This is a genomic window from Vibrio sp. Vb1980, assembly GCF_033338615.1.
GTDB classification, from domain to species: domain Bacteria; phylum Pseudomonadota; class Gammaproteobacteria; order Enterobacterales; family Vibrionaceae; genus Vibrio; species Vibrio alginolyticus.
On record NZ_JAWOSZ010000007.1, the window covers coordinates 1 to 57,671 of the forward strand.

Sequence of the window (57,671 nt, forward strand, 5' to 3'; positions counted from 1 at the left end):
TTCTTTTAGTTGTTGATTTCATAACACTCTCCAATTTTGGGGGTGGAAAGTGTCAACCTTATTTAGGACGGCACAGAGCTAACAAAAAAAGCGAGTCCGTGGGTTTGCTTTTTTGATCTTAGGGTTTGATGCTTATGGGGTAGCTCTGATTCAGACTCAAAATCTGAACCACTACACTCGGTGTTTCTGGTTGCGTCTTTCCAGTATATGAACTCCTTAAGTGTGCTGCGGAGTTAGTGTGTAAACTGAACCAAAAAAGTGACAATGAGATAGTTTATTGTGAGCCTAAAGTGATGACGCTAACTTCTAGAGCATTTTTGCTCTATTACTATGTTCGGCAAAGGTTTGACATTCGTTAGTTTGTTGGATTTTCCCTAATAAAGTTCATGTGGCCAGTGTTGGACTTATGCGTCTAAAGGTAACTTCTATGCGGAAGAAATTTATTCGATTTGAGGGGTTATCCATGGAATTGCGATTCGAGCCCCATGGGAGGCGTTCGAAGTTTTAGGGAAAGTAGCCTATAAGAATGGAGTGTGCAGCGAGAATCGAACCTACATCATCATCAGCTTGGAAGGGGGCGCAGTTCGGGTTTTTTAAGAGCTATTTCCCATTAAATCTATTTAATGTCAATTTTTTAAGTTACTTTTCCAACAGAAATCCAAAAACAGTTGAAACTGTAAACCTACATTTTGGCTCCTAATCACGAATTTGAAAATAGTGAAAAATTCATTATTTTCAAATTCGTTTTGATAAATCGCGACCCGATTTGGTTAGAAAGTTTCATCTAAAAAGTGCTTAATAAGAATCCCATTTAGCGGCGTTATGTCAATGTCACCAGTTAACTTATGAGGTGATGAGTTCACCTCTAACTAAGCAATCACGTTACTATGCCATTGCAATGGTTAGGTTAACTTAGCAACGATATCGCTTGTTTAGATACTCTGACTAGTCGTCCAATGGTTCTTTCGAAAACCCATCTAATGAATCGGGCGGATAGATCCTCAATTATGGTCCCATAGTGACCGGCAAAAACAAGCATATGGCCTAATAAGCCTTTTAGTTGCTCTTCATTGCGCTTAGATGATTTAGCAACGGCTTCTAGCTTTCTTGAAAGCCAATCATAAAAGGTCAAGCCAGCAATCACGCCTGCTTGAATCGTTACCGTTGACAAAAGAGCCACATCTTTCAAATAGGTGATAAGTGCGCCCTGTATTCTATCGGCCCAATACTCCGAAAAAGAAGCTTGATTTCGTTGCTCATACTTTAGACGGATAGGGGTAAATAAGTGGTCATTCGATTTCCTCTTCAACGCTCCCCAAGAATCCGAGGAAGCAGTGTTTAAGTAACCCGGATTTTTGTTTCTTGCCATCAAATGGGCTGATATGCTTAACCCAGTGCCAGAGTCCAAGCGGTACTCGCCTGTTGAGATTGGAGCATGAATAAATGGCCAAAGCGGTATTTTTGGTACAGGATCAGCACCATGCGTACATCGATAAACACCATCGTTTAGCTTTTCCGATGAGCGTGCGTATGCTTCCAGACCAACTCTAGGAGCGCCAAAGGTGTATAAGGTGGTTCTGACCTTCATCTCATTACGCACCCAATCAGCGCAAAGTGATGCGAGTGCTCCACCTAAGCTGTGCCCAACGCAATGTATACGTTTTGGTTTAGGATTCATCTGCATAATATACTGCTTCAACTTGGGGCTAAGACTTTGAAAACAATTGTTGAAACCAGCATGAGCGGGCGAACCGTTTGGTGATCCTTTCACCCCTATATTCGCATTTGTGATCCAGTCATTAGCATTTTGTGTTCCTCGAATTGAAATGACAATTTCATTCTCAAATGTAGAACCTTTACCAGTGCCAACCACTGCAAACGCCTCTGAAGTTCTCATCAAGCCAGGGATAACTTTACGCAATACCGGTACATTGGATAAACCCGCTACACCGCCTGTAAAACCATCAAATACATCATCTTCAGAAAAAGAAAAGTGATTTGAAAAACTGTTTTTGCCCGGCATGATAAAACGGCCATTATTTTCATAAGCTTTGTAAGGAATATCCGCTATTTCTGAAGCCATTTTTGGTGTTAACTTTGCCATTACGTGTCCTTATTTAGTAATATTTTTTCAGAAAATCCTTTCAAATCACACCTACTAATAATTTCAAGATCGAGGCCATTCTCAACAAATTTATTTTTAAAAAAGTAACGATATTCGTCCGAATTAATCTCACAACTTAAATCAAGAAGATTATCTGAAATAAATTCATAGGGTTTCACGTCAGAAAAGCGAGTCTCTAGTAAGTAGTATTTTTTGCCATCTACAAAAATGTAAATACCAATGTAGCTAGAGGATTCATGAAGGGCAGGTTCTTTAAACGTCTGATAGTGGTATGTAGGTTCGAAATGAAAATAACCATTTTCTGACGTAATTGTCTCGGTGATATAACGGTTTTTAGAAAAAGCCGTGTGTAGATAAACTACCTCGCTAGTAAACGCTTTCCCGTCTAAGTATAAGCGACCAGTGATCTCTGAGCTAAGTATGTATTGAAACTTTTTTGATTTGAAGAAATTAAACATATCTGCGTTACAACCTGTTGAGAGCAATAATATTGTGGCACTCATAAGGGAAACCAGTATTTTAGTCATTTGTTTACCAATATTGTACATAGGTCAACCCATATCCACGCGTGAGACGATACTATGTCCTAATGCTCTCAAGTGCTAGCCTAGGACCGCCCCAATTCTCAAAAATAAGTCATGTCAAAGCTTATATCTAGGCATACTTTAAAAAATAATGTAAATGACATGTCTATTACTTTCATGGGTTAAACATAAGTAGACTCCCTCTGGCAAAAAATACCGAGCTATTCGTTAAAGTACTTATCCACGTCCATTTCGTAAGCTTGCATACTCGTTGTCTCATTCTGAATTCTTATCATGAAGATCAGTTAACAATAGCCACCGCGCAGATGGTTGTTTTTTTATAACCGATAAAACATGGCGCCATCTCAACTTTTTCAGCACCATTGCTATATCACAGCGAAAATACCTCGAGTTCACTATAAAGCTCATCGATGTGCCTGGGCAGGTTGGAGTGGTGTCAAAGATGAGCTTCCGCAAGCGAATGTTACTCTCGACTGGTTCCATGTAGTGCATTTATTTACACGAGCTGTTGATGACGCTCGAAAACAATGGCACGCAAAAAGCTCTTCGTTGGGCGGTGTTAAAGGATGTTGAGAGTCCGATGACAGATAAGCAAGCACAAGCTTTAGTTGACTAGAGCCAGTAAGAAAAGTCCTAACAACCTTAGAAAAGCACCCAGAGAGAATACTTCAACGTTGGAGCTCGACCTATGCTAATACTGAGAATTTTGACTGACCGAGGCACTGAATACTGTGGCCGTGTTGAACAGCATGATTACCAACTCTACCTAGCTATCAATGATATCGACCAACTCGAACAAACTGATTTGGGCTTTATCCTTCACCTTGGTAAACAACGCCAATACATCAGCAAATCTTGCTTAAACGAAGAAGTGATCGCGTTTATGGTAGAGCAGCACGCGGCATCAAAAGCGAGCTAACCAGCTCATATCAAGCTGGAATGAGCGATCGAAAAAGTAGGTGATATATGATCGAACATTGTAACAAGTATATGGTCGATTCTGAATCAATTGGGTTTGATGTAGAAAGCTAATAAGGCTTAGAGGTTTCTCTTTCGGACATACTGCTTCGGTGTCATGCGCGCAATCTGCTTACACTCTCTAGTCATGTGTGCTTGATCGGAAAAACCTTGCTCCAGCGCCAATTCCGATAAAGTAAGATCGGGTTGCGCTCGGAGTTGCTCTAAAGTGTGCTTCACTCGTTTAATGCGTTGGTAATGTTTAGGAGTAATCCCCAACCATTTCTGAAAATTGCGCTCTCTCTGGCGCTGACTGATCGTCCCTGTAGGTTGGTCAATAATGTGGCCGACGTACTGCGGTTCATATTCCTCAATCAGTGTTTGAACCCAGCGATATAACGCAGAAATCCTTGCATATGGCGAACGCGCTGTTTGCAGAGACTCAAATGTTGCTAGCGCAGAAGAAGCCAAAGGGTGGTCGTCTTGAATCCGCAATAGCTGTTCTAGACGTTTACCAAATAGTTGATAACTAACAGCAGGATGAAAGCGTACGCCAGTCATCACCGCGCCTGGCCGTAGGCAGACCTGATGTGCCAGAATGCTTATAGGCAGTAGGACAACCCCCGGCGTCTGCCACTCACCATCCATTTGTACTTCATTCTGTAAAATGAATACCACACCTGTACCAGCATCACTGAGTAATTGTTTACGTACGGTTTGCGTCGTATCAGGTTTGACGGATGCTGACCAAATGGCTTGAACATAGCCAGCTAAAGCCTTTTGAGGTTTTAAAATATCAAATTCTAAGTTCAAATGAATCATCCTATTTAACCTCAACTTAAATGAGAAAGTGATACACATGTACTTTTCATCATATAAAGTTGAGGCATAAGCAGTGGCTTACAAGTAAGAACCGTCAAATAGAATTATCGAGGTTTATAGACTCCAACCTTTGGCTTAAATGCCTTAACTATTCGGTTCCAACTATTGATCGCGTTGATCGCAATTGTTAGGTTGACCATAGCTTCTTCTCCAAAGGTATTCAAGGTCAGCTGATAGGTATCATCATCTACTGGTAGGCCAGCAGTTAGTAATTCAGCCCAGCCAAGCGCAACGTGTTCTGCATCGCTGTAGAATGGCATATCTTTCCATGCACTAAGCCCCCATATGCGTTCCGGCTTTTCACCTAACTTAAGCGCATCTTTACTATGCATGTCGATACAAAATGCACATTGATTGATTTGCGATATGCGTAACTTAACCAGTTCCCATATGATCATGTTCATGGTTTCTGATTGGCTAAATTGTTCATGGAAGTAAGCTTCCTGAGCGTATAGGATTTCTATTGCTTTTGGCGCTACTTCAATATAGTTGAGTCGTTTTTTCATGGTCATTCTCCTTTGTTTTTTACATAGTAAAAAACGCTCTTAGCAAAAGATTGAAGATTTTCGACATGTACTCAATAAAGTTAGATAAAAGAGTGAACGACTAAAGCGAAAAGTGTACCTATTGGAAACCAAGAAAACTTATGCCAATTAACAAAGTATTGCGCTAAATAATGGACTTAAGGTTGGCGTCTATTTTTACTCCACCACCTTCCGTAAACGAGCAAAAGGTGCTGAGTTACCGATATACACACCAGCCGCAACGATAAAGACGCCTAAAACATTTTCCCATTGAGCCTGCTCACCAGAAATGAACGAAATCAGTAGAGTGAATACTGGCATAATATTAAATAATGGAGACATCTTATCTGGACCAAGAACGATAGCGCCTTTCATCCAAAAGTAATAAGCAATCAAAGTTCCAAACAGGCTCATGTAAGCTATTAATGCTAGGTCTTTAAATGTTATGGCATTTACGCTACGGCTAAAGTCGCCGTGGTACATCGCTATAGCGACCATTTGAATAGCACCAATACTTAACACCCAACGTAACTGCTGAGTTACTGGGATATGAGATGTTAAACGCTTCGCTAGAATTGTGTATAAACACCCACTAATTAAAGCAAATAACATGTACAGATCACCAATATTACTATTGCTGCTAATAGAATGAATATTTCCCCCTGTAATGACGATTACCACTCCACAAAAACTGATTAGTGCACCTAAAATAGTTTTAACCGAAATGGAAGTCTTGAGAATAAAGCCCGACAACAAGATAGTGACAAGTGGTAGATTTGCCTGAACAACCGCTGCGTTCACTGGGGTAGTAAAGCTCATTGCAGAGAAAATAGAGAAGTTTTGGATAGTTACACCCACGGTTGCTATAACAAACAACGACAACATACTTTTTCGTGTGAGCTTGGCTCCATATGGAGAGCGTTTAGTACCTCTTATCAACAAGAGTATTAAAGCTGCAACGGAAAACCGTAACGTCGCTGAATCCAAAGGAGAGACATCGCTATTAATAGCCTTTATTACGTTAAAATTACTAGACCAAAAAAAGATAGCGACAACAACACCGCACCAAATTGATAAATGCTTAGACATAGATCTTCCTGATAAAAATTAACTTGACGCGATAATGCTATATATTTCATATTTGATTTTTAATAGCCAAATTTAAGAGGGTTAATCCCAAATATGGAACGTCACTCTTTGGATGACCTTTTGTTATTCGTTTCTGTTGCTCGCTATCAAAGCCTAACACAAGCATCTGAGCGTCTTAATGTCCCGTTAGCCACGCTAAGCCGGAAGTTAAAAAGGCTGGAAACAAACTTAAATTGCAGACTATTTAACCGCAGTGCACACCACTTTGCGTTAACAACTGATGGCGAAAAATATTATCAACTCTGTGAGCCGTTACTTCTTAGCTTAAATAATGTGACATCGAGAATTGCGACTGAGCGTCAGTCTTTAAGCGGAACGATAAAAATATCAGCGCCAATTAACATGACACAGATGTGGTTAAAGCGGTGCGTTTATGAATTTGCAGAGCAACATCCGAAGATATGTATCGATTTAGATGTACAGAATGAAAAAATCAATCTTGTATCTAACCGTGTCGATGTTAGTTTTCGTCTTGGTGATCTTATTGAACAAGACTGGATTGCTCAGAAATTATGGTCGATTCCATTTGCGCTTTGTGCATCACGAAGCTATTTAGAGCAACACCAACCGATTACCCATCCAGAACAACTTGTTCATCATCGCCTAATTACGGTAAACAACGACAGCCAATGGAAATTAGTTAATCAAATCACCAATGAAACATTTGATCATCCGCTAAAGTTTCAATTCACTTCAAATGATGTACTACTAGTTAGAGACGCCGTCATCCATGGTTTAGGAATTGCTTGGATTCCAACCTATTACTTTCATGAGCTAAATCATGATCAACATAACCTGCTGCCTTTGTTGCCAGAATGGCAATGCTCGGGTAAAGAAGTATTCATTATGTATCGAGACCGCGATAAAAGGCCTGCAAGAGTTGATGCATTTATTGAACATGTCTTAAATTGGAAAAATCGCATTCAAATGTTTGCTTGAAAGAGGTTTATCACATTGTGCTGTGCCGGTAACCTCAAGTGAAGCTTCATGACTCTGCTTCAATTGAGTTCATTTATTTAACCTCTAAAAGAATCATGAATACATAGGCAGTTAATAGGATTCGAGTTTACAAGTGATTCGGTCAGCTAAAACTCAAGCTAAGTAGAAAGTATTTGCAGTTGTATTTGCCTCTGAAAATCGTTTAGAGCTTTCTCATCCGCGAGGTTCTATAAGAAATTATTAAGGATATATTTGTGTGTGATTTCGTGAAAAAATTATTGTAGGTTTACTTTTCAGTGCTTCGTCTTTTGCTTCCTTAAGTCAATATGTTCCAGCAATGAATGATAAGAACGGTTATGTAGAACCATTTCAGATGTTTGATAATGTCTATTATGTAGGAGACAAGTGGGTCTCATCATATGCCATTGCTACAGAAGACGGACTTGTTATCATTGATACGCTTGACTTCCCTTACTCTGAGTGGATACCTATCAACCTAGAGAAGCTAGGGCTAAAAGATAAGCCAATAACGCACATATTGGTAACTCATGGGCATTCTGACCACGTTGGGGGCGCCCAGTTACTTCAAGAGAAGTATGGTTCCAAAGTCGTGATGACCAAAAGCGCTCATGAACTATCTATACAGCAATCAAACAAAAGCGAAGGTGAGAACAAGTTCCTTCCTCCAAATTTAGACATAGAGATAAAAAGCGATAGCTCTATGGTTATTGGTGGACATGAGTTTAAGTTCTATCTCACACCTGGCCACACGGAAGGTGATTATTCCTTAGACTTCGCTGTTGAAGATAATGGCGAACAATATCGTGCTTTTATCGTTGGTGGGCATAGCGTAAGTAGCAATGATCCAGAAGTTATTGGCCAGTTCCTGACTAGCATGGAGAAAATTAGAAAAATTTCACTACAGGCACCTATTGTGAACGTTAACCTTTCGAACCATCCACATAAAAATTTCCTTTTTGAAAATAGGAAGAAGCTCGGCACAAGCGGTAACCCGTTTATCAGTGAGGCAAACTTCTTCATGTTCCTTAAGCAACAAGAAGATTTAGCTAAGGGAACACTAGAAGAACTATAATACCATGGTATACGAGCAGCCTTCGTTATTAGGTTAGAGGTTTACTCTTGAGTTATAGCTAAGGCTTTAATAAGTTGCTCAATCAAGATTCGACACTGGTGGCAGCTATATTGTTTGTCGGTTCTAGTGACAAAGGCGCTGTGCGTAAACATTCGTATTGTGTGCCTTAAACCTTTGCAAGGCGTTACGTGCTTTCTGGAAAAGTCTCAAAATAGCGTACAATTAGCGTTTTGACACAGCGGAAATCATCATGGCCAAAACTGTTCAGCAGCAAATCGGAAACATTGCTCTAGTCGTTGAAAATTACGACGATGCTATCGAGTTCTATACTCAAAAACTTCAATTCACTCTGGTTGAAGATACCAACCTAGGTGGTGGTAAACGCTGGGTTCAAGTTTCTCCTCCAAACTCCAATGGTACAAACCTACTTTTAGCTCAAGCGAGTACACCGGAGCAAACGCATGCAGTAGGAAATCAAACAGGTGGTCGTGTTTTCCTGTTTCTGCAAACTAATGATTTTTGGCGTGACTACGAGTTGATGAAGAAAAATGGTGTTGTATTTAATGAAGAGCCTCGTGTGGAAGAATACGGGACAGTGGTGGTGTTCCAAGATCTCTATGGTAATAAATGGGACTTACTGCAACTGAACTAGAAACTATATAGCACCTGCATAGCATAGTGTTCATGAGGAGTTTCCAACAAGCCTTTAAGGCTCTGAGATATTAGTGCTAATTCAAAGGTTCTCAGAAGTTACTGTATTTCTAAATCACTTTTGTGCAAACAATAACTAGCCATCATTCCTTCTCGATGTATCAACAAGTGTTAGGGCGGCACACCAAAAACAAAAAGGCGAACCAAACGGTTCGCCTTTGTCGATTTAGAGACTACAAAAATTAATCTTCGTAGTTATCGATGCTTGGGCATGAACAGATTAGGTTACGGTCGCCGTATACGTTATCTACGCGGTTTACCGTTGGCCAGTACTTCCAAGATTTGGTCGCTTTAGACGGGAAGCAGCCAATCTCGCGAGAGTAAGGGCGGTCCCAATCTTCAGCTGAAAGATCAACTTGTGTGTGTGGCGCGTTAACAAGTGGGTTGTTATCCAGTGGCCATTCACCGTTTTTCACTTTCTCCATTTCTTCGCGGATAGCGATCATCGCATCACAGAAGCGGTCCAGCTCTTCTAGATCTTCCGATTCCGTTGGCTCAACCATTAGCGTGCCCGCTACAGGGAACGACATAGTTGGTGCGTGGAAACCGTAGTCCATTAGACGTTTTGCGATGTCTTCTTCGCTGATACCTGTTTCTTCTTTCAGCGGACGAATGTCGATAATACATTCGTGCGCTACGCGGCCATTTTTGCCACGGTAAAGAACAGGGTAGTGTTGGCGAAGTGTTTCCATCACGTAGTTTGCGTTCAGAATTGCTACTTTTGTTGCATCTGTTAGGCCAGCTTCGCCCATCATTGCGATGTAAGCCCAAGAGATAGGTAGGATAGAAGCGCTACCCATATCTGCTGCTGATACTGCGAAATCTGCGCCTTCTACACCGTCTTCAATATGCCCTGGTAGGAAAGGAGCTAGGTGAGATTTCACACCGATAGGACCCATACCCGGACCGCCACCACCGTGCGGGATGCAGAAGGTTTTGTGTAGGTTTAGGTGAGAAACGTCTGAGCCGATGAAGCCTGGTGATGTTAGACCAACCTGCGCGTTCATGTTAGCGCCGTCTAGGTAAACCTGACCACCAGCGGCATGAACCATTTCACACACTTCTTTCACTTTCTCTTCGTAAACGCCGTGCGTAGAAGGATAAGTGATCATAATGCTTGATAGGTTGTCTTTGTGTTTCTCGATTTTCGCTGCTAGGTCGTCGATGTCGATGTTGCCTTCTTCATCACACTTAACCACAACCACTTTCATTGACACCATAGATGCTGTCGCAGGGTTAGTACCGTGCGCAGAGCTTGGGATCAAACATACGTTGCGGTGACCTTCGCCACGGCTTTCGTGGTAGCGTTGAATCGCGATAAGGCCTGCGTACTCACCCGATGCACCAGAGTTTGGTTGTAGTGAGAATGCGTCATAGCCAGTGATTTCACATAGCTTTTCTTTAAGGTCTTTTGCGAGTGCTGCGTAACCAGCTGCTTGTTCTGCTGGTGCGAACGGGTGGATCGAACCAAACTCAGGCCAAGTAACTGGGATCATCTCTGCTGCTGCGTTCAGCTTCATCGTACAGCTGCCCAGTGGGATCATGCCGTGCGTGAGTGAGAAGTCTTTGTTCTCTAGCTGTTTTAGGTAACGCATCATCTGTGTTTCGCTGTGGTGCGTGTTAAACACAGGGTGTGTTAGATATTCTGTTGTGCGGCGCAATGCTTCTGGAATGGCTGCAAACTCGTTGCCTGCGATTTCAGTTGATAGTGCTGCGACTTCTTCTTTCACACCGAATACTGCGAATAGGGCTTCTACATCTGCCACGGTTGTGGTTTCGTCGAAGCTCACACCTAGCTGAGTACCCAACTTACGTAGGTTGATGTCTGCGGCTAGTGCTTTCGCGTATAGGTCTTCAGTTTGTGCACCTGTGTTGATAGTGATGGTGTCGAAGAAGCTGTTGTGAGCAAGCTCGAAGCCGCCTTTAGTTAGGCCAGCGGCTAGGATGGCTGTCATGTGGTGCGTACGACGAGCAATCGTGCGTAGACCTTCTGCGCCGTGGTAAACCGCGTAGAAAGACGCCATGTTCGCTAGCAGTGCTTGAGCAGTACAGATGTTTGATGTCGCTTTTTCACGACGGATGTGCTGTTCACGCGTTTGCATTGCCATGCGCAGTGCTTGGTTGCCGTTAGTATCGATAGAAACACCGATAACACGACCTGGCATAGTACGCTTGTGCTTGTCACGTGTTGCCATGAAGGCAGCGTGTGGACCGCCGTAACCCATCGGCACGCCAAAACGTTGTGCTGAACCGATTGCTACGTCTGCGCCCATTTCACCAGCAGGTTTAAGTAGGGTAGAAGCAAGAAGGTCCGTTGCTACAGTCACTAGTGTTTTGTTTGCTTGCGCTTTAGCGATGATGTCCGTTAGGTCACGAACTTCACCTGTTGTACTTGGGTATTGAACTAGTGCGCCGAACACGTCTTGCTCTGGTAGTAATTCTAAAGAACCAACCAAGACTTCAAAGCCGATGAATTTCGCACGAGTTTTTACCACTTCGATGGTTTGTGGGTGAACGTCGTCAGCAACGAAGAATACGTTGCTCTTGCTTTTACCCGCACGCTTACAAAGTGTCATCGCTTCTGCTGCTGCCGTTGCTTCATCGAGCAATGACGCGTTCGCGATTTCCATACCAGTAAGATCCATCACCATTTGTTGGTAGTTTAGAAGTGCTTCTAAACGACCTTGTGAGATTTCTGGTTGGTAAGGGGTGTAAGCAGTGTACCAGCCCGGGTTTTCCATCACGTTGCGTAGAATCACGTTCGGCGTGAAGGTGTTGTAGTAACCCTGACCAATGAATGTACGTTTAACTTGGTTCTGATCGGCGAACTTACGCATTGCTGCCAGCATGTCTGCTTCGCTTTTCGCTTCTGCCAAGCTCATTGGTTGCTCTAGGCGAATTTGTGCTGGTACGGTTTCGTCGATAAGCGAATCTAGGCTAACTGCGTTGATCGCTTCCAACATTTTCTGTTGGTCAGATTTGTTTGGTCCATTGTGGCGAGCAACGAACTCGTTTTGTGTGCTGAGGCTTTGAAGTAATTCAGTCATTGTCCTTTACCTACTCCTTGGTTCGGGTAACGGATTTGCGTTACTGATAAATTAAATTATACGTCCGAACCTAGAAAAAAAGCTGTTCTCTAAACAGGCTAGGGAACAGCTTTCGTCACATCCTAATTACTCTTCTTCGATAGAGTTTAGGTATTCGTCTGCGTCTTTCAGGTTATCTAGTTCAGATACATCAGACATCTTCACTTTTACGATCCAGCCACCTTCGTACGGCTCTTCGTTAATTAGCTCTGGGCTGTCTTCTAGTTCTTCATTGATTTCTACGATTTCACCAGTGATTGGTGCGTAGATGTCTGACGCTGCTTTTACAGATTCAACGAGAGAGAAGCTTTCACCTGCTTCAACTTCGTCTTCTACGTCTGGTAGGTCAACGAATACCACGTCACCTAGCATTTCTTGTGCATGCTCAGAAATACCAATTGTTACTGTGCCGTCACCGTTGTCACGTACCCACTCGTGGCTATCTGCAAACTTCAGTGTTTTGTCCATTGCTTAATCTCCGAATAACTTGTCAGGAATTATTATGATTTTAAAAAAATCGTTTACTGGTATAGAGGAAAGCGACTGCAAAGTTCTTTTACTTCTTTGCGAACGCGTTTTTCAACTTCTGCGTCACCTTCAGGGTTGTTCACTAAACCGTCCAGTACGTCACCAATCCAATTACCGATGAGTTTGAATTCTTCAGCGCCAAAGCCGCGGCTTGTACCCGCAGGCGTTCCTAAACGGATGCCCGATGTAATCATAGGCTTCTCTGTATCGAATGGGATGCCATTTTTGTTACATGTGATCCCAGCACGCTCTAGAGCTTCTTCTGCTTTATTGCCTTTCAACCCTTTCGGACGAAGGTCAACCAGCATTAGGTGCGTGTCTGTGCCACCAGTTACGATGTCGCAACCGCGAGTTTGCAATACTTCCGCTAGGACTTTTGCGTTATTGATCACCGAATCAATATAAGTTTTAAATTCAGGGCCAAGCGCTTCACCAAATGCGACCGCTTTGGCTGCGATAACGTGCATCAGTGGGCCACCTTGTAGGCCAGGGAATACGGCTGAGTTGATTTTCTTAATGATGTCTTCGTGGTTAGTAAGAATCATACCGCCGCGAGGGCCACGCAATGTTTTGTGTGTTGTAGTCGTAACAACGTGTGCGTGTGGCAGTGGGCTAGGGTGCGCGCCTGTTGCGATAAGACCGGCGATGTGTGCCATGTCGACCATAAGAATTGCATTTACTTCGTCTGCGATTTCACGGAATTTTGCAAAGTCGATAGTACGTGGAATAGCGCTACCACCTGCGATGATCATTTTAGGTTGGTGCTCAAGTGCTAGCTCACGAACATCTTCGTAGTTGATTTCCAGTGTTTCGCGATCAACACCGTATTGAACTGCATTAAACCATTTACCAGAAAGTGCAGGGCGTGCACCGTGCGTCAGGTGACCACCTGCGTCTAAAGACATACCAAGAATGGTGTCACCAGGTTGAAGCAGTGCTAGTTTTACTGCGCCGTTTGCTTGTGCGCCTGAGTGTGGTTGAACGTTTGCGTATTCACAATTGAAAAGTTTTTTTGCGCGTTCGATAGCAATGGCTTCCACTGTATCTACGTGCTCACAACCACCATAGTAACGACGACCTGGGTAGCCTTCAGCGTATTTGTTTGTTAGGCATGTGCCTTGAGCTTGCATTACCGCTTTAGAAACAATGTTCTCTGAAGCGATAAGTTCGATTTGTTCGTTTTGGCGAGCGGATTCCGCTTGAATTCCAGCAAAGACAGCATCATCTGTCGCAGAGAGGTTGGTAGAGAAAAAGTTTTCCAAGCTGTGGTTAGGGTAACTCTTATTCATGGTAGTTGACCTTCCAAATCTGAAAATGAACCCGCAATAGATGAGTTATGATTTGCGGTTGTGGTTCATTTGTCCTCAAAAACAGCTGAACTGCGTAGCAGAACAGAGTGAACATCCGGCCCTAAATTTGGGCAAAAACTCCGTTGGATTGCGTGTTTCCTTTACCAATCTCTTACGGAAATATGCATCTCTACATCTAACAAGTTGGTAACATAGCGCCTGTGACGGGAACAATCAACCAAAAATTTCCTATAGGAAACAAGATTTCAAAATTTGTTAACAAGAGCACGCTTTAATTCACTTGGTGGACTTCTATCCACTATGTGCTTCATGCACAATGCGAGTAAGACAAAAAATATGGATATCTATAGAGGGATTTATGGCAGAAAGTATTTACGATGAATACCCATCGATGACGTTGGCAAAAGAGCAACATGACCAAAATATCGAGCCGTTAAAACTGGGCCAGCGTATTAAGGATATCCGCTCGAAACTCGGTATCACATTAGAAGAAGCGAGTCAGCGAACCGGGCTTGCTCGATCTACACTGAGCAAAATAGAAAATGAGCAGATCTCCCCGACGTTTCAAGCGATGCAAAAATTGGCACTTGGCTTACAAATTGACATGCCACAACTCTTTGAGCCACCTAGAAAAAAGGTAGCGACAGGGCGCAGGGATGTTACCAAGAAGAATGAAGGTAAACCACACCCAACACAAACCTATGAACACGAACTGCTCGCGACACAACTTTCCAACAAGAAAATGATGCCGTTTAAGAGCCAAATTCGAGCTCGTAGTTTTGATGAATATAAAGACTGGGTTCGTCATGATGGCGAAGAATTTCTGCTTATCTTATCTGGTGAGGTCATGTTCTATTCTGAGTTTTACGAACCTGTTGTTTTAAGCGAGGGAGACAGCGTTTATTACGATGCAAATATGGGACATATGTTGACCAGTGTTAGCGAAGAAGATGCGCTCATTTTGTGGGTGACAGCCAAATAGTGATAAATACTTGTAAATTTCCTATAGTGAAAGCAAACGATTGCTGTTGGTGGTCGTTATGATGAAAAAGCGCTTTTTTGATGAGAACTTGCTCATTAAAGCGCTTTTTTGTACGATTTGTTGTGATTAAAATGTTAAGAGTCACACTTTTGCAAGTCGATCTACGTCTTGTTCGTGCAAAATAGAATGAGCCATGTTTATTATTGGAAACACATCGAATGCCGATAGCATTCTCGGGTCTATCTAAATGGAGACGAAAATGACTCAAGAACTACTGAAAACACCACTACACGCACTTCACGTTGAAGTTGGTGCCAAAATGGTCCCGTTCGCGGGTTACGATATGCCTGTTCAGTATCCTCTAGGCGTAAAGAAGGAACACTTACATACTCGTGATGCGGCAGGTCTGTTTGATGTTTCTCACATGGGACAGCTTCGCCTAATTGGTGACGGTGCAGCTGCGTTCCTAGAAACATTAGTCCCAGTGGATATTGTGGATCTTGAGTCTGGTAAACAGCGTTACGCTTTTTTCACTAATGAAGAGGGCGGCATCATGGACGACTTGATGGTGGCTAACCTAGGCGATCATCTGTTTGTGGTTGTGAACGCAGCATGTAAAGCGCAAGATATCGCACACCTACAAGCGCATTTACCATCTGGTGTTGAGCTAGAAACTATCGAAGACCGAGCTCTACTTGCAATCCAAGGCCCTAAAGCGGCGGCTGTATTGGCGCGTTTTGCACCAGAAGTTTCTGAAATGCTGTTCATGGATATTTGTAAAGTCGATGTTTTAGGCGCCGAGTGCATTGTTTCTCGTAGTGGTTATACAGGCGAAGACGGTTACGAAATCTCGGTTCCTGCTGACAAAGCGGAAGAGCTAGCACGTAAACTGACTGCGGAAGATGAAGTTGAATGGATTGGCCTTGGTGCTCGTGATTCACTTCGTCTTGAGTGTGGCCTTTGTCTATACGGTCATGACCTAGACACAACAACAACACCTGTTGAAGCGAGCTTGCTATGGGGTATCCAAAAAGCTCGTCGTATTGGTGGTGAACGTGAAGGTGGTTTCCCTGGCGCAGACATTATTCTTAAACAGATTGAGACTAAAGATGTGGCGCGTAAGCGTGTGGGTCTAGTAGGTCAAACCAAAGCGCCAGTGCGTGAAGGTGTTGAACTGTTTGATGCTGACGGCGTTAAAATTGGCGTTGTAACCAGCGGCACGGCGGGCCCGAATGCATGTAAGCCAGTCTCAATGGGGTATGTTCGTGCGGATTTGGCGGCGATTGGTACTGAAGTGTTCGCTGAAGTGCGTGGCAAAATGCTACCAATGACAGTTGAAAAAATGCCGTTCGTACCACAACGCTACTACCGTGGTTAAAACGAATTGAAACAAAAATGCCGAGCTTTGTAGCTCGGCATTTTTATGTCTTCTTTTCGCTTGTTTGCTTTTAGTTTACTGCTTCATCAATAGTACAGCACATATCAATAACGATATCTTCAAGCTTTTCCGGATGAATCATCTCTTCTTTTGGGATCCCAAATTGAGAGGCCATAATGGTATTAAACAATTCCCAATGCTTGATCAGCAGTTTTTCGCGATTATCTGCAATATCCGGCCATGTTTCTTGCATCATTGGTGCGAGACTGACAGCACCATGTGCGAAGATCAACATTTGCCACTTTGATTCCCACTGATCAAATTGTGCATTAGGGTTTTCGCTGTTGTACTGCTCGAAAATTCCGGTAAATATTGCAGCGAACTCATCTTTTGACTTTAAGAAATACTGCAGTAGAGCACCGTCATCGCCTTGTCGAATGGCATCGGCGATCATCTGTACTGGGTGAGGATTGACGAGAGCAAATGCTAGCATGCGAACCATAAACAGATAAATTTTTCTATTCGAAGGTGTGTTCTCCGGCATTTCATTGATGAGTTCAGCCATATAGCACTGCATGAACTCGTCCATTGCATCGCTAACCGCTTGCCAGATTTTCTCTTTGCTGCCGAAGTGGTGACGGATCAAACTATGTGAAACACCAGCCTTTTCACTGATATTGCGCAGCGAGACACGCTCGTAACCAAGTTCACAAAACATATCTGCTGCCACTTTAAGGATCAGACACTTAGTTTGTTCTGCTGCTTCAGCACTTCTACGCCCCTGCTTTCTTTCATTCATAGTTCGAATTTTCCCGAATATTAATCACGCGCTTACTTTTACCAGAAACCGAACGCTTTGACTAATTAATTTGCTATCCACCTGGAAAATATGTTGATCAATTTCAAATTCTGCTTATACTGCACGGCTGTGTAATATATAAAACCTACGGAGAAAGCGGGTGCGAAAACAATATTTAAAGCGCACTTTAGTTGGCGCAGTGGTGACATTAAGTCTTTCTGGGATGCTAACTGGGTGTAATAAAGCCATTTCTGAGCCGTCTGAACCTTTAATCAAACCTGTAAAATTACTGGCGGTGAAAGACCTAGAACTTGAAGACTCGCACGCCTTTTTAGCGCGTATTGATGCAACACATCGCGCGCAGCTTTCTTTTCAGGTTGGTGGAGAGGTTGATGAATTACGTGTACGCATGGGTCAAAAAGTCCAAAAAGGTGAAGTGCTCGCAACGTTAGACCCTAGAGATCTTCAGCTTGCGTTAGATGCCGCTCAAGCGCAGTACGCGTTAGCGAAAACACAATGGGACCGCGCGAAAAACCTTTACGGAAAAAAACTCATTAGTACTGATGAGTACGATCAGAAAGAAACTCAATATAAAGCGGCATTGGCGAACTACGAACAAGCTAAAACCGATTTGAGCTATACCAAAATTCACGCGCCGTTTGATGGCATTGTGTCATATACCTATGTCAACCCGTTTCAAGTAGTCGCAGAGAAGCAGGAGATCTTGAATCTCATTGATAACACGACGTTGGATGTATCTTTCACCTTGCCAGTAAGTTATGCGGAATCTGTATCACTTGAGTCACTGCAAAACTCCGATATGTGGGTGATGATGGATAGCGAGCCAGGAAAACGTATTCCTGGGCAATTTAAAGAAATTTCGACGCAGCCAAACATCGATACCAATAGCTATGAGGCGATCGTGACCATCACTCGGCCAGAAGATCGCAATTTGCTGACAGGTATGACAGGGCAGGTACACATTGCTAAACAACATGTATCGGACGCGATGACGTTACCTCAGTCTGCTTGGGTCAACAAAAATGGGACGCAAGGTGAAGTTTGGGTAATGGACAGAAACACGCAGCAGGTCAATAAAGTCACTGTCTCACTTGACGCAGCAGGTGGTGTGAAAGCCGGGCTTGATAACAATGATTACGTTGTTATTGCTGGTGTTGAGAGACTGGTTGAAGGACAAGTGGTGAAAGCTTGGGTTCGTGAGGGAGGCATTTAATGAAACGTTCTCTACTTACGATCTCTGCGATTGCACTTGCAGTTTTAACAGGGTGCAAAAATGAAAACCAAGCTATCGTCGAGCAGCCACTTTTTGTGTCGACTATCTCGGTGGATGCACCAGTACAAAGTCAACATCGCGCGTTCAAAGGCATAGTAGTGCCTGCAGAGCAAACGCCAATGGCATTTCGCCGCGCTGGGGAAGTTCAGCACGTATTGGTTAAAGCGGGTGACGTTGTGAAGCAGGGGCAAATGATCGCAAAGCTAGATGATAGTAAAGAGAAGCAAGCCGTGAATGACGCAGAAGCACAATACACACTTGCAATTCGTCAGCTTAAACGCGGTGAAGACTTGTATGCACGTCAAATGATTTCAAAAGCGGAACTTGATGAGCTAACCGCCAATAAAGAGCTAGCTGAGGCTACTTTCTATAACGCGACCAATCAATTGAATTACACCCGTTTATTCGCCCCGTTCGCCGGTAAAGTATCTGATGTTTTCAAAGAACGTTTTGAGCGTGTGGCAATTGGTGAACCCGTGTTAAACCTATACCAAAACGATTTGGTTTACGTGCGTATTGAGCTTTCCGACAATGTTTTAGCGATGGTAGACCCAAACTCAGACAGCATGAGCTACAAGCCTAAAGCAACCTTCTCCGGCATCGATGGCAGATTTGCTTTGGACTATTTAGAGCACACAAGTGAACCCAACGCTGAAACTCAAACCTACGAAATGTACTTGACGATGCCACAGCCAAAAACAGAGATATTGCCGGGAACCAGCGTAAGCGTTTTGGTCGATATGGTGAAGGCGGGCATTACCTCTATTGATGGTTACAGTGTTCCTGTCACGGCGCTTCAAGCAGGCAGTGAAGGGAATGAGTTCTTTGTGTGGAAAAAAGAAGGTGACATTGTCACACGAGTGCCTGTCATGATTTCTCAAGTGAATGGCAATGGAGCCATTGTGTCGTCAGGTGTTAGCCAGGGCGATATTCTGATTAATTCAAATCTGCGTAAATTACGCGAAGGTAAACATGTGGATGTTGTGGAGAATAACCAATAATGAACATTGCTGAGTATTCAATAAAAAACAAAGTCATCAGCTGGTTGTTCATTATTATCCTTGCTGTTGGTGGTTTAACGTCATTTTTGGAGCTTGGACGATTAGAAGACCCGGCATTTACGATCAAAGATGCCATGATCATCTCAACATACCCTGGCGCGACGTCAAAAGAAGTTGAAGAAGAGCTGACGTATCCTCTAGAAAAAGAGATTCGAAAACTCCCTTATATCGACAAAATTACCTCTACGTCTTCTAATGGTATGTCTCAAATAACGGTGAGCATGGAAATGGACTATGGTCCTGATGAACTGCCGCAAATTTGGGATGAAATGCGCCGTAAAATTAATGATTTACGACCATCATTGCCTCAAGGTGTTCAGTCTTTACAGATCATTGATGATTTCGGTGACGTTTATGGCGTGATGTTAATGCTCACTGGTGACGATTACGACTATGTAGAGCTGAAACGTTATGCGGATTACCTGACCCGTGAAATCGAGCTTGTTGATGGTGTTGGTAAGGTAGACATCACGGGCGATCAGCAAGAAATGCTATTCGTTGAGATCTCACTTGATCGCCTTGCTGCACTGAACTTAGACATGAATGTGGTTTCGAGCTTGTTGAACCAGCAAAACAATGTGGTTTCAGCAGGGGAAGTGATGGTCAATGGCGAAAGCCTTGTTATTCGCCCAAGCGGCACCTTAAACACTGTAGAAGCACTAGAAAATCTGATCATTCATGGCCGTGACACAGGAAATCTAATTCGTCTAAAAGACGTAGCAACGATTTCTCGCGGTATTCAAGAGAAGCCAGGCAACGTCGTACTCTTTAACGGTCAAAAAGCGATTAATATCGGTATCTCGTTTGCATCGGGTGTGAACGTGGTTGAGGTTGGTGAACGTTTGGATGCGGAGCTCGCGAGCCTTGAGTCTATCAAGCCTGCTGGCATCGATATGAACTACTTTTACAACCAAGCCAATGAGGTGGATGAATCTGTTAAAGCGTTTGTAATTAGTCTAGCGGAGGCAGTGGCGATCGTAATCATTGTGTTGCTGTTTACTATGGGTTTACGCAGTGGTGTCATCATTGGAGTTGTGTTGTTATTGACGGTATTTGGTACCTTCATTTTGATGAATTACAACAACATCGAACTGCATCGTATTTCTCTTGGCGCGTTAATTATTGCCTTAGGTATGCTGGTTGATAACGCGATTGTTGTCGTGGAAGGCATATTGGTTGGCCTAAAGAAAGGGCGTACCAAAGTTCAAGCGGCTGTCGATATTGTAAAGCAAACACAATGGCCTTTGCTGGGCGCGACTGTTATTGCAATTACGGCTTTTGCACCTATCGGCTTGTCGCAAGATGCGACAGGTGAGTTCATGGGCTCTCTATTCTGGGTGCTGTGTTTCTCACTATTTTTAAGCTGGATTACCGCTATTACACTGACGCCTTTCCTTGCCGATCTTTTGTTGAAAGAGGAAAACAAAGAGCAAGGTACTAGCGAAGATGATCCTTATAAAGGCTGGTTGTTTGTCGTATTTGGGGCATCGCTGAAATTTGCATTGCGATTCCGCTGGCTTACCGTTGCTGGCATGGTGGCGCTATTAGTGGGTGCTGTCGTGGCATTTGGTAATGTAAAACAGCAGTTCTTCCCACCATCGAATACGCCGATGTTCTACGTGGATATGTGGATGCCAGAGGGTACTGACATCCGTGAAACGATCAAAAAAGCTGAAGAGGTCGAAAGCTACATTCGTCAGCAAGATGATATTGACTTTGTTTCTGCTTCGATTGGGCAGGGCCTACAGCGTTTTGCTTTAACCTATCAACCAGAAAAAAGTTACGAAGCGTACGCTCAGTTCCAAGTTCGCGCGACTGATCGTGAGAAAATGTTTGGTTTACTGCATAAGTTAGATGAGAATCTGGCGAAAACATTTGATGCGCCTACGTTCCAGTTTAAATTGATGGAATTTGGTCCATCACCAGCGTCTAAGATCGAAGCGCGTATTACTGGCCCTGATCCACAAGTTTTACGTGACTTGGCGGTGCAAGTTGAAGACATCCTTCATACCGATCCTGGTGCCCGAAACATTCGTCACGATTGGCGAGAGCGCACCAAGGAACTTGTACCCGTTTTCAATGAGTCTAAAGCTCGTCGCTTAGGTATTTCGAAAGAAGATCTTTCAAGCACACTGCAAATGGCGTTTGGTGGTAGCACCTTAGGTTACTTGCGTGATGGTACACATACGTTGCCAATTATGACACGCCTTCCTGAAGAAGAACGCGTAGATTTTGAATCACTACAAAACGTGACCATTTGGAGTCCTTCGTTGCAAACGTATATTCCGGTTGATCAAGTGATTGATGGCGTTCAACTGGATTGGAGTGAGCCGCTAATTCAGCGTCGTGACCGTAAGCGTACGTTAACCGTTCTCGCGGACCATGATGTGTTGAGTGACGACACGGCAGCAAGCTTATTTGCTCGTGTACAGCCTAAAGTGATGGCATTGCATGTTCCAGAAGGGTACGAAATCACATGGGGTGGTGAGTACGAATCATCCAAAGATGCACAAGAAGGCCTATTCGGTTCATTGCCGATGGGTTACTTGTTGATGTTCATCATTACTATTTTACTGTTTAACTCAATCAAAAAGCCGTTGGTCATTTGGTTCACCGTTCCGTTAGCGATCATTGGCGTTGCTTTTGGTTTGCTTACCACGAACATGCCGTTCAGTTTTACAGCATTCCTTGGTTTGTTAAGCCTAAGTGGCATGATTTTGAAAAACGGTATTGTGTTGCTTGACCAAATTAACCTTGAGTTGGAGTCAGGTAAAGATCCTTACCTCGCGATTGTCGATAGTGCGATAAGCCGCGTTCGTCCGGTAAGTATGGCTGCGCTAACGACTATCTTGGGGATGATTCCACTGGTCTTCGATGCCTTCTTTGGCTCGATGGCAATAACGATTATGGCAGGTCTTGGTTTTGCTACTGTACTGACACTGATAGTGGTGCCAGTGATGTTTGCAATTCTGTTTAGGGTAAAACCGACCACTGCATAGGGACTCCTGGCTATTTGCCAGCTTCCTGCCTAGCCCTGAAGGTTTTCTTCGGGGCTTTTTTGATCTTACTAATATATACCAAACCATTCATTTGCTTGATTTTAATGATTTTCTTACGATTACAATGCAAATCATGCGTATACTGATGTAACGACACATCAAAGATTGAGATTACATGAATAAGCGCATATTAAACGGACTCTTCTTCGTTGGTTCTTTCACCTTGGTTGGCTGCACCGCGACGGATAGCATGCCGACAGAAACCAAACAACCTGCCCCTAAAGTCAACAGTGTTAGTGCTGAAGTCATTTCCAGTTGGATTGATAGTAAGGTTTTAGCCCCTGAAGGGCTGTCGCTCGAGCAAGACAATCTACGTTATCTATCGGGTAGCGCCGACCTAAACAGCGACGGCAAGGCAGAACACATAGTGTTGCTTCAAGATCGCTATTTCTGTGGTAGTGGTGGCTGCTCTGCATATATGTTTGATAATGAGGGAAACGTTATTAATCGAATGTCGGTAACTCGCACGCCTATTGTACTAGCCGACAGTTACAGTAATGGTTGGCAGGACTTTATCGTTTGGAGTAATGGCTCATATCGACTCATGAGTTACAACGGTGAGTCTTATCCAAGTAACCCGTCACTAGAGCCAAAGGTGGATCGAGACGCTAACCAGCAGGCGGCAATCGCAAATGTAATGGCGACAGAGCTTTATCAGCAAGACGGCTATGACATTCTGCCCGCAGAGTCAAAAACCTTGTGGACGCCAGCTAACGTTTACCACTTTACCTTCAAGCACTACGGTGATCCGCATAGCGCTTATCAAGCAACGGTGGATATGAGCAGTGGGGAAGTAGACATTGTAGCCGTTCCGGCTGCGGAATAAAAAACACCTCCCTTAACCGGAATTAAAGGGAGGTGCTAAATGCCAAATTCGAGGGTGGCATTGTTAACCGGAGTCGCTCTAATTAAGCTGCGACTTCTTGCTTCGCTTCTGCTTTGCTTTTTAAGAATGCGTAAGTAAAGCCAGTTACCGCTGTACCCGCTGCAATAGCCACTAAATACATTAATACTGGTGAAATTGCGTTAGGAATTAGCAGCACGAATAGACCGCCGTGTGGTGCCATTAATTTCGCACCGAATAGCATCGATAGGGCACCAGTAAGCGCGCCACCTGCCATACAAGATGGAATCACGCGCATTGGATCTTTCGCAGCAAATGGAATTGCGCCTTCAGAGATGAAACACAGGCCCAAGACAAATGATGCTTTACCAGCCTCACGTTCATTTTGTTCAAATTTGTTCTTCGCAATGAAGGTCGCTAAACCCATACCTAGCGCAGGAACCATACCTGCGGCCATGATTGCCGCCATTGGTGCGTAAGTTTGTGAAGCCAGAAGGCCAACACCAAATGCGTAAGCGGCTTTGTTTACCGGGCCTCCTAGGTCGAAGCACATCATTGCGCCAAGGATAATACCCAGTAGTACTGCACTGTCAGAACCCATGTTGTTTAGGAAGTCAGTCAGGCCGTTCATGATGCCTGAAACTGGGCCGCCTACGATGTAGATCATGACAAGGCCAGTGAACAATGTTGCTACAAATGGAATGATCAGAATTGGTTTAAGCGCTTCCATCGATTGTGGGAGTTTTACTTTGTCCGCAAGGAGCTTCGCTGCATAACCGGCAATGAAGCCAGCTGCGATACCACCTAGGAAACCAGCACCCGTTGAACTTGCTAGCATACCGCCAACAAGACCAGGAGCCAGACCCGGACGGTCAGCAATTGAGAACGCGATGTAACCAGCAAGTACAGGAATCATCAATGCGAATGCAGAGCCACCACCAATGTTCATCAAGGCTGCTGCTAGTGTGCCTTCTTCTTTAAATGCTTCAATACCGAACACGAAAGATAGAGCGATGATCAAACCACCTGCAACGACGACAGGAAGCATGTGCGAAACACCCGTCATTAGGTGTTTGTAAGCGCCTTTTTTCTCTTCGGTGGAAGATGAAGAGTTAGCTGAACCAGAATGTTGATACACCGTGGCTTGCTCGAATGCTTTGTCCATCTCTTCGGCTGTTTTCTTCAGAGCTGGACCTGTTTTCGTGCGGTACATCTTTTTGCCGTTAAAGCGATCAAGTGGCACTTCAATATCTGCAGCAATGATCACCAGATCGGCGTCTGCAATTTCTTGCTCAGTCAGTTGGTTTTTAGCGCCAACTGAACCACGAGTTTCCACCTTGATTTGATGGCCACGACGCTTGCCTTCTTCTTCTAAAGCTTCTGCCGCCATAAAGGTATGCGCAACGCCAGTAGGGCATGCCGTGATTGCAACAATCTTCTTTGATGCTGATGTTGTATCTGTAGTGATAGGGGCTGCAAGTGTGGTTGCTTTTTCAAGTAAAGTGGCGTTTTCAACCGCTTGCTGGAGAAACGCAGTTGCGTCTTTTGCTACTTCGCTAATTTCCGCTTGGTAAACCTTTTTTCCTACAAAACGAGAAGTGTCGACGCTAGTATTTGCCGCAATGACAATGACTTCTGCTTGTTCAACGTCAGCTTCCGTCAATAGTGTTGGTTCAACCACACTTGATTGACATTCTATTTTGGCATTCCAGTTTAATTTTGCGGCGGCTTGTTCTAGTAATCCTGCCGCAAGGATGCTATTTGCTACACCGCTCGGACAGGCAGTAATAATGGCAATATTCATACGATAACCTTCTGTTCCTTAGTTTTGTTCTAAGTTTGTAATAGGGTAAAGCGCGCTAACTTCAGTTTGTCGCTTGATATTTTCCAGTTCTTCCTGACTGGTTAGCCCTACGCCAACTTGACTAACTGCCAAAGCAGAAAGTGCCGTAGCGAAGCGCAATAAATCGTTTTTAGGCATCAGTTGCATGTGGCCCCAACACAAGCCAGCGACCAGCGTATCGCCTGCGCCAACGGTGCTCACTACATTCATTCGAGGTGGTTTTGCACTAAGCCATTCGCCTTGGTTGAGCCACATAACACCGTCAGGTCCCATAGAAACCACGATGTTTTCTATGCCTTTGTCGCTCAGTGTTTGCGCAGCAGCTTGGCATTGTTCTGGCGTTGAAAGGTGCTCGCCGACAAAGTCACTTAGCTCTTCGTCGTTTGGTTTGATCAACCAAGGATGAGCGTCGATGCCTGCGCGTAGTGCTGCTTTGCTGCTATCGAACAACACTTTCTTGCCTTGCTGATGCAGCTTCTCAATCCATGCTGCGCATTGCTCTGCAGTAACACCGACCGGTAGGCTGCCTGCCAATACAAAGTAATCATGCGTCTCCGCTAGACGAAATAGTGTCTCCTCAAAGCGAGTAATTTCGTCGGCCGCTACTTGAACGCCAGGGAAGTTGATATCACTGACGTTGCCATTGGCCTCAACCAGCTTAACGTTGATACGAGTGGCACCCTCTACTTCCACAAATTCATTCTTAACGTTGATGTCATTGAAAAGCTGATGAAATAGCTCTGGGTTATCTTTACCGAGAAAGCCGGTAACCGTGACGTCTGCGCCTAAATCGCTCAATACTTTTGCTACGTTGACACCTTTACCTGCAGCGTGGAGATTGCTTTGCTGTACTAAGCTCACGGAACCAACGTTTAGTTCATTTACTGAACCTGTTAAATCCAATGCCGGGTTGAGCGTAATAGTGACAACCTTATTTGTTTTGTTTGTCATATCGGATCCTTAACCTTCACCAAGGCCAGAAGCGATTGCATTTCCGATAGACTCCAAGGCTTGCGGCGCATCAGGGCCTTCTGCTGTAAATTGAAGTTGGTGACCGTGCTTAACGCCCAGTGCGATGACTTTCATTAGGCTCTTCGCGTTTACTGCTTTTCCATCTCCGTCTAGGTTGGTAACACGTATAGTGGATTCAAACTTTTTCGCTTCTGCGACTAACATTGCCCCCGGACGAGCATGTAGGCCGTGAGAGTTTTTGATTTTAAATACAGCGGTATTGCCTTCTTCTGAAGATGCGGCTGTGACTTCTTCACCCTTGAACAAAGCAAGAATCTGTTCTACTGATGCATCTAAAAGCTTGCCGTGTTCATTGTTAAACACAATATTAGAAAGGGTTTTTAGGATAGGTTGGTGAGCATTGTTACATGCTGCGAACGCGAAAAGTGCACGCACTTTTTGACCTTCATATTCGCAGTCGTTTGCCGTCGAGACAAATGACACACCTGTGCGAGTGACATGTTTGTCACTGCCAATTAACCACAGGCCATTACCTAAGTGAGTTGGTTGTTTGGTAACGAGATCGGCAACGAATTCGTTATCAGCACATCCCGTATTTTTCAACAGACCACCTGCAACAGCACTCATCTGTAGCATGTCGCTCGCAGGGAACATCAGTTGAATTAAAGAAGCGTCAAAGTCTGCTTCAAGCTGAACATCACCGTGCAGTAGGGCGATGATTTCGTCTTCATTTTTTGCATTACGCAGACGCTCTTCTACGCCATCTGCGCCTAGCACTTTGGTGAGCTGTTTAAGAATGCCAAGGTGTTCATCAGATTTAGCTGCGATACCGATAGCGACGAACACAGTATTGCCATCACCCCAGTCGACACCTTGTGGGAAGTGATGCACAGCAACACCCGTTGTTTTCACCATTGCACGAGTGTCGGTTGTACCGTGCGGGATGGCGATACCGTTCCCCAAAAACGTAGAGTTTTGGTTTTCACGGTTTAGCATGCCTTCAACGTAACCGCGTTCAACTAGGCCTTTATCAGTAAGGCTATGAGCAATACTCTTTATTGCTTCAAACTTATCTGTCGCTGATTGCGAGAGGGTAATGTCGTTCTTATTTAGCTTAAGCATGGTGCTTCTCCAGCCTTAAGGTATCAATTTAAAAATGTATTCTGTGTGAGAAGTTGAACGCCGCTGCTTCTGAGCGCTTATCACTCCTCAAACCTTTTATCTTTCAAGCTAAATCGATTCAGCTTGTTGGTAAATTTTTTAAAAGACTCAGAAAAACTGTTTTAAAAACTGACGTTAACAAACGAGCCTTTGCCGCTGTCCTATAGCCTAGCTCACAAATTGGTTTGTTGCGTGTTCGGGTGATTTACGTCAATTTTTAAGTTTTGCTGAATCCTTTCAGCTTTTATACTGAATCGGTTCAGCTTATAATTCAACTTATCGAAAGATCGTTGATGTATTAATATGATCGCGCGCACAGAATAAGGTTTAGAATATGACACTGGATGAAATAGCCAAATTAGCGGGTGTTTCTAAGACAACTGCAAGCTATGTGATTAACGGAAAAGCGCAGAAATACCGCATCAGCGAGAAGACTCAGAAAAAGGTGATGGCCGTTGTAGATGAGTACAATTATAAGCCAGATCATGCGGCGTCTTCCTTGCGGGCAGGTAATTCACGCTCATTTGGGCTTATCATCCCAGACTTAGAGAACACCAGTTATGCGCGTCTTGCAAAGCTGATAGAGCAGAACTCTCGGAAAGCGGGGTACCAAATTTTGATTGGCTGCTCTGATGATGATCCTGATACAGAGCAAAAGGTGGCGGAAGCATTAGTCAGTCGTCGCATTGATGCGTTGTTTGTGGCAAGTGGTATGCCCACTGCAAACGAGTATTACCTTAAGTTGCAAAATTCTGGTACGCCAGTTATCGCGCTAGACCGTCCAATGGATGATGAGCACTTTTGTTGTGTCATCAGCGAAGATTTTGATGCCGCACTTGAACTCACTCAGTCAGTACTGTCAGAGGATATTAAGTCCATTGGCTTAATCGGTGCATTGCAAGATCTTCAAGTCTCAAAAGAGCGTGAGCTCGGTTTTCTATCTGCTTCTCAACAAGGTGGCAAAACGGCAACAGTGGGTTATGGACAACACTTCTCCCGGGAAGAAGGCAAGAAAGTCTTAGAGAGATGGTTAATAGAGAACGCATTGCCAGATGCCATTGTTACAACGTCATACACACTGTTAGAAGGTGTGTTGGATGTAATGCTAGAAAAACCAGAACTGATGGGAAAGGTGCGTTTAGCGACATTTGGTGATAATCGACTGCTGGACTTCTTGCCTGTGAAAATCAACTCTTTGCCTCAACAGTTTGAGTTGATCGCGGACAGCGCAATGGAGTTAGCACTCAACGCTTCCGCCAAGCGTTACAAGCCTGGCGTAGAACTTATCCCGCGTAAAATTGTGAAACGTCACTAAGTAACTAAATAGGTTGCTCAAAGCTTTACTTCAGCCGTCAGCGCCACAAATGCGTGGTCGCTGGCGTTTTTATCTCTGTCATAAATCGGGTTGATCAGATGTTGGTTAGACACCTGATAGTCAACAACCTCGGCAACCGATATATCTGATAAGGTATCAAACTCTTGTGAGAGCAAGATATAGTCGAGTACATTCCCAGTGGAAAAATGATAGTGCGTGGCTGGGCGTTCATCCTTCAGGGGGGCACTTTGCAATAACCAACCATCTTTGAGTTGTAATTCAGTGACGCTGTCACCAGTATTGGATACCAATGCGCTGTTAACGCTGATAGGAGTGATAGGTTGATTCATATCGCCCATTAACACTGTCGGCATTGGTTCTTTTCGATACCTCTTTTGCATCGCGTCTCTTAACATCGCTGCTTCCCAGCCTCTTTGCTGGGTGGATAACCAGCGCCCAATAATCGTGCTAGACGTTTCTGGTTGTTCTGAGTCGGCCGGGCGTTGAGATTTCAGGTGCGTTACGTAAACGGCGATATGACCAAGTACAGGATGTATTACTTGGGCATAGATAGGTTTGCGACTGAACTCTGGAGCAACACTTACTCCAAAAGGCTCAAGCGTTGCTAAGTCAAACTCTACCGCTTGTACTTTTTCTATTGGAAACCGAGAGGCGATTGCCACAACAGGGCTTGAGTAAATGTACTCATCCTCAACATGTGGGGTGTCAACGGTCGCAAAGTAGGGGTAGCCGATGGTTGAAAAGAATGCCTGGGTCTTCTCGATACTGAACACTTCTTGTAAGCCAATCACGTCGCCTTCCAGTTTTTCAACTTGACGTTGCGTCCACGAAAGTTTGTCTCGCCATTGCTCTAACGAGTATATGTTCTCGAAATCATAGTAGGCGTTAGGCGGTGCGACAAAATTAAACAAGTTCGCAGTGACAAAGGTAATTCTACTTGGTTGAGACAAAGTATTCACTCTTTTCAACAATAACTTAGAGAGTATATACCTTCAGGTTGCGTAATTGCAGCTTCGTTTGAGCTACGCATCGGTATACAAGCTAACGAGCGACAAGTTAAATGGGTTAAGAGGTGCTCAAATGCCAAGGCGAATCGGTGATTGAACATCGGCAGAGGTTTCTATTTTTAAGCATTGCGTTTAAACTTCAGGGCATCAAATAGTAAGAGTAAGTAACATGACCCAAGATTACGACCACGAAGAGTATTTAGAAGGCGAAGAGATTGAGATCGAAGCGATTGGCATCGATGTTGATGCGCATCCAATCGAACTATACAAGCTTTTTAAAATCGCAAACTTGGTCAGCGGTGGCGGCGAAGCAAAACATATCATCGAGGAAGGCTATGTCGCGGTGAATGGTGAACTAGAAACACGTAAGCGCCGCAAGATGTATGATGGTGACTTTTTTGAGTTTAACCAGGAATATTATGTTGTGGTTTGCGATGCGCCAGTAACCGAACCTGAAACGGCAGAGCAAAAAGCAGAAAAGAAAGCGAAAAAAGAAGCACAGTCTTCTCGTAAAGATAAGTCTCGTCAAAGTAAGTCACCCAAAGCCTCTGGGCCTAAATCAACAGGCCGTAAAGCGGCACATAAAGAGCGTAAAGCGCAGAAAGAAGCGTTGTCTCAGTCTGCTAAGAAAGGCAAAAAAGAAGACAAACCGCAAGCCACTCGTGATCCGAAGAGCGGACGTAATTCTATCGACTTCTTCTAAGCTATAGAATCTTATAAGTGATTGAATCTTAGTGTTCAAACCCAAACATACCAAAAGCGCCGACATGTGTTCGGCGCTTTTTTGTTGGGATAGTTTGTGTGGCTTATGCGGCATGACGAGATAAGCTTAATGCACCGTGCATTGGCAGGTTGCGTATTCTGTCCAGTGATGAATTGCACTCGGTTTACCGAGATAAAACCCTTGATAATAATCGAGTTCCAGTTGACGCATGGCCTGCAGCTGGTTGTTCTCTTCAACCCCTTCGATAATCACTTTGGCCCCCATGGTTGCTGCTAGATCTACTGCACTTCGAATGGAAAAGGTATCACCAGCGCAATAATCGAGTAGATAAGAGCGATCAATTTTAATTATGTCAGGACAAAGCTGCTGAACTCGGGCAATGTCGGAATGTTGCGCGCCAAAATCATCGATGGCAAAGATAAAGCCATTCGCTCTCATTAACTGTACGGCTTTAATCAGTAAATCAGTATCACCGCAGGATTCTTCTACAACCTCAAACACCACATCAGACGGGGTCATACCCAAATCGGCAAGACGTTTGTAAAGCAAGCCGTTGTCTTTAAAGCCCATGTCTTTGGTGAGCGTGAGTAGAGTTTGAGGCATAACATTGAGAAAGAGCTTAATCGGCGTTCCGGCAAAGTGACGAGCGAAGTTTCTGATGTGCATGGCTCGGGATAAAAATTCAACACATAAGCGAAAGTAAGGGTCAATACTTGCGTTGGAGAGAAAAATGTCTGGGCGAATTTGAACGCCGTCTGCGCCATGAATACGAAGGAGGGCTTCCATTCCAATAACGCGTTGGTGCTTATCAAAAATTGGCTGATAAACACTGTGAAAAGTGAATTGATTGAGAACTACGTAATATTCACCAAGATTATCTTGTTTTATGTATCGCTCGTAGTCGGATTGATTCTTTAACTCCATGAAAAACGCCGAAAATTTAGCATCTTTCCAATGTAACAGGGTGCAATTCTGATTTGAAGAATCAAATGTGCCTAATTACATATGCGGTTGAGTTAATTTGAAATGGCTTCCGATTTTGCTTCAATATGGCGGAAAATAAGTGACAGACCAAAACAGATTAAGAGGTAAGCGAGGCCGACAATCAACCAAATTTCAAATATATACCCTGATGAATTTGCCATCTCTGTCCCAACAAACGTCATTTCTTGTATCGAAATCAGTGAAACAATAGAGGTGTCTTTCACCAAAGAGATGGTTTGACCGGCAAGTGCAGGTGTTATTGATTTAAGCACCTGTGGCGCGATAACAAATCGGTATTTCACCCATCGAGACAAGCCCAATGAGTCAGCCGCTTCCCACTGACCTTGGTCGATACTTTGTAAACCACCGCGCACAACTTCTGCAATGTAGGCAGAAGAGAGTAAGCCGACGCATAACACGCCAGAGGCAAGGTTTTCCCAAAGGTTTGAAGGCCCAAACAGAAAGCGCTGTAGCGCATTTGGTTCGCCGTTGTAGTTTCGTAGAAGATCTTCCAAACCGAGTAACGGGATCAATTGGTTAGAAATGAAAAAGTAGAAAATAAAAACAAACACCAACGGAGGGATGTTTCTCACTAACTGGATAAACGCATTGGCAGGTGTGCGCAACCAAACGGAACGAGAGAAGCGTGCTAAGCCTAACAAAGTGCCAAACACTAATGCGAAGCTGATGCCCCAAATACTGAGCCTTAACGTCGAAATCAAACCTTGGAAGAAGTAGGGCAAACCACCATCTGCTCTAGGCGTGAAAAGTAATTCAAGCGCCTCTTTCCACTGCCACAAATAATGCACACCAACAGCGGACCGATGGTACAGCCAAACACCACCGATACCGCACATAACAAGTAGTACCCAGTCTAGTGTGTTTAATTGCGGTAAAAGGTAGCCTGTGCTGGATTTCGCGGGTGCTGTGCGAGTGGTAGTGTGTTCGCCCAAAAATTTGACTCCGATAAGTTATGGAAAAGTAAAATGGATGATTGGAGAGTATAGGCTCGCGGCGTCCACGAGCCATTTAGATTACTGGCCTTGCGCGACTTGATCTTGCCAATCTAATGTCGAGAACCAGTATTCATAACGTTGTTTTAACCATCCATCTTGGGTTCTTGCTTCAATCCATTTATTGAAAAAGGCCTTTTTATCTTCTTCCCCCAAGCGAACTGCAAAGGCTTCGTTACCTTGTGATAGTCGCTCAGAGAATGGAAGGAATAGTTTGTCGCTGTGTTTCACTGTCTCATGTTCTGGTTTTGGGCTAGAAGCAATGACCGCGTGGGCGTTACCATTCAGCACCTCTTGGAACGCTTGCGCGTCGTCATCAAATTGAAGGATCTTCGCTTTCGGGAAGGTTTCTCTGGCTACTTGAACGGTGAATGCGCCGCGACGAGCCGCAATTTTTACGCGTCGTGAGTCAAAATCCGAAAATTCGCTAAAACCAGAGGCGAGTTCTTTGTTTGCTGCTACTTGAACGCCTGAGTGCGAGTAGGCCTCAGTAAACAAGACGCTTTTGGAACGCTCAGGCGTAACCGACATGCCACCGATGATCACGTCGAACTTTTTCGCCAGTAGTGCGGGAATAATGCCATCCCACGCAGTCGGTACGAATTCCACTTTCAAACCTGAATCTTGTGCTAAGCGTTTGGCCACATCGATTTCAAAACCGATTAACTCACCTTGCTTGTTGCGCATTGCCCAAGGTACAAATGTTGACATACCAACGCGCAAAGTGCCTCGTTCTTTGATTTTATCTACATTGGGTGTGGCGACATCTTCTTTCGCGATTGTAGGCATAGCGATGGCTAGCCCTAATAATGCAGTAATGGTCGCTTTGAATAACTTCATGTTATCTCCTTATAATTTGCGCCAACTGGCTCCGAGTTTGTGTTCTAGCCATGCAGACAAGCCAGAAAGTGACAGAGTGAGAGCAAGATAAATTGCTGCCACGGTAAACCAAATTTCGAACGGCATCGCCGTCTCTGAGACGATGTTGCGTGCCTGTGTTGTTAGATCAAAAATCGCCATCACGCTTACAATGGAAGAGTTTTTGATCAAAGAAACCACTTCATTGGTTAATGGCGGTAATGTGCGCTGTAAAACCTGAGGCAAAATTACGTCTTTGTAGGTGTAAAACGGTGATAGCCCGAGAGTTTGTGCTGCTTCGAATTGCCCTTTAGGAATACTGTTTAAACCTGCACGGAATATTTCCGCGGTGTAGGCACCTTGGAAAAGGGATAATGCCAAAACGGCGGTGCTGAATCGGTCCAAACCAATCACGGGGCCAAACACGAAGTAGAGTAAATAGATTTGCACCAACAACGGCGTGTTACGTATTACTTCGACATAAGTGGTACCAATAACATTGCCGACTTTCGAATCGCTAAGCCTTAGTAACGCGGTAACCAACCCTAATACTAAGGTAAAAAATAGACTAATAGCCGAGATGTTAAGCGTGACCAATAGCCCATCAATAAGTTCTGCCGGCCACCATTCTCCATCTTCATAAAAAGCGATGTAATCAGGTACGCGCTCCCATTGCCATTGATAGCCCATAGCGTCGGCACCAGAGTCCAACACCCACACAATCGCGATGAAGAGGAGCGTCATTTGCAGTATAGCTTGAAGGACAGGTTTGATTACGCGAACTATCATCAGTAACTTAAAATTTGGTTCAAAAATGCTTGGGTTCGTGGATGCTGTGGTGTCTCAAATAAGGCGACTGGAGAGTTCATTTCCACGATTTGGCCTTCATCCATAAATACCACGCGGTTCGCTACTTTTTTGGCAAATCCCATTTCATGCGTGACGCAAATCATCGTCATTCCGCTTTGAGCCAGCTCAACCATGACATCCAACACTTCGTTGATCATTTCCGGATCAAGCGCTGAAGTTGGCTCGTCAAACAGGAGTAAATCCGGTTCCATACACAAGGAGCGGGCAATCGCGACGCGTTGCTGCTGACCGCCAGAAAGCTGGATAGGATACTTACTCGCTTGCTCTTCAATATTGACTCGCTTTAGGTAATGTTTTGCGCGTTTTTCAGCTTCTTGTTTTGATAATTTGAGTGTGCGAATCGGCGCTAAGGTGAGGTTTTCCAGTACAGTCAAGTGAGGAAAAAGGTGAAAGTGTTGGAACACCATGCCGATTTTACCGGGCTTGAGAGATTTTGCGTGAGAAGGCTGGTCGAACACATGAAGCTGGCCTTCTTGAATCGATTCAAGATGGTTGATGCAACGAATGAGCGTTGATTTTCCGGAACCTGAAGGGCCACACACCACGACGATCTCGCCAGAATGCACGGAGAAGTTGATGTCTTTTAGAGCGTGGTAATCGCCATACCACTTATTTACGTCGCTAAACTCAACGACGGGAGTATTCTCTTTCAAAGGGGCACGCTATAACGGAAAAATATCCTTTTACAATAGCAAGTTGTGCGCGTAATTTCATTAAGAATAAGCTAATGTGTAGGCGATGATTTTAAGACTCTATTCAGATCGCTTACAAGATACATCCATGTTTCTTTAATGTTGGTGCAGTCTAGAGTATGACTAACTCAGTTCAACGAGATACGGATAACGAACAACAATCGCAACAACAGACATAACCATTAATGTCTGTGCAGAATAGTAGGTCACCATGACAACTTGTCGTGAAAATATTGACCGTCCTCCAAAGCGTTCGAAAGCCAATACGATGCCAGAGATAATAAAGATAAAGCTTCCGAGCACTGCAAAGGAGGAGGATTGTGTTTTCCCACTCAAATAATACTCGATCGAAGCCCAGCACATAGTCATCAGTACCAATATATAACTGGCAACTGGCCGTTTCTCTTTACCGAGATCCGGTCGGAACAACCAGTAGACGCATATACCGAGTCCGAACAAGGCAATTGGGAGCCAAGGTGTAAAATGCCACGCTGACATGATGGCAAAACCATAACTATAGGAGAGATGGGCAGAGCAAAAGAGCACTAATCCTGTAATGAACTTGTCTCTAGGGAGCATTAATAACACGTCACCAAGCAACGAGAGCGATAAGCCAATCAAAATCCAATGCGCATATGGCATTGGGTAAGCCGGGGACTGAATTAAAATACCAAGCATACAGAGCACTGGTAATGGTTTAGAAACGTAAAAGAGCCATTTAGAGCCTTTACGGATACTGATGATATGTATGAATGCTAATACGACAACAACTAGCCACATAAAGTGTTTTCTCGAACAGACAAAATTATGTAGTACATCACTACAACAAATCAAAACTTAATTAACGAGTTAACTCGTTCTTTGATCTCAATTATTTTTATTTGTGTAAAGCTGGACAGTTGTCTCTTTACTAACCAACACGGCCGATTTTTTGTCTGGAGGGAATCGTTGTTTTTAGAAGCCTCCTCGTTTTGAACGTGATGTGGCTTACAAAATAGCATAAAAAAACGGTATTGTGACTGTTAAGTCACAATACCGTTAAACCCTAGGAAGGGCAGTGAAGAATTATTGCAGTTATGAGACAGCTAACTCTAAGATTTCTCGGCTACGTTCAAGTGTGATCGCCTGGTTTTCACCTAAAACAGTCATGCCGTGTTTGTTTAGTTGATCAATGATGGCATCGATAGCTTGTTCACGGCTCTCACCATAGTTTTCGAGCTTAGTTGCGACATCAAGTTGATGATAAAACGCTTCGATAGATTCTATTGTGCGCTCTGCTAAATCCTCACCTGCTTCAAGACCAAATACGTTGCGACCCATTTGTTCTAACTTAGGGCGCTTAAACTGCATTTGGTTACGAAGTAACGACGGTTGGACAATTGCAAGAGAACGCGCATGATCAACGCCCCATAGAGCCGTTAATTCATGGCCGATCATATGTGTCGCCCAGTCTTGTGGAACGCCACTACCAATTAACCCATTCAATGCTTGGTTAGCAGACCACATTAAGTTTGCGCGCCACATATCGTCGTCTCGTTCCGCAAACTGTTCTCCGAGTGTTTTTAAAGTTTTCAGCAGTGTTTCTGCGTAACCATCTTGAACCATTGCACCGGTAGGAAGCGTCAAGTATTGCTCACATACGTGCACCCATGCGTCAACAATGCCGTTGATAAGCTGGCGTTCTGGCAGTGTTTTCATTACATCTGGGTCTAACACGGCAAATTTTGGCTGCACTGCTGGAGACATAAACGGAAGTTTGTCTTGAGTTTCTTTTTTAGTGATAACTGCGCCCATGTTTGACTCTGAGCCTGTTGCTGGCAATGTCAAAATTGCAGCTAGAGGCGTCGCTTCAGTGACTTGGTGCTTACCAATCATGATATCCCAACCATCACCATCATACTTTGATGCCGCTGCTACGTATTTGGAACCATCGATGACTGAACCACCACCTACCGCTAGAATAAAATCAACACCATGCTCTTTTACCATTGCGACTGCTTTATCGAGTGTTTCTTTGGTTGGGTTTGGTTCAACACCTGAAAACTCTAGCCATTCATGTCCCTCAAGAGCTTCTGCTACTTGGTCGTACACGCCATTTTTTTTGATGGAGCCACCACCGTATACCACTAAAACTTTTTGGTCGGATGGGATAGCTTCTTTGATTGCTGCGATTTGTTTTTGACCAAAGAAAATCTTGGTTGGGTTTACATAAGAAAAGTTCATTATTAGCCCTCTTGCTTCCAGTGAAGGAGATTGAATACATGCATATTAGTCCTGATTAACGATCGTTAACAGGTCGATTTCTGCAAATAATTTGCCTATTTCTACAAAATTAATGCTCTTGAGCTAGAAAGTTAAAGTCGAGAGGAAGTATAGTGCTCGAAACGATAATAGAGACCAAACTCGTTGGTCATTGATGGAGCGCTCTAATGCACACTCTCGCAGATATCATGCAGCAATATGTTGAAAAGCAGGGGCTGCATGACCTAGAAGGTATGAAGAAAACAGCGATAGATGGCGTATGGTTTTATCGCAGTAGCAAAGGGAATCATCGCCAGCCGTTTGTCTATCAGTCCGGCATCATCGTATTGGGTCAAGGGCATAAGAACATTCATATTGGTGATACACCAGTGCAATATGGGCCCGATGATTACCTTGTTGTCGGGGTTCCCATGCCACTAGAGTGCGAAGCGTTTGCGACAAACAATGAGCCTTTACTTGGCATTTCGATAGATATTTCGCCAACGCTTCTTCATAAACTCGTTAAAAAATTAGAGGGTGAGAAATTCAGTAATAAGTGTCTGGATGCTACCCGTTGCGGCCTTAAGTCGGTACGTATGAATGAAGGTATGTTGGATGCGTGCAAGCGGTTAATGAAAGCAATGTGTGACGAGCTTGATGTCATCATGCTTGGCGAGCTGCTTCTTGAGGAAATTGTGTATCGTACTTTGGTGAGCAAAGAGGGGTATGTTTTATTTGACCTAGCACATCAAGAAGGTTCTTACGCGAGGGTAGCTAAAGCACTAAATCGTGTACATCAAGCGTATCACGAACAGTTGAACGTACAAGCATTGGCTGAAGAAGCCAACATGAGTGTGTCTGCTTTCCATCAAGCATTTCGCAATGTCACGCTTGAATCTCCGTTGCAATATATTAAGAAAGTTCGACTTAACAAAGCGCGCGAATTGATCCAGTTAGAGGGGCGACGTGTTAATGATGCAGCGAGAATGGTTGGGTACACGAGCCCATCACAGTTTAGTCGCGAGTACAAGCGGCATTTTAATGAAACGCCAAGGTCAACAAAGGCTTAGTGATCTTTATTTCAAAATGGCGACTTTTTTTACCTTTTTTATTAATTTGCGAGTGACATATTTATTTAAGTTATAAAATTAGTTACTGGTGCCAAATAATAGGTACGTTGTTGCAATCATTTAGTGGATTGTTGCGAGGCGGTGTGGAAAACTCGTAAATAGATAGTGTGAAATCACCAACTTGTACTTAAGTTATTTTACGTCGAAATAAAAGTATAGATGCGCTTCGTTTAGCGCATTTAGTATTGTTTTAACAATAACTTAAGGAAGAGCGATTATGCACCTTAAAAACGGCAACGCAGTGAAAAACGTGTTCACACTAAGCACACTCACCGCTTCTTGTCTTATGGCCTTCAATAGCTACGCAGCAGTTGACTGTGCCCCTCTAGAAACTTGGCAATCATCAAAAGTTTATAACGGTGGCGACCAAGTTCAGCATGAAGGTAATGCTTATAAAGCGCGTTACTGGACGCAAAACAACAATCCAGCGCAATCTGGTGAGTGGGGCGAGTGGGAAACACTTGGCGCTTGTGATGGCACTGGACCGGTTGATCCACCTCAGAATGAAGTCCCGACGGTTACTCTGACATCGCCTTCTGCGTCGGCTTCTGTGACTGCGGGTGATGTTGTTAACCTAGCTGCAGATGCGGCAGATACTGATGGGACTGTTAGCAAAGTAGAGTTCTTTGTTGATGGTGTATTAGTTGGTCAGGCAACGTCTGCGCCGTATGCTGCATCGTGGACAGCAACTGAAGGACAGCACGAGTTCTCTACCAAGGCCTATGACGATGCAGGTGCCGTTAGTACGGCAAGTGTTGTGACGTTAACTGTGGCATCAGCGCAACCTGGTAACGAAGCGCCGACAGTGGATGTCGTGCTTTCTGCGAACTCTATTGACCTGGGTGGTTCCGTAACACTGACTGCAAATGCTACGGATGCGGATGGTACCGTTGCTAAAGTTGATTTTTATGTTGCAGGTGTGCTTGCTGGCACTGCTACAACAGCGCCATACACGCTGGATGTAACCCCTTCACAAGCTGGCTCATTAAGTGTTTATGCGAAAGCAACCGATGATGCTGGAGCAACAGCAGATTCTGCACTTGCAACGTTAACGGTAAACGGCGGCGCAGTGACATCTAATTGTCGTCCTGATGGTCTTTATCAAACAACGGGTGTAGATGTTCCTTACTGTTCTATTTATGACGAAGAAGGCCGTGAGAAAATGGGGGCTGATCACCCACGTCGTGTAATCGGCTACTTCACCAGTTGGCGAGCAGGTGACGACCCACAATCGACTTACCTTGTTAAAGACATTCCTTGGGAACAACTTACTCACATTAACTACGCGTTTGTGAGCATTGGTTCTGACGGCAAAGTAAACGTTGGCGACGTAAATGATCCTAACAACCCTGCTACAGGTAAAACTTGGCCAGGCGTTGAGGTAGATCCTGCTCTTGGTTTTAAAGGTCATTTTGGTGCACTAGCAACTTACAAGCAAAAACATGATGTTAAAACGCTAATCTCGATTGGTGGTTGGGCTGAAACGGGCGGTCACTTCGATACGAACGGCGATCGTGTAGCTGATGGTGGCTTCTACACCATGACGACGAATGCGGACGGTTCTATTAATCATGCTGGTATTGAGAAGTTCGCAACTTCTGCCGTTGAAATGATGCGTCAGTACAAGTTCGATGGCCTAGATATTGACTATGAATACCCGACGTCAATGGCTGGTGCTGGTAACCCTTACGACAAAGACTTCATGGAACCACGTCGTCAGTATTTATGGGCGTCTTACCAAGAGCTGATGAAAGTATTGCGTGAGAAACTTGATGCGGCATCCGCGCAAGATGGTATTCATTATATGCTGACTATCGCAGCACCATCTTCAGGTTACTTGCTACGTGGGATGGAAACCTTCGATGTAACTAAGTATCTAGACTACGTAAACATCATGTCTTACGACTTGCATGGGGCTTGGAATGATCACGTTGGTCATAACGCGGCTTTATTCGATACAGGTAAAGACTCTGAGCTAGCGCAGTGGAACGTATACGGCACTGCTGCATACGGTGGTATCGGTTACTTGAACACAGACTGGGCTTACCATTACTTCCGTGGCTCTATGCCAGCAGGTCGTATCAACATTGGTGTTCCTTACTACACCCGTGGTTGGCAAGGTGTTACTGGTGGCGACAATGGCCTTTGGGGCCGAGCGGCACTACCAAACCAAGCAGAATGCCAACCGGGCACAGGTGAAGGTGAGAAGAACAACTGTGGTCACGGCGCTATTGGTATCGACAACATGTGGCATGATACCGACCCTAAAGGAAACGAAATGGGCGCTGGTTCTAACCCAATGTGGCATGCTAAGAACCTAGAAAACGGTATTTGGGGCTCTTACGCAGCTGCTTACGGTCTTGACCCTGTCAACGATCCTTCAGATAAGTTTGTTGGTACTTATACTCGTCATTACGATAGCGTTGCTGTGGCACCTTGGTTGTGGAACGCAGAGAAGAGCGTATTCCTATCTACGGAAGATAAAGCTTCTATCGAGGTGAAAGCCGATTACGTTATCGATAAAGAGATCGGCGGTATCATGTTCTGGGAACTAGCCGGTGACTACAACTGTTACGTACTGGATGCAAATGGTAACCGTACGGCAGTAGATGCCACTGAACAAGCTTGTGCGGCGGGTAATGGTGAATACCACATGGGTAACACTATGACCAAAGCTATCTACGACAAGTTTAAGTCTGCGACGCCTTACGGTAACAAAGTAGCTACTGGTCCAACACCAACTGAAGCAGTAGACATTACTGTTAGTGTTGGCGGCTTCAAAGTTGGCGACCAAAACTACCCAATTAACCCGAAAATCACGTTTACGAACAACACTGGTCAAGCGATCCCTGGCGGTACTGAATTCCAATTCGATATCCCAGTATCTGCGCCGGACAATGCGAAAGACCAATCAGGTGGTGGTTTGAAAGTGATTGCTTCTGGACATACTCGAGCAAACAACATTGGTGGCTTAGATGGCGTAATGCACCGTGTGTCGTTCTCTCTACCAGCATGGAAAGACTTGCCAGCGGGCGGCACTTACGAGCTTGATATGGTTTACTACCTACCAATCTCTGGTCCGGCTAACTACTCAGTGATTTCTGGTGGTAAAGAGTTTGCGTTTAAGTTTGAACAGCCAGATCTACCAATTGGTGATCTCAATGCGGGCACGGGTGGTGGTACCACTGAACCAGGTACGTGTGATACGACAGGTTTAGTGACATACCCAGCTCTGCCACAAACGGATTGGGCAGGTAATCCAAGCCACGCTAACCAAGGTGATAAGATCATCCACAACGGTGTGGTTTACCAAGCGAACTGGTGGACAGCGACTGAACCGGGTACAGATGGTAGCTGGTCAACGGTATGTAACATCTAATTATTATGGATTATTTGTTATAGCCTAATGTTTACAGGCACTTAAACAAAAGCGCACGATGACTATCGTGCGCTTTTTTGTTGTGATAGTTTGTCGTTTAATCGAATTGGTAACTTTCGGGTATGACGACAATACCTTTGTCTGAGATTTTAAATCGCTTCGCATCTTCAAGTTTGTTGATGCCAATTTGAGTATGTGGCGGAATACGAACATGTTTATCAACTATGCAGTTGACCAACTGACTTCCTTCACCAACTTCTACGTCATCAAAAATGATGGAATCGACTACCGTTGCACTATCTTGAATGCGTACATTAGAGGAAATAATGGAGTGCTGTACCGAGCCTCCGGAATTGATGACACCGGTAGCAATTATGGAGTTAATAAAAATGCCTTCATTACCCGTGGCCGACGATACAGTACGAGCTGGTGGAAACTGCGGCTCGTAAGTACGAATCGCCCAATTAGACTGATAAAGGTTCATTGGCGGCACAGGTTCTAGTAGATCCATATTCGCTTCATAGAAGGAATCAATGGTACCCACGTCGCGCCAATAGCAATCTTTATCGACGCGCCCTTTACTTCCACAGAATTGATAAGCGTAAACGGATTCGGTATCAAGTATCAATTAGCTTAGGTATGATGTCTTTTCCGAAGTCATGGCTTGATGAATTGAGTTTTGAGTCTTCTTCAAGCGCTTCTTTCAAAACATCCATATCAAAGATATATATTCCCATAGAAACAAGGCTTCTGGTCGCGCTTCCAGGAAGGGTAGGTGGGGTTTCAGGTTTCTCTATAAACGAAGTAACGAGCCCGTTTTCTGCGGTGCCCATTACACCGAATGCTGAAGCATCCTCTACGGGAACATCCATACAGGCAACGGTGAGCTTAGCACCTTTATCTTTATGCTCTTCAAGCATTGCAGCGTAGTCCATTCGATAGATATGATCGCCGGATAACACAACCACATACTTTGCATCATTTCGCGATAGCAACCACATGTTGTGATAAATCGCATCGGCGGTTCCTTCATACCATGCACCACCTTTGCGCATTTGTGGTGGAACAGCAGTAATGTACTCGCCTAGCTCTGGATTGAATATCGACCAGCCGTCTCGTAAGTGTTTTTGAAGTGAATGAGATTTATATTGGGTTAAAACAAGGATTTTGCGTAAACCCGAATGTAAACAATTGGTTAGTGTGAAATCTATAATTCTATATTTTCCGCCAAAAGGTACGGCTGGCTTGGTTCTGTCATCGGTGAGTGGGCTGAGTCTAGACCCCATCCCTCCTGCTAAAATTACGGCGAGTGCGTCTTCCATAGTATTCCCTTTCCCTTTTCTGACATGCATCAAAACGGTGCTAACCTGAAGGAGGTGGTATGCAACGCAGAGGTTTTGAAAAGCATGTGCTAATGTGCTTATTAGTGAAAAGTCTACTACAAGAATCGAGCCATAGAATATCTCCTTAAAAATCAAGGAGGTTAAAATTTCACTGTAAGACAACTGCACCATATTAGTGAAGCGCTAAATAGCCCGTGCATCAAATTGGCGCAAAATTGTAGAAAGGAGAAGTCAAAAAGTATGGATTTACAATGTAAAGTGGCGACAAAACAAGAAGATAAATAGGGTTTTCTAGCTTAATAACTATGGCTAAACAAGGCTTAGGGTTAGCGTCTTAACTCTAAAGGTCTAAAACAGGCGCGTTGATGTAAGGCAAGAGAGCTTTGTATCAACAATTCAAGAGTAGAAGGCCTGAGACAACTCTTTTCACAGTTGTTGAGAGTGAGTGGATAGGTAAGTAGACCACTCACTCAATGAATATGCTCACTTCACTGATAGCGATACGTTATCACTGCACTAAGAGAGACCGACGATATTTCCTTCATCATCAAGATCTAAGTTCATAAATGCGGGTTTATCAGGTAAGCCTGGCATCGTCATCACGGTTCCAGATAATGCATAAACGAATCCTGCGCCCGCACACAAGCGCAGCTCGCGGATTGGGACGGTAAAACCAGTTGGTGCGCCTTTGACTGCGGAGTCCGTGGTTATAGATAGTGGTGTCTTCGCGATGCAAACCGCTAAGTTGTTAAAGCCTAATTGCTCAAAATGTTTGAGCTGTTCAGTCGCGATAGGAGTCATTTCTATATTGGTTGCTCCATAGCCCGCTTCACATACTGCCATGAGCTTTTCGAGTAATGATTGCTCTTTGTTGTATAACGGACAAAACTCTACAGGCGTGGTACACGCATCAATAACATGTTGAGCTAGTTCCGTTGCGCCTTGTCCGCCTTGCGTAAAAGCGGTGCTGATGGCTACTTTAACTTCGGGATTAAATTGGTGAATCAGCTCTTCAAGAGCTTTAAGCTCTTTCACACAATCTTGTGGAAACTGGTTAATGGCAACGACAGCAGGTAAACCGTATTTATGAACGTTATTTATGTGCCATTTTAAATTTTCAAACCCAGCCTCCAATGCTGCTTGGTCCGGATTAAAAATGGAATCTGGAATAGCCATACCTGGCCGTAAATCGTAGTGTCCGGAATTCGCTTTGAGGCCGCGTAATGTTGCTACGATCACTACACAGTCAGGAGCTTTGTTGGCGGCAGCAGCTTTAATGTTACACGCTTTCTCGAATCCCATATCCGAACCAAAACCGGCTTCAGTTACCGTGTAACCTGACAGTTTTAGCGCAATATCGTCCGCGATAATGGATGAATTTCCATGGGCGATGTTTGCAAATGGACCTGCATGGATCAACGTAGGAACACCTTCTAGAGTTTGCATCAGTGTTGGTGCAATCGCCTCTTTTAGTGTTACTGCCATTGCTCCTGCAACTTGTAGATCTTCCGTAGTGACGGGGTTTCCGTTCAAATCGTACGCTACGAAAATTTTCCCGATACGTTGACGTAAATCTTTTAAATCTTTGGCTAGTGCAATGATAGCCATTAACTCGGAAGCGGCTGAAATATCGAACCCTTCGTCACGCTCGAAACCATTGATGGTTTTTCCTGCATCATTGAGGCCAATTTTGACTTTACGTAGTGCACGATCATTATGGTCCATCACTCGTTTCCAAGTAATACTGGCCGTGTCGATTTTAAGTGCTCTTAACCCGGTGCGTGATTCAAAGGCATCATAACCCTCGCGTTGTTCATGGAACAAGCGAGCGTCAAGAGCGGCTGAAGCAAGGTTGTGCGCCGCTGTCACTGCGTGAATGTCACCAGTAAGGTGTAAGTTTAACTCTTCCATTGGAGCTACTTGAGAGTAACCGCCGCCCGCAGCGCCACCTTTAATACCGAAGACAGGTCCCATCGAAGGCTGCCTTATACATGCAATAACAGATTGATTAAGCTTTGCTAAACCTTGCGCCAAGCCTATCGTCGTAACGGTTTTTCCTTCGCCAAGAGGAGTCGGCGTGATCGCAGTGACTAGTACAAGTTTACCGTCATCATTTGCTTTGAGTCGTTCCAAACATTTTGGGTGGACTTTGGCTTTGTGCTTTCCGTGAGTGTCATACTCTTCGGGTGATAGTCCTACTTTTTCCGCGATAACATCAATAGAAGAAAGTGGTGTGTTTCGGCAAATTTCGATATCTGACTGCATGGAGAATCCCCAAAGTGGCACACAGGTAGCGTTGAAAAACTACCTGAGTTATAACGAGTATTATTGTGAGGCAAAGGTCTGCTTGGTGATGGTACTGTTTCGGTTAGGCTTGTAAAGAGTTTACTGCTTCGTATTGTGCGACATACTAACAAAATCTACTCGTTACAGTGCTAGATAAAAAACAAAAAGGCCACCAAATGGTGACCTTGATATATTTTTAGCTTTAAAGCTGTCGTTTTAACGATCCCAATAAGTCTCTTCTAAGCTATCTTCTCGTTCAGGAAGCGCTCGCGATAGGCGAGGAGAGTGCTGCGTCAACACTTCATAGCTTACTCGGTTTGCGTATTTACAGATCTGAGAAAGCGAGGAGTAGGTTAAGCATCGTACTTCGTGCTTTTCTGAGTTAGGCACTTCTTTTTGGTGGAAAGAGTTTGCTGCCATGTCATGCAGTAAGGCTGAAAGGGCTGCATCACCTGCACCATTAGTGTTCTTAATCTCTAATGGTCCACCAAGGTAAGGGCCGATGTGAGAGTAGACCTTCATTGGGTTTTGACAGTCTTCTTTACGCATCGCACGACTAAACTCGTACTGGTTAAAGGCTTCGAGGGAGCTTTCAAGGATGTCGTGTGTGGTTTCTCGTTTTACTTTCTCGTCGGTGTAACCAGCCATGTACAGACCATTTGGTCCTGCCGTACACAGTACGAGATCAACCCATTCAAGTGCTTTATCAGCAGCAGCTAGCGGCTCTGTTTCACCTGTTAGCGCCGCACCTTCTTCTTCATTCATAGCGACAACAGAAATGTTTTCGCGAATGTATTCTTGCCACCACTGTGCGTTACCTTCGATAACGTACTTTGTCCCTAACGTAAGTACAACAGGGACATCGTGCTTCTTAGCAAAGTCGATCGCTCTTTGTACCGCTTTAGGCATTGGATCTTCTTCTTTACCACGCATTAGGTAAGAAGAAACAACCAGGGCTGATGCTTTCTCAAAGATCTCTTCAGGAATGCTTTCCGGAAGTAGTTGATTCATATGACCTTCGTTGATAGCAAATGTACGCTCACCGTCTTGAGAAATTAGGGTGTAGCAGCGACCAATAGGGCCATCTACCGTTTGTAAATGGTTAAGGTTCATGCGTGAAGACGTACGGCAAAGGTAGCGGTAAGCAAAAGAACCGACTTGAATGTTCTTAGACATCACACCGAGCAAAACGGATTTGCTATCGGCTAAAACTGAGTAGTTGTGAAGAGTATTGCCAATCGTGTCACCTGGGTATTGGTGTGTGATCAGGCCTTGCTCAACCAGTTCTTCGTAAAGTGCATCTGCTTTGCTTTCTTCAAGAACGAGCGAATGTCCTTTACTCAGGTTGTATTTCTCTAAAAACGCGTCATCTACACGTGCTTCGATATCTACAATGGTTTGACCGACACCAACAATAGTTGGGCGATATAGCTTAGGTGCCTGTCGGATTTGGTTTACTAATGGATCTCGAGCGTGAGTTGGGAAGTAGTGTTTAGATTTACGCTGACCAGGAAACTTCATGCTTGTTCTTGAGTGAGAAAAAAAAGAGGCGGGATTGTATCACAAAAAAATGAAAATCGTGGCGATTTATTACAAAGAAGTCTGCTCGCTGAAAAAATCAGCGAGCTGAGTAAATAGCAACCAAAGCAGCTGCAATTTATGACGCTTGTCGTATTGCAATGGGTTGTTTTTTAAACTTGTTGCTCAGCAGCGCCCGGAAAGAGCCTGCTCCGCGCTAACTAAATTTATCCGCGTTACTTTTTCACTTCAGTTGGCTCAACGTAAGCCTTGGTACCCCAAAGTGGGACTGTCGAAAGGCTATGCTTAAAACTACCATCGGTCTCTTTTGTTGTATAAGACAAGTAGAGTAAGGTTTGGTTATCGGCATCATAAATACGGCGAACCTTCATTGTTTTGAAGAAAATGCTTTTTGACTTCTTAAATACAATTTCACCGGACTTACTCTTATCTATTTTTGCAATCATTTCCGGTGTGATTTCGCCAGTCTGACGACATGATATTGAGCTGTCACTTGGATCCGCTAAGCTAAAATCTGCTTCGATAGAAGCGATATGACACGTTACCCCCGTGACTACCTCGTCTTTTAATTCACCTACTTTGATGTCTTTCATGGTAAAAAGCCCCAAACTTACGTCGCCGACTTCATCATCAGAGCAGCCTAAAAGGGCAACTGAAAGTCCGAGAATAGTCGCTAGTCTTTTCATTTTAAATCCTTTAATTTTCAGTAGTATAGGTGGATTTTTTGTAATGTTGGCTTACAATCTTAGCACACCATTACAACTATAAGCATAAATTTCACAATTGTATGGTTGTTAGAGCGGGTGTAATAAAGAGTACATCTTAATTGAACTCAAAGGTAAACGACAGATTGTTGCTATTAATCATATCGTTAGATTTTGATACGTAGTAGTATAGCTACAAGTTTAATATTAATTGTGGGTAGCACATCGTCAGATATGCTTCCATGACTTTGTATACACAAGTTTATATATCAGTTTAATGAGTGTTAATACATTGAAACTTTACGGGTGATAAGGTGAAATCAATTCGAATAGAGGGTCTACGGTCACTGGTTGACACTGGCTTTGTGGAACTTAAACCAATAAATGTTTTAGTTGGGACCAATAGTTCAGGGAAAAGTTCATTTTTGAGAGTATTCCCTTTGTTAAGACAAAGTATTGAAAGAAGAACTAGGGGCCCAATTCTATGGAACGGTACGTATACAGATTTTGAATCATTTTCTACATCCAAATATCGTGGTGTCGATAATTAAACTATTAGCTTTTCTTTCGACTTTGAATTTGAACAAGGAAGAGGTTACGGTTTTAAAAAAATCAAAGACATATTCCTTAAAACAAAAATATGTCTAGAAGCGGGAAATAAAAGAAATACGTGCTATACAAAAATGCTTTCCGTCGATGTAGATGGGCATATGATCAATTTCAATTTTGATTCCGATGGAATGATTAAAGTAGTTGATTCAAATAAAATACGGTGGGAATTGTCTAATACTAAATATCAGCTAACTGACACAAATACGATTATTCCTATTGTTGGAACGAATGATATTCAATTTGGATATTGGATTGCAAAGCAGAATAAAGATAAAAACGATATTTCATCTCAAGTCTTTAATATGATTAAAACTAGAATAAGAGAATTTACGGGTAGTCGAAGTGAAGGAAAAATTCATGATATGTCGATAGCTGTCGTTTCTGGGATTATGACGGATGAAGATAAATTAATTATGATGGAGTCATTGCGGTCAACGAATAAATGGGAACAAAAGATTAAAGAATGGAAGAGCTTTAACAACAACAGTGAATGGAGAGTTTTTTCTGCATTGATTGATTTATACTCAGTGATATCTAATACAATGGATATAAATTTACAAATAACTAGCAATCTTAAGAATGTTCGTTATGTGGCTCCATTGAGGGCTTCCACTGAAAGATATTATAGATATCAAGATTTAAGTATTGATGAAATTGATCATCGTGGGGAAAATATTGGTATGTTTCTAACAAATATACCAAGAAAGTGGAGGAAAAACCTTGATGAGTGGACTAACAGCTACTTTGGGTTTGTAATTGATGAAAGCACTTCCTCTAGCCATATTGCTATTAATTTGAAATATAATGAAGGTAAGTCAACAAATGTAGCTGATATGGGCTTTGGATTTTCTCAAATTCTACCAATTATTGTTCAACTTTGGTCCGTTTCATCAGGATACGAGAAAAGTTTAAGAGGAAGAGCTTCAAAGCAATATATTTTTGCAATTGAACAACCAGAGCTTCATTTACACCCTAAAATGCAAGCAAATTTAGCATCAGTCTTTTCTGGTGCAGTCGAACTTGCAGAGAAAAATGACATTGATCTTAGGTTAGTAATTGAAACTCATAGCTCAGCAATGATTTCTAAGTTTGGCGATCAAATTGTATCTGATGAGCTGGATGAAAATGATGTAAATATAGTTATTTTTGATCAAGATAGAGCTTTGAGTAAAACAATGATTTCATATTCATTTTTTAATAATGAAGGTGAGCTTGAAAATTGGCCAGATGGTTTTTTTAGTTATTGATATGATTATTAAGTTATGTAATTCAGTTTTTGAGGCGATTAAACGCAAAGATAGTAATACTGAATGTTTCATTGAGGATTTGCTAAATGCAAGGCGAAATGGCTTTATTTCTATTCTTTTGTCAAAGCGTGATATTTTATTTTTGCTAGATAATTTAAATCTAACGAATAGACAGAAGGCAATTTTGAAATTTGATAAAGAAAAATCAACTTATATAAACTCAAAGTTAAGGTCTTTCAATGAGTCTGTTGTTTTTTATCATCCATTCTATGGTGGTTCTGTAGGTGATTATGATATTTCAAAATATAGAGACAACTTATTTGATGATATTCTAGAGCCGCTTGGTAAAGCTAATGTTATATTTGAAAATAAGGATGATGACTTAGTTTATAGGAAGATTTTAGAGTGGTATCTTAAAGAGGTAGTTAAAAGCATTGATTTACAGCTGTCATATACTGCTATACATGGTGGAGGTCATACAACGGCGTCTCTGTCTGAAGAGTTAATAAATAAAAAAATCGGACTATTTACTGTTTGTGATAGTGATAAGATATCTCCGTATTCAGAGTTTGGTAAGACAGCTAAAGATACGATAGACGTTTTCAATTCAATGGGGTTGCAGTCTCGCCTGTTGTGTATTGAGGCTCACGAAGTTGAGAATTTAGTTCCTATAACTTTCCATAATGAAGTTTCATTAGATACTCAAAAACCTTCGCTTGAGTTTATCAAAAAATCCGAGGTAATATGTAGTGATTCATATATATATTATGATTTTAAAGACAGTTTCAAGGTGTCTCTATTGTCAAGCAAAAACCAATGTGGAAATTATTGGAATGATATCGTTCAAGCGATAGGTTTTGATGTTTCAGATAAATCCAATAGTGATAAAATTGTTGGTAAATTATCTTCAATGGTAAAGCACTCCATTAAATTGTTTAATGAATCTAAAGTTATTACGATTCCAGATAATGAGTCTCTTTATAATGAATGGATAAAAATCGGGAGCTTCTTATTACCAAAGGTTATAGCATCTAAACCATATCGAATGTAAACAATATACTTGTTAAGTTGGTGCTTTATGATTTCGTTTTAATAGTTGAACATTTGGCACCTCTCTAGACTCACTGTAGTTAAGATAAAACCGTACCTCCATTCTTTGATTACTGAGCATCATTTATAGCCCAGTTGATTGTTGAATCGAGATGCATTGTTTAGATTAACCAATATTCAGCTGAACTCGCTTTTGCTTGTGATGAATGAACACTAGATTTGTCTTAGGTAATCTATTGAGTAGAGGAGGAAGACAGTGCATTTAGGACAGATATTGAAAGACGTGCTAAAGAGGGAAAGTTTCAAACTTATCGAGAAAAGATTGTTGAATCTTTAAAGGAATTAGAGTGCGAGCCTAGAGTTCCGTATGTAAGAAAAGCGAAGGTTGACTATACATTTTCAAATGACGTGGTTGAAATCTGAGATCTCGTAACGTATTGATTAGCGATGGTTAATGAAGAAGGGGCAACTATGCCAGAGTGTTGGTAATAAGAAGTTCATTCTTCAAAGTAAACCAACCGAGTCCTACATCAGCAACATCGTTATCTGAACAACCAACCAGCGTAGTAGCAAGCAATGCACTTAACAGCATCTTTTTCATTATTTTTGTCCTTAACTAGGAAAGATATTGATGAAATCTATCAGAGGTTTGCAACTAAAACAAAATTTAGCCAAGGAAAGGTCTACGTACGCTAGGTTTGTTGTGGGCTTCATGCTAATGTACTGCTCTAAACGAAATGATGAGTTAGAGTGACCATACTTTCTCCCAATATGACTTTATATCGCTTGTCGCTCTGTCTAAGCTTCACTCTATGTGAGAATGAAACACTCTGCACATTTCGTTTTGCAACTAAGGTATCAAAATGAATGAACAACAGTTAGCCAGTATCGAGCGTAAAAATACATGGCTGTATGATCTGGTTGAAGTTGAATTTCCAACACCAGAGAGTCTGAAAGGGCGTGATGTCTATTTCAAAGCACTAGAACAAGCAACCTATCAAGTGGTCGACAAAGACACGCTACTTGAAAGTAATTCTGAATTTAGCTCTGACGATATTTTTCTGGTCGATTTTCACCGACTTACTATCATGTTTTCTGTCCTGCAGTCTCAGCGTTGGGATCAACAGTACGATAAAGATATGATTGTGGAATATCTCACTCAGATAATTCTAACGCCAGATTTTGAATTATATGTTGGTTTTAAAGCTGGAGCTCCAATTGGTGCCGCTATTATTAGCCACCTTGGAGGAAACACGCTTATCTCTGATGTCGCGGTTTCTGAATCAAAATACAAGAGTTCGTTTGTGGCGGATCTTGCTAAAAGACTAAGTAGCGAACACAAGCTTTTAGATTCGGTTATTATTGAAAGCTAATTTGCGCACTCAAATGCATAAAAAGCAAAGCAAGATGACGATAGGTGATCTTGCTTAGAAAAACTGTAATTGCTCCCCTCTATTTCCATGAAATGCCAAGCTCGTCGTTTCAACAATCCCAAACTCAAATAAGATTAAGCCAACATTTTTAAAATCAGCTAGGGCATTAGCCTTTAAGATGTCTGGAGATGGCTATGGCAATTACCAATATTAAGTGCGTGATATTTGATTGTGATGGTACGTTGGTCGATAGTGAACGATTGTGTTGCCAAGCTCTCGTCAATGTATTTAACCTGCATGGCGCAGAATTAACGATGGAAGAGTGCGTTTCTCATTTTAAAGGAGGAAAGCTCGCTGACATCCTTTTAGATACTAAAGAGCTGAAAGATATCAAAGTCCCTATTGATGTCTTAGAGCCGCAATACCGTGAAGAAGTCCAGTCTCTTTTTGTTCGCCACTTACAGCCGATGGATGGCGCAAAGCGATTAATTCAGTTTTTAGATTCGCATAATATCGAATATTGTGTCGCGTCCAATGGGCCGAAAGATAAAATAGAATACGCATTGGAGTTAACAGGATTGCTCGATGCTTTCCAGGGGAAAGTGTTCTCGGCATTCGATGCGAATAGTTGGAAGCCTGAGCCCGATTTAATCATGTACAGTGCTATGAGCATGGGCTTTTTACCAAGTGACTGTCTTTATATTGATGACACGCCTAAAGGAGTTGAGGCGGGACTAAACGCCGGTATCAAAACGATACAGTTATTTAATGGTGAAGCTATCAATCGTGTTGATGACGAGCGTGTAATTCGCATTCATCATTTAGATGAATTAAAAGAGCAGCTGTGTGGCTGCTCTGTTTGACCTACTAATGGCAAACCGGACTCAAGCTGTGGATGTGCTTAAGTTTAGACTGTAGGTAAGGCGTTTGATGTAGACATTGGATAGATGAGAAGTTTTTTGTATGAAATCCGCAAGCAGCGCATGTGAATTTCTCGCCATCCGATGAAATGAGATATTCATCTCCTTGGCAGAGTGGGCAATTCAGGTTCTCTATGTCTTTTGTGTCTTTGTAATTATTCATATTGTTTTCCAGCAGCAAATTGGAATTGGCAAGATCAAGCATAGCGGAACGCTTTGTTTAAGAACATTATTTCATCCGGTACAGCGAGAACTTGAGATTCACTTCAAATATCCACTTGGATGTCGTAGAAAATATCAAAGGTAATAGTTGAACACGGTTTAAAGAAAAGGGCTCCCTAAGGAGCCCTTGTTGATCATAAGTTCCACAACGTTATGCGGTGCGGTAGCGTTGTAATATCTCACCAAGAGAAACGGAGGCTTGCGTGAGATTAGCGACGCCAGCGGTAGATTGCTCCGCCACTTCTCTGATTGTGCTTGATTGACTACGAATTTCGGAAAGTTCCGATGCAATATCGTTAGCAACTGCGCTTTGTTCTTCAGCAGATGTGGAAATCTGAATGCTCATGTCCATTAATGAGCGTGCTGACTCGGCAATAGAGGTAACATCATGGCCGATTTCATCAATAAGCTGGCTGCTGGTTTGAGCTTGCTGAACGGTTCGGTTGGTGATTGAAGCAATGTTCTGGCTCTCAATTTGAAGCTTCTCAATCATGGCTTGGATCTCTACTGTTGCCTGTTGAGTTCTGCTTGCTAATGTACGTACTTCATCGGCAACCACTGCAAATCCACGACCTTGTTCACCAGCACGGGCTGCTTCGATTGCTGCGTTTAGTGCCAACAGATTAGTTTGTTCTGAAATGGCGTTAATCGTTGTGATCACGTCATTAATCTGCGTCGTATTCTCGTTTAAATTGGTTACTGACGTAGAGGCTTGTTCAATATAGCTAGATAACGTCTCTATCTCGCCAATCACGTTTTGTACACGGCTTCTGCTTAGTTCGATCTTCTGGGCATCTTGGTCTGACTGCGTCGTTGCTTGTTGAGAAATACTTGATACCTCCTTTGCAGAGGCTGTCATTTCTTCCATTGCTGTCGCGACTGAATCAAGCGTTTGATATTGATGAGATATCTGGGTTTCACTCAACTGCATATCTTTTTCGAATGCAGAAGATGTCTCGCTCAACATCGTTGCATTATTTTTAACACTATTAACCAGTTCACTTAAGGTATCCATAGACTTGTCTAGCGCACAGCCGATGGTACCGAATTCATCTCGACCTGGATGGAAACCAAGACGAGAGGTTAAGTCACCGTCACCAATTTTTTCGGTTGTTGTATATAAAACCCACAGAGCTCCTCCGATAAACGTTGCCACCCAGTAAGAGAATAGGGCAAAAGGAATAACCCATAAGAAGCTGAGTAATAGTGACGATAGGGCTGATGATTTTAACGATTCGTATTGTGTGGACACATTTTGAGTCAGCTTAATCACTTCTCCAGAATGCAACTTGGCATAAGCGGTCACAGCCCCATCGACAAAAGAACTCTCGCTTACGCGGTTCGATTTCGATACGCCGTCAATTTCTGTAGCGCGGTTTGATTGAGCATCAACGATACCAGAAAGCTTCGCTTCGCTCGCCGAGATGGCTTGCTGCTCAAATTGTTGTATTTCATTGAAGTAGCGGCTTCCAGCCACTGAAGTGAGGGCTACTAAAAATAGTAGGAATATAACCCACATTTTGTCGTTGATAGACATCTTGATAAACAGCCTGTCTATCGTTCTAAACTCAACTTCTCTCATTTAAAGCTCCATTAGAGATAAAAGATATTGACCAAATCTATTGCTATATCGAAACAAAATATGCGAAGTTAATCAGCAAAATATGTAACGAATACTAAATTTAGTTTAAGAAATGAGATCTAAGGACGCCTATAACAGTATGTTATATCTTTAAATTGACATGAATGTTGATAAAAGAGTCATTTCTCTAAAGTGTTAAGTGGATATGAAACCTAATTGCAATCGTTTACTTTTGATTATGCTCATAGGTTTTTAAATCTTTACTTCTCGCTGTCATGAATGTGTCATATAAAGACTATAAAAAGGAGTTGCTGATGTGGATATGGCAAGAGCCAGGCCGTCAGCAAGTAAAAGCAAGAGAGCTTAAAATAAAGGAGGTCACAATGAGCGACCAATACCAAAACGATGAGAGCCTAGAGCTGCTAGATGCGCTTGAAATTGGCATTATCTTGTCGGAATACGTTGGCCCAGACAACGAAGCCGAATAGCGGAACACTCTCATCTCGTCGTAATTGACGTTATACTAGGTTCATGTCACACCAAGCCCTAGAGGCCAAAACTGGCGTCGAATGAACTTTCTAGCCCACCTGCATATCGCAGATCACAGTAACAGCCATTTATTGGGAAACTTGCTTGGAGACTTCGTAAAAGGAGATCCAAGCAAGCTGTATGATCGCGATATCTCAAATGGCATCAGATTACATAGATTTGTTGACCGTATTACTGACCATCATCCAATCGTCAACGAATGTAAGCCTCATTTCACTGGTGTTGCGCGACGTTTTGCACCTATCGCTTTGGATATGTTTTGGGATCATTGCCTCGCAAAACACTGGAACGACTTTCATTCCGTGCCTCTCGAACACTTTGTACAAACGGCATACGAGAGAGTAAACCGAGAGGTTCATGAACATTTGCCGCCACGTTTTTTGGTGCTCCACAGTAGGATGTGGCATGGCCGATGGCTTCAATCCTATCAAGATCTAGACAATATAGAATTTGCACTACATCGGATGTCGCAAAGAAGTCCTAGAATGGCAGACTTAATTACAACATTTAAAGTGATTGAAAGTGATTACACCGAATTAGAAGAGAAGTTCTCGTCACTTTATCGAGATGTTTTGCGCCAGTCGTATGATTTTCAGCAACAGCTTAATGACTCAACTCAATGAGATAGAAAAGTAGTATGGCTTTAGGGGCTCTGGTAAACTCTGCGCTCCAAAAATAATGAGGTTACACATGTCTGTTAATTTTGCTGATTTAGGCATCGAACAAAAGCTAATCGAGAGGCTAGGCAATCTAAATATCGTGACGCCAACACCAGTGCAAGAAAAGTCAATTCCACACGTCCTTGCAGGAAAAAACTTACTTGCTGCTGCACAAACTGGTACGGGAAAAACGGCTGCGTTTGGTTTACCTATCATACAAACCGTTCAGCAAAAGAAACTTAACGGCACACCTCAAGCATTGATTTTGGTTCCAACACGCGAGCTTGCACAGCAGGTATTTGATAATTTGAATCAGTACTCGGCAGAAACAGAACTTCGCATCGTGTGTGTTTATGGTGGTACAAGCATTGGCGTACAAAAGAGAAAGTTAGAAGAGGGCGCTGATATTTTGATTGCCACGCCAGGCCGCCTTTTGGATCACCTGTTTAATGGTAACGTAAACATCTCTAAAACCGATATGCTCGTGTTAGACGAAGCCGACCGTATGTTAGATATGGGATTTTGGCCTGACTTGCAGCGCATCTTCCGACGTTTGCCTGCTGAGAAACAGATCCTATTGTTCTCTGCGACATTTGAGAAGCGAATCAAAACTATTGCGTATAAACTCATGGAATCGCCAGTTGAAGTCGAAGTTTCACCAGCAAATACGACTGCTGAAACGGTAACACAAATGGTTTATCCAGTGGATAAAAAACGGAAACGTGAATTGCTAGCGTACTTAATTGGCTCGCGGAATTGGCAGCAAGTGCTTGTATTTACAAAAACGAAGCAAGGCAGTGATGAGTTAGCGAAAGAGCTCAAGTTAGATGGCATCAAAGCGGTTTCTATCAACGGTGATAAATCACAAGGTGCCCGCCAAAGAGCTTTGGATGAATTTAAACAAGGTAAGGTACGTGCTTTGATTGCAACCGATGTGGCAGCACGAGGGTTAGACATTCAAGAGCTAGAACAAGTCGTGAACTTTGATATGCCATTCAAAGCAGAAGATTATGTCCATCGAATTGGCCGCACTGGAAGAGCAGGAAAGTCAGGTTTGGCGGTTTCTCTGATGAGTAGAGATGAGGAGTACTTGTTGCAAGCTATCGAGAACCTGCTTGATCAACGCTTACCCCAAGAATGGCTGGCAGGTTTCGAACCAAGTCTTGTAGAAGAAGTTGAGCCTGAACAAAATGGGGGTGGGCGCCGTCGTAGTCGTTCATCTGAGAAGCGTAAGCTAAAAGCAAAATTGGCGATTCATAAGAATCGTGGTAAATCACGTAGCTCTCGCTAAACCGCGCAAATTTTTGTTCTTACATAATCAGGCTGTTTTTGCCTCTTCATAGACGTCTAACGTTTGGGGGATAGCAAGTAGGTACCCTTGATACATATCGAAACCGAGCTTTTTCATTAAGCGAAGTTGATGCTCGGTTTCAATTCCTTCGATAACGGTTTTAGAGCATAACGCTTTTGCGAGTGATAATGCATCGTTAAGCGCTTTAAAATCACCGTTTTCATACCTTAGCAATAAAGAGCGATCCATCTTGATTATATCTGGGCAAACGCTTCTCACTCGCTCAGTTGTCGATGCATTGACGCCATAATCGTCAATCGCTAATTTAAATCCTTCAAGACTTAACTCCCGAGCAGCTTGAGACAAGGAGAGTTCATCCTCCACCTTCAATTCAAGTAACTCCATGACGATTTGTTCATTCATCAAATGCGATTCATAAATGGTTTGTTTTAGCAGTCGGTTATAAGTGATGTCTTTGACTAGTATCTCTGCCGCTACCGGTAATACATTGAGAAACAATTGTTTTGTGTGAAAGCGAGACTGAGAGAAATTTTTGATATGGATTAGGCGACTTAAGCGTTCAACATTGAGCAAATCTTGAGTGGGAGTCGCTTTGGATTGGAAAAACTGATCTGGCCTAACCATGGTGCCATTGGCATTGCTAATTCTTACCAGTGCTTCAAGGCCAACGATGGAAATATCGTTCTTATATATGGGTTGAAAGACACTGCGGAGAGTGAAGTTCGCGTATTTCGCAATATACTGCCCGTCGGCTTCTTTCCGGATGCAACTAAGTAGTTGCGAGATGTTCATAATTG

47 protein-coding genes and 3 pseudogenes are annotated in these 57,671 nt (G+C 43.3%); 23 read left to right on the forward strand and 27 right to left on the reverse strand.

Going from position 1 to position 57,671, the window contains the following annotated elements:
- Window positions 1-907: 907 nt before the first annotated feature.
- Together R7F64_RS12605 and R7F64_RS12610 are read right to left on the reverse strand one after the other, a co-directional pair.
- A complete protein-coding gene (locus R7F64_RS12605) occupies window positions 908-2,104 on the reverse strand; it encodes a lipase family protein (RefSeq protein ID WP_047104120.1) in 1,197 nt (398 codons plus the stop codon).
- Window positions 2,104-2,673, reverse strand: coding sequence for a DUF6795 domain-containing protein (locus R7F64_RS12610; protein WP_052767719.1), 570 nt, complete (start codon window positions 2,671-2,673; stop codon window positions 2,104-2,106). Before R7F64_RS12610 ends, R7F64_RS12605 begins: the two co-directional genes overlap by 1 nt.
- A 330-nt stretch (window positions 2,674-3,003) precedes the next feature.
- Between R7F64_RS12610 and R7F64_RS24525 the strand changes: the two are divergent.
- Both R7F64_RS24525 and R7F64_RS12615 read left to right on the forward strand, forming a co-directional pair.
- Window positions 3,004-3,159: pseudogene (locus tag R7F64_RS24525) on the forward strand (hypothetical protein); the annotation flags it as partial.
- Window positions 3,160-3,436: 277 nt separating this feature from the next.
- Window positions 3,437-3,589, forward strand: a pseudogene (locus R7F64_RS12615) (YcxB family protein); the annotation flags it as partial.
- Window positions 3,590-3,708: 119 nt separating this feature from the next.
- Here R7F64_RS12615 and R7F64_RS12620 read toward each other — a convergent pair.
- The 3 genes from R7F64_RS12620 to R7F64_RS12630 form a co-directional block, all read right to left on the reverse strand.
- On the reverse strand, window positions 3,709-4,449 hold the full coding sequence (locus R7F64_RS12620) for a helix-turn-helix domain-containing protein (RefSeq protein ID WP_318071743.1): 741 nt from the start codon (window positions 4,447-4,449) through the stop codon (window positions 3,709-3,711).
- A gap of 104 nt (window positions 4,450-4,553) precedes the next feature.
- Window positions 4,554-5,015 carry a carboxymuconolactone decarboxylase family protein gene (locus R7F64_RS12625; RefSeq protein ID WP_005376442.1) on the reverse strand — a complete coding sequence of 154 codons (462 nt, stop codon included), beginning with the start codon at window positions 5,013-5,015 and terminating at the stop codon, window positions 4,554-4,556.
- 195 nt (window positions 5,016-5,210) lie between these two features.
- On the reverse strand, window positions 5,211-6,122 hold the full coding sequence (locus R7F64_RS12630; RefSeq protein WP_318071744.1) for a DMT family transporter: 912 nt from the start codon (window positions 6,120-6,122) through the stop codon (window positions 5,211-5,213).
- Between the two features lie 93 nt (window positions 6,123-6,215).
- On the opposite strand from R7F64_RS12630, the gene R7F64_RS12635 reads away from it, so the two are divergent.
- From R7F64_RS12635 to R7F64_RS12645, 3 genes are all read left to right on the forward strand, one after another.
- Window positions 6,216-7,121, forward strand: a complete 906-nt coding sequence (locus R7F64_RS12635; protein ID WP_005376440.1) for a LysR family transcriptional regulator — start codon at window positions 6,216-6,218, stop codon at window positions 7,119-7,121.
- Window positions 7,122-7,458: 337 nt separating this feature from the next.
- Complete coding sequence (locus R7F64_RS12640) at window positions 7,459-8,214, forward strand: MBL fold metallo-hydrolase (RefSeq protein WP_412034464.1); 756 nt, start codon at window positions 7,459-7,461, stop codon at window positions 8,212-8,214.
- 250 nt (window positions 8,215-8,464) lie between these two features.
- Entirely contained in the window at window positions 8,465-8,866 is a 402-nt protein-coding gene (locus tag R7F64_RS12645; RefSeq protein ID WP_005388788.1) for a VOC family protein, read from the forward strand.
- A gap of 241 nt (window positions 8,867-9,107) precedes the next feature.
- On the opposite strand, the gene gcvP is transcribed toward R7F64_RS12645, so the two are convergent.
- The 3 genes from gcvP to R7F64_RS12660 all read right to left on the reverse strand — a co-directional run bounded on the left by gcvP (window position 9,108) and on the right by R7F64_RS12660 (window position 13,828).
- Window positions 9,108-11,972 (reverse strand): aminomethyl-transferring glycine dehydrogenase, encoded by a 2,865-nt coding sequence (gene gcvP / locus R7F64_RS12650; protein WP_318071745.1) that lies wholly within the window; start codon window positions 11,970-11,972, stop codon window positions 9,108-9,110.
- Window positions 11,973-12,098: 126 nt separating this feature from the next.
- A complete protein-coding gene (gene gcvH, locus R7F64_RS12655) occupies window positions 12,099-12,479 on the reverse strand; it encodes a glycine cleavage system protein GcvH (protein ID WP_005376432.1) in 381 nt (126 codons plus the stop codon).
- A gap of 53 nt (window positions 12,480-12,532) precedes the next feature.
- A complete protein-coding gene (locus tag R7F64_RS12660) occupies window positions 12,533-13,828 on the reverse strand; it encodes a serine hydroxymethyltransferase (protein WP_005376430.1) in 1,296 nt (431 codons plus the stop codon).
- A 379-nt stretch (window positions 13,829-14,207) separates the two neighbouring features.
- On the opposite strand from R7F64_RS12660, the gene R7F64_RS12665 reads away from it, so the two are divergent.
- Window positions 14,208-14,831: a helix-turn-helix domain-containing protein gene (locus R7F64_RS12665; protein WP_005376429.1), complete on the forward strand. Its 624-nt coding sequence runs from the start codon at window positions 14,208-14,210 to the stop codon at window positions 14,829-14,831.
- Window positions 14,832-15,090: 259 nt separating this feature from the next.
- Window positions 15,091-16,209: a glycine cleavage system aminomethyltransferase GcvT gene (gcvT, locus tag R7F64_RS12670; protein ID WP_318071746.1), complete on the forward strand. Its 1,119-nt coding sequence runs from the start codon at window positions 15,091-15,093 to the stop codon at window positions 16,207-16,209.
- Between the two features lie 70 nt (window positions 16,210-16,279).
- Here the strand turns inward: gcvT and vdeR are convergent, their stop codons facing one another.
- Window positions 16,280-17,008: an efflux transporter transcriptional repressor VdeR gene (gene vdeR / locus R7F64_RS12675; protein ID WP_005376423.1), complete on the reverse strand. Its 729-nt coding sequence runs from the start codon at window positions 17,006-17,008 to the stop codon at window positions 16,280-16,282.
- A 160-nt stretch (window positions 17,009-17,168) separates the two neighbouring features.
- Here vdeR and R7F64_RS12680 point away from each other — a divergent pair, with 160 nt between their 5' ends.
- The 4 genes from R7F64_RS12680 to R7F64_RS12695 all read left to right on the forward strand — a co-directional run bounded on the left by R7F64_RS12680 (window position 17,169) and on the right by R7F64_RS12695 (window position 23,248).
- The gene (locus tag R7F64_RS12680; RefSeq protein WP_318071747.1) at window positions 17,169-18,242 is read left to right on the forward strand and encodes an efflux RND transporter periplasmic adaptor subunit; all 1,074 of its coding nucleotides are present in this window, start codon (window positions 17,169-17,171) and stop codon (window positions 18,240-18,242) included.
- Window positions 18,242-19,303, forward strand: a complete 1,062-nt coding sequence (locus R7F64_RS12685) for an efflux RND transporter periplasmic adaptor subunit (protein WP_318071748.1) — start codon at window positions 18,242-18,244, stop codon at window positions 19,301-19,303. Before R7F64_RS12680 ends, R7F64_RS12685 begins: the two co-directional genes overlap by 1 nt.
- A complete protein-coding gene (locus R7F64_RS12690) occupies window positions 19,303-22,362 on the forward strand; it encodes an efflux RND transporter permease subunit (RefSeq protein ID WP_005376413.1) in 3,060 nt (1,019 codons plus the stop codon). Before R7F64_RS12685 ends, R7F64_RS12690 begins: the two co-directional genes overlap by 1 nt.
- A gap of 175 nt (window positions 22,363-22,537) precedes the next feature.
- The gene (locus tag R7F64_RS12695; protein ID WP_005376411.1) at window positions 22,538-23,248 is read left to right on the forward strand and encodes a hypothetical protein; all 711 of its coding nucleotides are present in this window, start codon (window positions 22,538-22,540) and stop codon (window positions 23,246-23,248) included.
- An 82-nt stretch (window positions 23,249-23,330) separates the two neighbouring features.
- Here R7F64_RS12695 and fruA read toward each other — a convergent pair whose 3' ends face one another.
- Genes fruA through fruB form a run of 3 tightly spaced genes read right to left on the reverse strand, consistent with a single transcriptional unit; the run spans window position 23,331 to window position 27,203 of the window.
- The gene (gene fruA, locus R7F64_RS12700) at window positions 23,331-25,070 is read right to left on the reverse strand and encodes a PTS fructose transporter subunit IIBC (protein WP_005376409.1); all 1,740 of its coding nucleotides are present in this window, start codon (window positions 25,068-25,070) and stop codon (window positions 23,331-23,333) included.
- Between the two features lie 18 nt (window positions 25,071-25,088).
- Window positions 25,089-26,060 (reverse strand): 1-phosphofructokinase, encoded by a 972-nt coding sequence (gene pfkB, locus R7F64_RS12705; protein WP_238972403.1) that lies wholly within the window; start codon window positions 26,058-26,060, stop codon window positions 25,089-25,091.
- Window positions 26,061-26,069: 9 nt separating this feature from the next.
- Window positions 26,070-27,203 (reverse strand): fused PTS fructose transporter subunit IIA/HPr protein, encoded by a 1,134-nt coding sequence (gene fruB, locus R7F64_RS12710; RefSeq protein ID WP_005376404.1) that lies wholly within the window; start codon window positions 27,201-27,203, stop codon window positions 26,070-26,072.
- 373 nt (window positions 27,204-27,576) lie between these two features.
- On the opposite strand from fruB, the gene cra reads away from it, so the two are divergent.
- Complete coding sequence (gene cra / locus R7F64_RS12715; RefSeq protein WP_005376402.1) at window positions 27,577-28,557, forward strand: catabolite repressor/activator; 981 nt, start codon at window positions 27,577-27,579, stop codon at window positions 28,555-28,557.
- Window positions 28,558-28,574: 17 nt separating this feature from the next.
- Here the strand turns inward: cra and R7F64_RS12720 are convergent, their stop codons facing one another.
- The gene (locus R7F64_RS12720; protein WP_005376401.1) at window positions 28,575-29,528 is read right to left on the reverse strand and encodes an endonuclease/exonuclease/phosphatase family protein; all 954 of its coding nucleotides are present in this window, start codon (window positions 29,526-29,528) and stop codon (window positions 28,575-28,577) included.
- Window positions 29,529-29,754: 226 nt separating this feature from the next.
- On the opposite strand from R7F64_RS12720, the gene R7F64_RS12725 reads away from it, so the two are divergent.
- The gene (locus R7F64_RS12725) at window positions 29,755-30,288 is read left to right on the forward strand and encodes an RNA-binding S4 domain-containing protein (RefSeq protein WP_005376400.1); all 534 of its coding nucleotides are present in this window, start codon (window positions 29,755-29,757) and stop codon (window positions 30,286-30,288) included.
- 126 nt (window positions 30,289-30,414) lie between these two features.
- Here R7F64_RS12725 and R7F64_RS12730 read toward each other — a convergent pair whose 3' ends face one another.
- The 7 genes from R7F64_RS12730 to R7F64_RS12760 form a co-directional block, all read right to left on the reverse strand.
- Window positions 30,415-31,233: an EAL domain-containing protein gene (locus R7F64_RS12730; RefSeq protein ID WP_054700950.1), complete on the reverse strand. Its 819-nt coding sequence runs from the start codon at window positions 31,231-31,233 to the stop codon at window positions 30,415-30,417.
- A gap of 92 nt (window positions 31,234-31,325) precedes the next feature.
- A complete protein-coding gene (locus R7F64_RS12735; protein ID WP_318071749.1) occupies window positions 31,326-32,246 on the reverse strand; it encodes an amino acid ABC transporter permease in 921 nt (306 codons plus the stop codon).
- An 81-nt stretch (window positions 32,247-32,327) separates the two neighbouring features.
- The gene (locus R7F64_RS12740; protein ID WP_318071750.1) at window positions 32,328-33,146 is read right to left on the reverse strand and encodes a transporter substrate-binding domain-containing protein; all 819 of its coding nucleotides are present in this window, start codon (window positions 33,144-33,146) and stop codon (window positions 32,328-32,330) included.
- A 9-nt stretch (window positions 33,147-33,155) separates the two neighbouring features.
- Window positions 33,156-33,953, reverse strand: coding sequence for an amino acid ABC transporter permease (locus R7F64_RS12745; protein ID WP_258457411.1), 798 nt, complete (start codon window positions 33,951-33,953; stop codon window positions 33,156-33,158).
- Window positions 33,953-34,687 (reverse strand): amino acid ABC transporter ATP-binding protein, encoded by a 735-nt coding sequence (locus R7F64_RS12750; protein ID WP_053307675.1) that lies wholly within the window; start codon window positions 34,685-34,687, stop codon window positions 33,953-33,955. The genes R7F64_RS12745 and R7F64_RS12750 overlap by 1 nt, the downstream gene beginning before the upstream one ends.
- Before the next feature lie 162 nt (window positions 34,688-34,849).
- The gene (locus R7F64_RS12755) at window positions 34,850-35,506 is read right to left on the reverse strand and encodes a lysoplasmalogenase (protein WP_005376394.1); all 657 of its coding nucleotides are present in this window, start codon (window positions 35,504-35,506) and stop codon (window positions 34,850-34,852) included.
- 294 nt (window positions 35,507-35,800) lie between these two features.
- Complete coding sequence (locus tag R7F64_RS12760) at window positions 35,801-36,949, reverse strand: iron-containing alcohol dehydrogenase (RefSeq protein ID WP_005386076.1); 1,149 nt, start codon at window positions 36,947-36,949, stop codon at window positions 35,801-35,803.
- A gap of 206 nt (window positions 36,950-37,155) precedes the next feature.
- Here R7F64_RS12760 and R7F64_RS12765 point away from each other — a divergent pair, with 206 nt between their 5' ends.
- Both R7F64_RS12765 and R7F64_RS12770 read left to right on the forward strand, forming a co-directional pair.
- Window positions 37,156-38,037, forward strand: a complete 882-nt coding sequence (locus R7F64_RS12765) for an AraC family transcriptional regulator (protein ID WP_017634187.1) — start codon at window positions 37,156-37,158, stop codon at window positions 38,035-38,037.
- Window positions 38,038-38,314: 277 nt separating this feature from the next.
- Entirely contained in the window at window positions 38,315-41,476 is a 3,162-nt protein-coding gene (locus R7F64_RS12770) for a chitinase C-terminal domain-containing protein (RefSeq protein ID WP_318071751.1), read from the forward strand.
- Between the two features lie 97 nt (window positions 41,477-41,573).
- On the opposite strand, the pseudogene glgC reads toward R7F64_RS12770, so the two are convergent.
- The 4 genes and pseudogenes from glgC to R7F64_RS12790 form a co-directional block, all read right to left on the reverse strand.
- Window positions 41,574-42,798 (reverse strand): annotated as a pseudogene (gene glgC, locus R7F64_RS12775) (glucose-1-phosphate adenylyltransferase).
- A 537-nt stretch (window positions 42,799-43,335) separates the two neighbouring features.
- On the reverse strand, window positions 43,336-45,084 hold the full coding sequence (locus R7F64_RS12780) for a formate--tetrahydrofolate ligase (RefSeq protein WP_318071752.1): 1,749 nt from the start codon (window positions 45,082-45,084) through the stop codon (window positions 43,336-43,338).
- Between the two features lie 237 nt (window positions 45,085-45,321).
- The gene (locus R7F64_RS12785) at window positions 45,322-46,626 is read right to left on the reverse strand and encodes an inosine/guanosine kinase (protein ID WP_005376376.1); all 1,305 of its coding nucleotides are present in this window, start codon (window positions 46,624-46,626) and stop codon (window positions 45,322-45,324) included.
- Window positions 46,627-46,859: 233 nt separating this feature from the next.
- Window positions 46,860-47,330 carry a CreA family protein gene (locus R7F64_RS12790; protein WP_318071753.1) on the reverse strand — a complete coding sequence of 157 codons (471 nt, stop codon included), beginning with the start codon at window positions 47,328-47,330 and terminating at the stop codon, window positions 46,860-46,862.
- A 332-nt stretch (window positions 47,331-47,662) separates the two neighbouring features.
- Here R7F64_RS12790 and R7F64_RS24530 point away from each other — a divergent pair, with 332 nt between their 5' ends.
- The 3 genes from R7F64_RS24530 to R7F64_RS12800 all read left to right on the forward strand — a co-directional run bounded on the left by R7F64_RS24530 (window position 47,663) and on the right by R7F64_RS12800 (window position 50,258).
- Window positions 47,663-47,899: an AAA family ATPase gene (locus tag R7F64_RS24530; RefSeq protein WP_412034465.1), complete on the forward strand. Its 237-nt coding sequence runs from the start codon at window positions 47,663-47,665 to the stop codon at window positions 47,897-47,899.
- A gap of 132 nt (window positions 47,900-48,031) precedes the next feature.
- On the forward strand, window positions 48,032-49,207 hold the full coding sequence (locus tag R7F64_RS12795) for an AAA family ATPase (RefSeq protein WP_318071754.1): 1,176 nt from the start codon (window positions 48,032-48,034) through the stop codon (window positions 49,205-49,207).
- Window positions 49,173-50,258, forward strand: a complete 1,086-nt coding sequence (locus R7F64_RS12800) for a hypothetical protein (protein WP_318071755.1) — start codon at window positions 49,173-49,175, stop codon at window positions 50,256-50,258. The genes R7F64_RS12795 and R7F64_RS12800 overlap by 35 nt, the downstream gene beginning before the upstream one ends.
- Before the next feature lie 468 nt (window positions 50,259-50,726).
- Here R7F64_RS12800 and R7F64_RS12805 read toward each other — a convergent pair whose 3' ends face one another.
- Window positions 50,727-50,858 carry a hypothetical protein gene (locus R7F64_RS12805; protein ID WP_412034466.1) on the reverse strand — a complete coding sequence of 44 codons (132 nt, stop codon included), beginning with the start codon at window positions 50,856-50,858 and terminating at the stop codon, window positions 50,727-50,729.
- A gap of 262 nt (window positions 50,859-51,120) precedes the next feature.
- Here R7F64_RS12805 and R7F64_RS12810 point away from each other — a divergent pair, with 262 nt between their 5' ends.
- Both R7F64_RS12810 and R7F64_RS12815 read left to right on the forward strand, forming a co-directional pair.
- On the forward strand, window positions 51,121-51,630 hold the full coding sequence (locus R7F64_RS12810; RefSeq protein ID WP_258687135.1) for a flavodoxin: 510 nt from the start codon (window positions 51,121-51,123) through the stop codon (window positions 51,628-51,630).
- Window positions 51,631-51,824: 194 nt separating this feature from the next.
- On the forward strand, window positions 51,825-52,493 hold the full coding sequence (locus R7F64_RS12815) for an HAD-IA family hydrolase (RefSeq protein WP_318071756.1): 669 nt from the start codon (window positions 51,825-51,827) through the stop codon (window positions 52,491-52,493).
- A gap of 430 nt (window positions 52,494-52,923) precedes the next feature.
- Here the strand turns inward: R7F64_RS12815 and R7F64_RS12820 are convergent, their stop codons facing one another.
- Window positions 52,924-54,354 carry a methyl-accepting chemotaxis protein gene (locus R7F64_RS12820; RefSeq protein WP_213910197.1) on the reverse strand — a complete coding sequence of 477 codons (1,431 nt, stop codon included), beginning with the start codon at window positions 54,352-54,354 and terminating at the stop codon, window positions 52,924-52,926.
- 314 nt (window positions 54,355-54,668) lie between these two features.
- On the opposite strand from R7F64_RS12820, the gene R7F64_RS12825 reads away from it, so the two are divergent.
- The 3 genes from R7F64_RS12825 to R7F64_RS12835 all read left to right on the forward strand — a co-directional run bounded on the left by R7F64_RS12825 (window position 54,669) and on the right by R7F64_RS12835 (window position 56,853).
- On the forward strand, window positions 54,669-54,842 hold the full coding sequence (locus R7F64_RS12825) for a hypothetical protein (RefSeq protein ID WP_213910708.1): 174 nt from the start codon (window positions 54,669-54,671) through the stop codon (window positions 54,840-54,842).
- 81 nt (window positions 54,843-54,923) lie between these two features.
- Window positions 54,924-55,526 (forward strand): ACP phosphodiesterase, encoded by a 603-nt coding sequence (locus tag R7F64_RS12830; protein WP_017820947.1) that lies wholly within the window; start codon window positions 54,924-54,926, stop codon window positions 55,524-55,526.
- A 67-nt stretch (window positions 55,527-55,593) separates the two neighbouring features.
- Window positions 55,594-56,853: a DEAD/DEAH box helicase gene (locus R7F64_RS12835; protein WP_318071757.1), complete on the forward strand. Its 1,260-nt coding sequence runs from the start codon at window positions 55,594-55,596 to the stop codon at window positions 56,851-56,853.
- 27 nt (window positions 56,854-56,880) lie between these two features.
- Here R7F64_RS12835 and R7F64_RS12840 read toward each other — a convergent pair whose 3' ends face one another.
- Window positions 56,881-57,669: an EAL domain-containing protein gene (locus tag R7F64_RS12840; protein ID WP_025767790.1), complete on the reverse strand. Its 789-nt coding sequence runs from the start codon at window positions 57,667-57,669 to the stop codon at window positions 56,881-56,883.
- Window positions 57,670-57,671 lie beyond the last annotated feature (2 nt).

What these genes read in the sequence shown, in the direction of transcription:
- R7F64_RS12605 (WP_047104120.1), bottom strand. Translation starts at nt 2,104, where the DNA reads ATGGCAAAGTTAACACCAAAAATGGCTTCAGAAATAGCGGATATTCCT.
- R7F64_RS12610 (WP_052767719.1), bottom strand. Translation starts at nt 2,673, where the DNA reads ATGTACAATATTGGTAAACAAATGACTAAAATACTGGTTTCCCTTATG.
- R7F64_RS12620 (WP_318071743.1), bottom strand. Translation starts at nt 4,449, where the DNA reads ATGATTCATTTGAACTTAGAATTTGATATTTTAAAACCTCAAAAGGCT.
- R7F64_RS12625 (WP_005376442.1), bottom strand. Translation starts at nt 5,015, where the DNA reads ATGAAAAAACGACTCAACTATATTGAAGTAGCGCCAAAAGCAATAGAA.
- R7F64_RS12630 (WP_318071744.1), bottom strand. Translation starts at nt 6,122, where the DNA reads ATGTCTAAGCATTTATCAATTTGGTGCGGTGTTGTTGTCGCTATCTTT.
- R7F64_RS12635 (WP_005376440.1), top strand. Translation starts at nt 6,216, where the DNA reads ATGGAACGTCACTCTTTGGATGACCTTTTGTTATTCGTTTCTGTTGCT.
- R7F64_RS12640 (WP_412034464.1), top strand. Translation starts at nt 7,459, where the DNA reads ATGAATGATAAGAACGGTTATGTAGAACCATTTCAGATGTTTGATAAT.
- R7F64_RS12645 (WP_005388788.1), top strand. Translation starts at nt 8,465, where the DNA reads ATGGCCAAAACTGTTCAGCAGCAAATCGGAAACATTGCTCTAGTCGTT.
- gcvP (WP_318071745.1), bottom strand. Translation starts at nt 11,972, where the DNA reads ATGACTGAATTACTTCAAAGCCTCAGCACACAAAACGAGTTCGTTGCT.
- gcvH (WP_005376432.1), bottom strand. Translation starts at nt 12,479, where the DNA reads ATGGACAAAACACTGAAGTTTGCAGATAGCCACGAGTGGGTACGTGAC.
- R7F64_RS12660 (WP_005376430.1), bottom strand. Translation starts at nt 13,828, where the DNA reads ATGAATAAGAGTTACCCTAACCACAGCTTGGAAAACTTTTTCTCTACC.
- R7F64_RS12665 (WP_005376429.1), top strand. Translation starts at nt 14,208, where the DNA reads ATGGCAGAAAGTATTTACGATGAATACCCATCGATGACGTTGGCAAAA.
- gcvT (WP_318071746.1), top strand. Translation starts at nt 15,091, where the DNA reads ATGACTCAAGAACTACTGAAAACACCACTACACGCACTTCACGTTGAA.
- vdeR (WP_005376423.1), bottom strand. Translation starts at nt 17,008, where the DNA reads ATGAATGAAAGAAAGCAGGGGCGTAGAAGTGCTGAAGCAGCAGAACAA.
- R7F64_RS12685 (WP_318071748.1), top strand. Translation starts at nt 18,242, where the DNA reads ATGAAACGTTCTCTACTTACGATCTCTGCGATTGCACTTGCAGTTTTA.
- R7F64_RS12690 (WP_005376413.1), top strand. Translation starts at nt 19,303, where the DNA reads ATGAACATTGCTGAGTATTCAATAAAAAACAAAGTCATCAGCTGGTTG.
- R7F64_RS12695 (WP_005376411.1), top strand. Translation starts at nt 22,538, where the DNA reads ATGAATAAGCGCATATTAAACGGACTCTTCTTCGTTGGTTCTTTCACC.
- fruA (WP_005376409.1), bottom strand. Translation starts at nt 25,070, where the DNA reads ATGAATATTGCCATTATTACTGCCTGTCCGAGCGGTGTAGCAAATAGC.
- pfkB (WP_238972403.1), bottom strand. Translation starts at nt 26,060, where the DNA reads ATGACAAACAAAACAAATAAGGTTGTCACTATTACGCTCAACCCGGCA.
- fruB (WP_005376404.1), bottom strand. Translation starts at nt 27,203, where the DNA reads ATGCTTAAGCTAAATAAGAACGACATTACCCTCTCGCAATCAGCGACA.
- cra (WP_005376402.1), top strand. Translation starts at nt 27,577, where the DNA reads ATGACACTGGATGAAATAGCCAAATTAGCGGGTGTTTCTAAGACAACT.
- R7F64_RS12725 (WP_005376400.1), top strand. Translation starts at nt 29,755, where the DNA reads ATGACCCAAGATTACGACCACGAAGAGTATTTAGAAGGCGAAGAGATT.
- R7F64_RS12730 (WP_054700950.1), bottom strand. Translation starts at nt 31,233, where the DNA reads ATGGAGTTAAAGAATCAATCCGACTACGAGCGATACATAAAACAAGAT.
- R7F64_RS12740 (WP_318071750.1), bottom strand. Translation starts at nt 33,146, where the DNA reads ATGAAGTTATTCAAAGCGACCATTACTGCATTATTAGGGCTAGCCATC.
- R7F64_RS12745 (WP_258457411.1), bottom strand. Translation starts at nt 33,953, where the DNA reads ATGATAGTTCGCGTAATCAAACCTGTCCTTCAAGCTATACTGCAAATG.
- R7F64_RS12755 (WP_005376394.1), bottom strand. Translation starts at nt 35,506, where the DNA reads ATGTGGCTAGTTGTTGTCGTATTAGCATTCATACATATCATCAGTATC.
- R7F64_RS12760 (WP_005386076.1), bottom strand. Translation starts at nt 36,949, where the DNA reads ATGAACTTTTCTTATGTAAACCCAACCAAGATTTTCTTTGGTCAAAAA.
- R7F64_RS12765 (WP_017634187.1), top strand. Translation starts at nt 37,156, where the DNA reads ATGCACACTCTCGCAGATATCATGCAGCAATATGTTGAAAAGCAGGGG.
- R7F64_RS12770 (WP_318071751.1), top strand. Translation starts at nt 38,315, where the DNA reads ATGCACCTTAAAAACGGCAACGCAGTGAAAAACGTGTTCACACTAAGC.
- R7F64_RS12780 (WP_318071752.1), bottom strand. Translation starts at nt 45,084, where the DNA reads ATGCAGTCAGATATCGAAATTTGCCGAAACACACCACTTTCTTCTATT.
- R7F64_RS12785 (WP_005376376.1), bottom strand. Translation starts at nt 46,626, where the DNA reads ATGAAGTTTCCTGGTCAGCGTAAATCTAAACACTACTTCCCAACTCAC.
- R7F64_RS12790 (WP_318071753.1), bottom strand. Translation starts at nt 47,330, where the DNA reads ATGAAAAGACTAGCGACTATTCTCGGACTTTCAGTTGCCCTTTTAGGC.
- R7F64_RS12795 (WP_318071754.1), top strand. Translation starts at nt 48,032, where the DNA reads ATGCTTTCCGTCGATGTAGATGGGCATATGATCAATTTCAATTTTGAT.
- R7F64_RS12805 (WP_412034466.1), bottom strand. Translation starts at nt 50,858, where the DNA reads ATGAAAAAGATGCTGTTAAGTGCATTGCTTGCTACTACGCTGGTTGGT.
- R7F64_RS12810 (WP_258687135.1), top strand. Translation starts at nt 51,121, where the DNA reads ATGAATGAACAACAGTTAGCCAGTATCGAGCGTAAAAATACATGGCTG.
- R7F64_RS12815 (WP_318071756.1), top strand. Translation starts at nt 51,825, where the DNA reads ATGGCAATTACCAATATTAAGTGCGTGATATTTGATTGTGATGGTACG.
- R7F64_RS12820 (WP_213910197.1), bottom strand. Translation starts at nt 54,354, where the DNA reads ATGAGAGAAGTTGAGTTTAGAACGATAGACAGGCTGTTTATCAAGATG.
- R7F64_RS12825 (WP_213910708.1), top strand. Translation starts at nt 54,669, where the DNA reads ATGTGGATATGGCAAGAGCCAGGCCGTCAGCAAGTAAAAGCAAGAGAG.
- R7F64_RS12830 (WP_017820947.1), top strand. Translation starts at nt 54,924, where the DNA reads ATGAACTTTCTAGCCCACCTGCATATCGCAGATCACAGTAACAGCCAT.
- R7F64_RS12835 (WP_318071757.1), top strand. Translation starts at nt 55,594, where the DNA reads ATGTCTGTTAATTTTGCTGATTTAGGCATCGAACAAAAGCTAATCGAG.